Origin of the sequence: Nonomuraea sp. NPDC049158 (assembly GCF_040648335.1) — a bacterium.
Lineage (GTDB): Bacteria > Actinomycetota > Actinomycetes > Streptosporangiales > Streptosporangiaceae > Nonomuraea.
Window position 1 is genome coordinate 112,204 of the sequence record NZ_JBEZDM010000023.1, and the last position, 55,316, is coordinate 167,519.

Here is a 55,316-nt window from a genome sequence, read left to right on the forward strand (position 1 = left end):
CGTCGTCCACCGTCACGATGACCGGCTTGTCCATGGCCCTACCTTCCCCACTTATGTCCCTTAAGGAAGGATGTCATGTTCTGCCAAGTCAGTGAGCGCTCACTACTAAGATGCGCCCATGAACACGCGCGATCGCATCATCGATGCCGCTGAGCAGGCCATTCACGAGTTCGGCATGGCCGGGGCGACGACGAAACGCATCGCGTCGCAGGCGGGCTGCTCCGAGGCGCTGCTCTACAAGCACTTTCCGGGGAAGGAGGCGCTGATCCTGGCGGTGCTGCTCGAACGGCTGCCCGCGCTCGCCCCGGCGCTGGCCGCGCTGCGCGGGCGCGTCGGGCAGGGCGACCTGGCGGCCAACCTCACCGAGTTCGCGCTGGCGGCCCTCGACTTCTACGGCCGGGCGGCCGCCATCGGCTCAGGGATGATGTCCGATCCGTCGCTGCTGGGCGGGTTCAGGAGCATGCTGGCCACGACCGGCACCGGCCCGCACAAGCCGATCGAGGTGCTCGCCGAGATCCTGCGGGCCGAGCAGGAGGGCGGCAGGCTGGACGGCGCGATGGACGCCGGCGCCGCCGCCTCGCTGCTGATGGGCGCCTGCTTCCACCGCGCCCACCTGGCCTTCTTCGCCGACCCGCGGCAGCCGGCCGACGCGTGGGCCGCCGCGATCGTCGCGACCCTGATCAGGCGATGACGCGGCTCTTTCGGCCGTCGACCAGCGTCGCGGTCAGGCGATGACGCGGCTCTCGCCCCCGTCGACCAGCATCGAGATCCCGTTCACGAACGAGGCCCGCTCGCTGGCCAGGAACGCCACCACGTCCCCCACCTCCTCGGGACGCCCGACGCGCCCCACCGGCACCCCGCCGCCCCGCGCGGCCAGGCCCTCGTCGCCGCCGGCCAGCTCACGCAGCCGCTCGGTGTCGATCGGGCCGGGCAGCACGTTGTTGACCAGCACCCCGTCGCCGCCGACCTCGCGGGCCAGCGTGCGTACGATCCCGGCCACGGCGGAGCGGGTCGCGTTCGACAGGGCCAGGCCGTCGATCGCCTGGCGCACCGACCCGCTGGTGATCGTGACGATGCGGCCCCAGCCGCGGGCGCGCATCTCCGGCAGCACGGCATAGAGCAGGCGTACCGTGCCGAGCAGGTTGCGCTGCACCGCGACGTCCCAGTCGCCCAGGCCGGCGTCCACGAACCGGCCCGGAGGCGGTCCGCCCGCGTTGGCCACCAGGATGTCCACAGGGCCGAGCACGTCCCGCGTCTCGGCGACCACCCGCACCGCGGCGTCGTGATCCTCCACGTCCGCGAGCACGGCGTGCACCACGCCGCCGAACTCCTGCAGCTCGACCACCGCGTCGGCCAGTCGTTCCGGATTGCGCGCGCTGACGCAGACGGCACAGCCCTCTCGCGCCAGGCTCTTGGCCGCGGCGAGACCGATGCCCGCGCTGCCTCCGGTGACCAACGCGACCTTGCCCTTGATGCCCAGATCCATGAGGGTGACTATAGGTCGTCAGGCGGTCCATATCCGTGAGAGCTTGTCCGCCGGGTCCGCGGGTAGAAATGCCGCGACAAGCATGATGAGGTTGGGACGTGGCGAGAAATCTGATTCTTTCGGGAGGCCTGTTCCATGACTTCGAGGCCACGTCGGCGGCACTCGCCGAAGTACTCGCCGGGGTGGGGATCGAATCCGAGATCACCGAGGACATCGCGGGCGCGCTGAGCGAGCCGTCGGAGGTCCAGCTCATCACCGTCAACGCGCTGCGCTGGCAGATGGGCCTCGACCGCTTCGCCGACCTGCGTGACGAGTGGCGCTTCGAACTGCCCGCCGAGGCCCGCACCACCCTGCTCGACCACCTCGACCGGGGCGGCGGGCTGCTGTGCATGCACTCGGCGTCCATCTGCTTCGACGACTGGCAGGGGTGGCCGCGCGTGCTGGGCGGCTGCTGGACCTGGCCCAAGTCCCACCACCCGCCGCTGGGCTGGACCGGGGTACGCGTGCACGGCGACCACCCCATCGTCGAGGGGCTGCGCGACTTCGACCTGGTGGACGAGGTCTACAGCGACCTCGACGTGCTGCCGGACGTGGAGCCGCTCGCGTCGTCGGCCGGCGGGCAGCCGCTGGTGTGGGCGCGGCCGGTGCGGCGGGGGCGGGTCGTGTACGACGCGCTGGGGCACGACGTCAGGTCCTACGAGAACGAGATCCACCGCACGCTGCTGCAACGGGCCGCCCTGTGGCTGCTGAAACGCCCGGTGGCCGTGACCGACTGAGCGCTTACGCGCCGGCCACGAAACAGCGGATGGCCTTGGCCAGCTCGTCCGGGACGTCCTCGGCCAGATGGTGGCCGCTGTCCAGCGCGTGACCGCGCACGTCGGTCGCCCACGCGCGCCAGACCGCCAGCGGGTCGCCGTACAGATCCTCCATGTCATCCCTTGTCGCCCAGAGGAAGAGCACCGGGCAGGCGACGCGCCGCCCGGCGGCCCGGTCCGCGTCGTCGGCCGCCCGGTCGACGCCCAGGCCCGCCCGGTAGTCCTCGCACATCGCGTGTACGACCTCGGGGTCGTGGATCGCCCGGCGGAAGTCCTCGTACGCCTCGGCGCCCATCTGCTCGGGCCCGGCGCCGTACCAGGCGTCGGGGTCGGCGTTGATCACGCGTTCCGCCGGTTTGGCGGTCTGGCCGAGGAAGAACCAGTGCCACCACCTGGCGGCGAAGCCGGCGTCACAACGGGCGAGTGCCTCACCGATGGGCACACTGTCGAGCACGACGAGATGCGTGACCGCGTCGGCATGGTCGAACGCCAGCCGCTGGGCCACATACGCCCCGCGATCGTGACCGACGACGGCGAACCGCTCGTGGCCGAGCGAGCGCATCAGCGCGACCATGTCCCCGGCCATCGCGCGCTTGGAGTACGGCTCGTGATCGGCCAGCTCGGCCTGGCCCACGTCGATCCGGTCGGTCACGAAGTCGTCGAACATCCGCCCGCGCCTACCCCGGCTGATCGCTTCCATCCACGCGCCCGCTCAGATCGTCCGCGACGCGCAGATCTTCCGGGCCGCTCAGGCTTTCCGGAACGCCGCCGACCCGGCGCGCCGACTCCGACTCGTGGGCCAGGCGGCGCAGGGCGTCGAAGGCCCTGCCGTACAGGACCGTGCCCAGCACCAGCGCCTCGACGGCGGCCTCGCGCGGCCCGTCGAACGGCACCGTGTCCATCTCCACCTCGGCCACGAGCCGCTGAGCCGTCTGGGCGTAGACCCTCAGGTCGCTCGACAAGCCCAGCTGGCCCAACCGGACGACGGTCTGGGTCAGCTCGTCCCGGGCGGGAGCGGTGGCGGCGACGTCCCAGCCCAGCTCCTCGATGAGCAGGTCGACCTGGCCGCGCGCCGCGTCCCACTCCTCGCCGGGCTCCGGCTCGATGGTGGGGCCCAGGGCGTACTGGGCGGTGCCCAGCATGCGGTGCACCGAGAGCGACTCGTCGTCCACCGCCTCGATGACCTGCTTGATGGCGGCGACGGGCAGCCGGCCCACTTCGAGCAGCGCCCTGATCAGGCGGAGTCTGCGCAGGTGGGAGTCGTCGTAGTCGGCTCTGGTGGCCGCGAGCTGCCGGCCCTGGTGCAGCAGGCCCTCGCGGAGGTAGTACTTGATCGTCGCGATCGCCACACCGGACTCGACACTCAGCTCCGAAACGCGCATCGCTAGATAATAGCGCTATCCAGAGCGCGCGAGATGCCGGGCCGCGTGCACGAGATCATCCACGTCGGCCTGCCGGTTCCAGAGGAACACCACCTCAAGGGGCGGAATCTCCTCGGCGACGGGGATGAAGGTGAGGCGTTCCGGCACCGGAAGGCCGCCGCGCACGCAGAGCGTGTAGCCGGCGCCCGACTCGACCATGGCGACGGCCGCGTCATGGGTGGGCGCCCCAGGGCCGAGCCGGGGATGCAGGCCGAGCCGGACGAACCCTTCGAGGAACCGGCGCGCACCCGCCACCGCGTCGGACTCCGGCATGACGAGCGGCTCCGTCGCCAGATCGGCGAGCCGCAGCCGCTCGACCGAGGCCAGCCGGTGATCGCGGGGGAGCAGGGCGAGCACCTGGGCCCGCTGGACGAGCATCCGGGCCACGCCCCTGGGCAGCGAGCCGGGGGCGTACCCGAGCCCGGCCTGGAGGGTTCCGTCCATGATGGAGATGATCTGTTCGGCCGTGCACATCGGCGCGACCCGCAGCCGCGACCCCTGCACTTGCGACAGAAGCCGGGCCACCACGTCCCCCAGCCCGTCGGCGACCCCCAGGCGGACCGTCTGCCCCTTGCCCCGGGCGGCGGCCACGGCCCGCTCGAAGGCGTCGACCGCCACCGTGGCCTGGGCCAGGAACACCTCACCCGCCTCGGTGAGCCGCACCCCGCTGGACGAGCGGGTGAACAGCTCGACGCCGATCTCCTTCTCCAGCGCCCTGAGCTGCTCGGAAAGGGTGGGCTGGGCGATGTGGAGCACGGTGGACGCACGGCGCAGGCTGCCCGCACGGGCGATGGTGATCGCGTAGCGTACGTGGCGTAGATCCATCGCTCACCTCGAGGTGATGGGGATGGGCTATCGTCGCACCTCCGTATTACAGAACGGACTAGCTGCTGTGAAGGGGTTCAGTCACCGCGGGGTGACTGTTTCCGCGGCCGGCCGGTGAGTGCCTCTCGTGGTGGAGATGCCGAGCAAGCGCTTGTGTGGAAACGGCCGCCGCGTTAGCGTGACGGTCGAACACCACATGCGTCACCCGCCGGGGTGGATCGCGCCCCGCCCCGGCGAGTGACCCGACGCCCGTCAGCCGGGCAGGAGGTGGCATGCAGCCCTTCGCCGGCCGGGCGGCCGTGGCCGGTGTCGGCATGACCGCGCTGACGCGCGAGTCCGGCCGCACCGAGCTGGACCTGGCGGTCGAGGCCTGCCGTACGGCGTGCGCCGACGCGGGCATCGCGCCCACCGAGGTGGACGCGGTCCTGAGCTACCACATGAACGACTCGGCCCCCGTCGTCCAGGTCGCCCGCGCGCTGCGCATCGACCGGCTGGGCTGGCACAACGACATCGCCGGAGGCGGCACCCAGGCCGCCTCGATCCTGGGCGACGCGGCCATGCTGATACACGCCGGTTTAGCGCGAAATATCCTGATCTATCGGGCGCTTAACGGGCGCTCCGGCAAGCGTATGAACACCGTCTCCACCGGTCCCCAGGAGCGGTTCACGTACGGCATGGCCGGCCCGATCCCGCTCTTCGCCCTGGCCGCGACCCGCTACCTGCACGACACCGGCCTCGGCCCCGAACACCTGCACGCCGTCGTCGCCCAGTCCAGGGACAACGCCAAGACCAACCCCCGCGCCCTGCGCCGGGAGCCGCTGTCGTTCGCGGAGTACCTGGCCAAACCGTACGTCTGCACCCCGCTCCGTACCGCCGACTGCTGCCAGGAGACCGACGGCGCGTGCGCGCTGCTGGTCAGCGGTGTGCTCGGCGGCCCGCGCATCCAGGCCGTGGTGCGCGGCGGCGGCCCCGGCTGCTCCTCGATGGACCGCGCGCCGGACGTGAGCGCCGTCTTCTCCGAGTACGTGGCCCCCATGCTGTGGGAGGCATCGGGCATGCGGCCGTCGGACGTCGAGGCGGCACTGCCGTACGACGCCTACTCCTGGCTGGTCCCACGGCAACTGGCGGACTTCGGCCTGGTCCGCCGCGAGGACCTGGGCCCGTACCTGCTGGAGCGACGGCACGCCTGGATCAACCCGCACGGCGGCCTGCTGTCGGAGGGCTACGTGCACGGCCTGAACAACGTGGCACAGGCGGTCCGGGAAGTGCGCGGCGGCCGTGAGGTGGCGCTGGCAACAGGCTTCGGCGGCAGCTACGGAAGCGCGGCGCTCCTGGTGGGGTAGAGGGGTGCCCAGGCCATCAAGGACCGGCTGTGAACGCGGCGTGCGAGGCCCGCCGGTCGGCCTCCGGCAGCAGGTCGCGCGCCGCCAGCCAGGCCGCCGCCCCCGCCGCGTCCCGCGCCGTGGTCACGGTCTCACCGGCCAGCAGCTCGCGTACGGCCTGCCGTACCGGACCCTCGCTCGTCAGCACGCTCCCGGCGAGCACCACCGGCCCCGACCGGTGCACCCGCCGCACCGTGGCGGCCAGATGCTCGGCGGCCTGGCGGGCGATGCCGAGCGCGAGCGGGTCGCCCGCTTGGGCGGCCTGGCTGACCAGCGCAGACAGGGCGGCCAGGCGCATGTGGTCGGCCTGTGCCAGCCGGACGATCCGATCGGCGTCCTTGCGCGGCGTGGGGCCGCGCTCGGCCCCGAGGAAGTGCTCGACGACCAGCTCGACCAGCACACCCGCCGAGGCGCCGCGATCCAGCTCGGCGACGACGGCCTTGGCGCCCGCGCGCCCGATCCAGAAGCCCGACCCCGCGTCGCCCAGCAGCCAGCCCAGCCCGTCGGCGATCACGTCCAGCTGGTAGCCGGTGACCCGGGCCGCCACCGCCCCCGTCCCCGAGAGCAGCAGCGAGCCGTCCGGCTCGGGCGACCCCGCGACGTACGCGATCACCGTGTCCCCCATGAGCCGCGGCCCCGAGGCGATGCCGTGCCCCGCCCACACCTTGGCCAGCGCCGGCACCATCTCGTCGACGAATCCCGAGATCCCGGCCAGCGAGGTGACGACCGACGACGCGTCCAGTCCGGCCAGAGCTTCGCCGAGCGCGGTCTCGATCGCCGCCACCGCGTTCGCCAGGCCGTGGGCGCTCGGATTGCCCGCGCCCGCCCTGGCGTACCCGACGCGGGTGCCGTCGAGAGCGTGCACCGAGACGCGGGTGGAGGTGGCGCCGGCGTCGATCCCGAGGGCGAGTCCGATGGTGAGCGAATTGGTCACGGTCCGATTGTGGGACTTGACTCAGCGGAGAAGCAAGAATAATTTTCGGCGGAAGACCGGGTATCCGGAAGGAATATTCGTGACTTCAGGGGCCCTCGGGCGTGTGGAAACAGAACTACCCGGTTTGCCGGAGGCGTTGCGCAGAGTCGGCGAGGTGATCCTCGGTGATCCGGCCGAGGCCGCCCGGTCGACCATCATCGCGCTGGCCGAGCGCGCGGGCAGCTCGCCCGCGACCGTGACCAGGTTCTGCCGGGCCTTCGGGTTCTCCGGTTACTCCGAGCTGCGCGTGGCGCTGGCCACCGAGACCGGCCGGGCCGCGCAGGCGGGCTGGGGCGCGGGCGTGGGGCACGAGATCGGGCCCGACGACCCGCTCGACTCGGCGATCGAGGTTATGGCCGCGGCCGACGCCCGGCTCATCCAGGACACCGCCGCCCAGCTCGACTCGGAGATCGTCGCCCAGGTGGCCGACGCCATCGTCGCCGCGCGGCGGGTCCTGCTCGTCGGCGTCTCCACCAGCGGCAACGTCGCCACCATGTTCGAAGGCCGGCTGCGCCGCATCGGCATCCCCGGCTGGAGCGCGGGTGACGCGCACGTCGCGCTGTCGGACGCCGCGCTGCTCGGCGCGGGCGACGTCGCGATCGGCATCAGCCACCGGGGCCGGACCCGTGAGGTCATGGAGGCCCTGGCCGAGGCCGGTAGTCACGACGCCACCACGGTCGCCGTCACCTCCTTCGCCCGCTCGCCGCTCGCCGAGCTGGCCGACCTGGTGCTCACCACCGCGAGCAGGGAGACCACCTTCCGGCTCGGCGGGCTGGCGGCCGTCCACTCGCAGCTGTTCGTGCTCGACGCCGTCTACGTGGCGGTGGCCCAGCGCACTTACGAGCGCACCAACGAGGCGTTCGGGCTCACGATCAGCGCCGTGGAGAGCCACCGGGTGGAGAGAGGCTGAATGACGTTCGCAACGAAGGCCCTGGAGCTGGCACACCAGGTCGTGGAAACACAGGCGGAGCCGGTACGCCGCGCCGCCGCGCTGCTCGTCACGTCACTGCGGGCGGGCGGCGTGGTCAACGCGTTCGGATCCGGACATTCGGAGTCGATCGCGATGGAGATCGCCGGACGGGCCGGGGGACTGGTGCCCAGCAACCGGCTCACCCCGCGCGACCTCGTCCTGTACGGCGGCCAGCCGCCGAGCGTGCTCACCCCCGAGCTCGAACGCGACCCGGCGATCGCCCACCGGATCTACGAGCTGGCGCCCGTCGCGCCGCAGGACGTGTTCGTGCTGATCTCCAGCTCGGGCATCAACGGAGCCGTGGTCGAGCTGGCCACGATCGTCAAGGAGCGCGGCCATCCCCTGATCGCGCTGACCTCGGTCCAGCACAGCAGCCAGATGACCTCGCGCCACCCGTCGGGCCGCAAGCTGCTCGACCTGGCCGACGTCGTGCTGGACAACGGCGCGCCGTACGGGGACGCGATCCTCGAACTGCCGGGCGGCGGCGGTTACGGCGCGATCTCGACCGTCACCTCGGCGTTGCTCGCGCAGATGGTGGTCACCGAGGCGGTGGCCGAGCTCGTGGCGCTCGGCGAGACGCCGCCCATCTACCTGTCGGTCAACGTGGCCGATGGCGACGAGCACAACAAGGCCCTGGAGAGCCGCTACGCAGGCCGGATCCGACGTGGAGCATGACTAGTCAGGAGTAGAAATATGCCGGACACCCCCCGTTTCACCAGGCGCGAGCTTCTCCGGAGCGCCGCGCTGATTCCCGTGGCGGGCGCGCTCGCCGCGTGCGCGACCCCGGCCTCGAAGCCGGCCGCCTCGTCCTCGGCCGCCCCGGTCGCGACCAGCGCGGCCAACCCCTTCGGGGTCTCGGACAGCAAGCCGCTCGAGGTGTGGATCTTCGACGGCGGTTTCGGCCAGGACTACGCCAAGAACATCCACCAGCCGCTGTTCAAGTCGAAGTATCCGAAGGTGGAGATCAAGCACAACGCCACCAAGGAGATCACCAAGGTCCTCCAGCCGAGGTTCGCCGGCGGCAACCCGCCCGACGTGATCGACAACTCGGGCGCCAACGCCATGGACTTCGGCGCGCTCGCCCAGGACAAACAGCTGCAGGACCTCACCCCGCTGCTCGACGCGCCGAGCTGGGACGACCCGGGCACCAAGGTCAGGGACACCCTCGACCCGGCCGTCATCGACATCGGCACCTACGACGGCACGTTCAGCGTGCTCGGCTACGTCAACTACATCTTCGGCATCTGGTATTCGCAGAAGGCGTTCAAGGACAACGGCTGGGCGCCCCCCAAGACGTGGGACGAGTTCCTCAAGCTCAACGAGGCCATCAAGAAGTCCGGCAAGATGGCCCCCTTCACCTACGCCGGAAAATTCCCGCAATACCTGTACGAAGTGCTGCTCACCATGGCAGCCAAGATCGGCGGTCCCGAGGTCCTGGTCAACATCGACAACCTCGAGGACGGCGCCTGGACCACGGAGGCCATGAAGACCTCCGCCACGGCCTGGGCCGAGATCGGCGCCAAGTACCTCATGGAGGGCACCGCCGGCCTCGACCACGTGCAGACCCAGACCGCCCAGAACAAGTACAAGGTGGCCATGCTGCCCTCCGGCTCCTGGCTGGAGAACGAGCAGAAGACCACCACCCCGGCCGACTTCGAGTACGGCATGTTCCCCGTCCCCGACTTCACCGGCTCCGACAAGATGCCCTACGGCACGCTGCACAGCCAGCCGAGCGAGAACTTCATCGTCCCCGCCAAGGGCGCCAACCCGCAGGGCGGCATGGAGTATCTGCGGGCCATGCTGTCGAAGAAGGCGGCCGGCGAGTTCAGCGAGATGGTCAAGACCGTCTCGACGGTCAAGGGCGCGGGCGACGGCCGCCAGCTCTCCCCGGGCGCCGCGAGCGCGACCAAGGCCTACACCGAGGCCGGCGCGAACATCGTCTACTACCGCTGGCAGACCTGGTACCTCCAGCTCAAGGACGAGGCCGTCGCCGCCACCGGCGAGCTCATGACCGGCGGTCTCACCCCGGACAAGTACCTGGAGCGCCTGCAGAAGAAGGCCGACGAGATCAAGAACGACTCCTCGATCAAGAAGTACAAGCGCTGATGTTGTTCAACAGGTATCGCCGAGGGCTGTTCATCACCGCGTTCCTGGCAGCCCCGGTGACCCTTTACCTGATTTATGTGATCTCTCCGTACATCCAGGCGTTCTACATCTCGATGACGGACTGGCGCGGCGTCTCGGCCACGCCGGCCTTCATCGGGCTGGAGAACTTCCGCCGGCTCCTCGAGGACGGCACGTTCTGGAAAGCAGTCACGCACAACGCCGGGTTGCTCGTCCTGCTGCCCCTGGTCACGATCATCATCGCCCTGTTCTTCTCCTTCCTCCTCAACGTGGGCGGCGGCGGGCGGGCCGTGGGCGGGATCAGGGGCTCCAAGTTCTACCGCGTGGTGTTCTTCTTTCCCCAGGTGCTGGCCGTCGCGGTGGTGGCGGTGCTGTTCCAGCAGGTGTTCCGGCCGGACGGCAGCGGGATGCTGAACGCGCCGCTGATGGCGCTGGGCGCCAAGCCGATCGGCTTCCTGTCGGACCCGGGCGTCGCGTTCTGGTCGGTGCTCGGCGTCATGGTGTGGCAGGCGGTCGGGTTCTATGTGGTGCTCTTCTCCGCCGGGCTCGCCTCGATCCCGGCCGACATGTTCGAGGCGGCGCAGATCGACGGCGCCGGGCGGCTGAGCCTGTTCTTCCGCATCACCCTGCCGCTGCTCTGGGACACCGTCCAGGTGGCCTGGGTCTATCTCGGCATCATCGCCCTCGACGTGTTCGCGATCGTGTGGGTGATGACCGACCAGCACGGCGGGCCCGACTGGTCGACCACGGTCATGGCGGCCGAGGTCTACCGCAACGCCTTCCAATACTTCCGTTTCGGATACGCCTCGGCCCTGGGCGTCGTGATGTTCTTCTTCACCGTCGGGTTCGCGATCCTTTCGCTGCGTCTGACGCGGCGCGAACGAATCGAGTACTGATGACGACGACGACCTCGTGGACGGTGGCGAACTCCCGCAAGCTGGCCCGCCAGGAGAGCCGGAGACGGCTCGGGCCGATGGCGATCCTGTCGCACGTCGCGCTGCTGCTGTGGACCGTGCTCACGGTGGTGCCGATCCTGTGGACGTTCCTGGCCTCGGTCAAGAGCGAGGACGAGATCTTCGGCGACGCCTGGTCCCTGCCGGCCAGCCTGCGCTGGGACAACTTCGCCAGGGCCTGGGAGCAGGCGCACATCGGCCAGTACATGCTCAACAGCGTCATCGTGGTCGCCTTCAGCGTGTTCGGCACGATGCTGGTCGGCTCGATGGCCGCGTACGTGCTGTCGCGCTACCCCTTTCGCGGCAACCGGGCCATCTACCTGCTGTTCGTGTCGGGCCTGGCCTTCCCGGTCTACCTGGCGCTGTCGCCGCTGTTCTTCGTCGTGCAGAACATGGGCAACGTGCCGCTGATCGGCCCGTTCATCGGCCTGAACACGCACGCCGGTCTCGTGCTGGTCTACATCGCCTACTCGATGCCGTTCACCGTGTTCTTCCTGTCGGCCTTCTTCCGTACGCTGCCCACGGCGGTGGCGGAGGCGGCCATGGTCGACGGCGCCTCGCACACCCGCGTGTTCTTCCAGATCATGCTGCCCATGGCCAGACCGGGCCTGGTCAGCATCACGATCTTCAACATCCTCGGCCAGTGGAACCAGTACCAGCTGCCGCTGGTGCTGCTGCAGGAGCGCGACAAGTGGGTGCTCACGCAGGGCATCGCCGACATCTCGACGGCCGCGGGCTACGACCAGGACTGGTCCGCCCTGTTCGCCGCCCTGACGCTGGCCATCCTGCCCATGCTGGTCGTCTACACGGTCTTCCAGCGCCAGATCCAGGCGGGACTGACCGCGGGGGCGCTGAAGTAAATATCCTCTCGCGCGCTCGTCCTGGCGGACCTAAGCTGCGGGTGTGATCGGCGACATCCGCGCGTTGCTGGCCCGCCACCTCCCCGACGTCGAGGTGCGCTCTGTCATCGAGTCCGGGCAGGGCCTGGACCACGAGGTCTACGAGGTCAACGGCGAGTTGATCGTCCGGGGCGGCAAGGCCGCCGATCCGGTGGCCACGCGCCGCGAGGTCGATCTGCTGGCCGCGGTCCGCGAGCTGGCCACCGTGGCGGTGCCCGAGGTGGTCTTCGCCGACTACGAGCAGGGCGTGATCGCCTACCGCAAGCTGCCGGGCGAGCCGCTCAACCAGCACCCGGTGCCGGACCCCGCGGCGCTGGCCGCCCCGCTCGGCCGCCTGCTGAGCGCCCTGCACAGTGCCCCGGCCGAGGACCTGCGCGAGCTGGCGCCGCTCGACCTCTACCCGGCGCCCACCCTGCTGGTGGACGCCGGGCTCGACTATCGCGACGTCGAGGGGCACGTGCCGGCGGAGCGGCGACCGCTGGTGGAGCGGTTCTTACGCGGCACACCGCCCGACGAGCCGCGCGAGCTGCGCTTCTGCCACAACGACCTGGGCAGCGAGCATCTCCTGGCCGACGCCGCGACCAGCACGCTGACGGGCGTCATCGACTGGACCGACGCCGCCGTCACCGACCCGGCGCACGACTTCGCGCTCATCTACCGCGATCTGGGCCCCGAGGTCTTCGAGCGGACCCTGGCGCACTACGACCGCGACTTCGACGAGCTCGACCGGGCCAGGGCCGTCTTCTACGCCAGGTGCGCGCTCATCGAGGACCTCGCCTACGGCCTGAGCACCGGCCCGCGCCACTACGCCGACGCCGCCCTGGCCCACCTCGAGTGGACCTTCAGCTGACCATCGGTAGAGCCGGCCCGCCGGTAGAGCTGATCACGTAGCGCCGAGTTCGTCGCGCAGGCGCGCGGTCGCGCCGACCACGTTCGCCAGCGCCGCCTCTACCTGCTCGTACGTACGGGTCTTCAGCCCGCAGTCCGGATTCACCCAGACCCGCTCGGCGGGCAGCACCTTCAGCGTCTCCCGCAGCAACTCCGCCACCTCGGCCTCGCTCGGCACCCTCGGCGAGTGGATGTCATAGACCCCCGGCCCGAGCCCCCGCCCGAAGGAGCCCACGGCGTCCAGGATCCGGGCCCCGGAGCGGGCCGACTCGATCGTGGTGACGTCGGCGTCCAGCCCGTCGATCGCCGCGAGGATCTGGTCGGCGTCCGAATAGCACAGGTGCGTGTGGATTTGGGTGGGGTCGCCGGCCCCCGAGGTGGCCCGCCGGTACGCGGCCACGGCCCACTCCAGGTAGTCGGCCTGTGCGGCCCGCCTCAGGGGCAGCAGCTCGCGCAGCGCGGGCTCGTCCACCTGGATGATCGACACCCCCGCCGCCTCCAGGTCGCGTACCTCGTCCCGGACCGCGTCGGCCACCTGGAACACCACGTCCCGCAGCGGCAGGTCGTCGCGGACGAACGACCAGGCGACGATCGTGACGGGACCGGTGAGCATGCCCTTGACCGGCTTGTCCGTCAGCGACTGCGCGTGGCGCGCCCACCGTACCGTGATCGGCGCGGCCCGCCCGACGTCGCCGTGCAGGATCGGCGGCCTGGTGCACCGGGAGCCGTAGGACTGGACCCAGCCGTTGGCGGTCACCGCGAAGCCGTCGAGGTGCTCGGCGAAGTACTGGACCATGTCGTTGCGCTCCGGCTCGCCGTGCACGAGGACGTCGAGGCCGAGCCGCTCCTGCAGCCGGACGACCCGCTCGATCTCCGCCTCGACCCGCCGCTCGTAGTCGGCCTCCGCCAGCGTGCCCGCCACCACGGCCGCGCGGGCCGCACGCAGCTCGCCGGTCTGCGGGAACGACCCGATCGTGGTGATCGGCAGCACGGGCAGCCGCAGATGCGCGGCCTGGGCCGCGGCGCGCTCCGCGTACGGCCCGCGCCCCTCGAACACGACCGGGTCCGCCAGTGCCACCGACGCGGCCGGCGCCTCGGCGCCCCGGAAGTCGGCCCGCGCCAGCTCGACCACCTCCGCCACCTTCTGCTCGGCGAAGGCCAGCCGCGCCCGCAGCGCCGGGTCGAGCCCCGCTTCCCCCGCCACGTCGTACGGCACGTGCAGGAGCGAGCACGAGGTGCTGACCACCACGTCCGCCGCGTGCTCCCGCACCGTCCGCAGCAGGCTCAGCGCCCGCCCGGGAGCGGTACGCCACACGTCCCGCCCGGACACCACGCCCGCCACCACGGTCTTGCCCGCCAGCGCCGGCAGCCGGTCCAGGCCGCCGCGCACCAGGTCCACCCCGATCGCCTCCACCGGCGTCGCGGCCAGGACGGGCAGCGCCTCGCCCAGATCGCCGAAGTAGGAGGCGACGAACAGCCCGGGACGCGAGGGCGCGGACCCCAGCCGCTCGTAGGCGGCCGTGACGGCGGCCAATTCCTCGGGCGTCCGGTCGGCCACCAGCGCAGGCTCGTCGAGCTGCACCCACTCCACGCCCTCGACCGCCAGGATCGCCAGCAGCTCCTCGTAGCAGCCGAGCACCTCATCCAGCCGCTCCAGCGCCCCGGCCAGCAGCAGGAACGTCACCGGCCCCACCACCACGGGCCGCGTCTCGAAGCCCAGCTCCCGAGCCTGCCGCAGCTCGGCGAGCGGCTTGGCGGCGTCGAGCTCGAACACGGTCTCGGCGTCGATCTCCGGCACGATGTAGTGGTAGTTCGTGTCGAACCACTTCGTCATCCGCAGCGGCGCCAGCCCGGCGGTGCCCCTGGCCATCGCGAAGTAGGGGTCCTCGGCCGCCAGGTAGCGCCGGGGCACCGCGCCGAGCAGCACGGCCGTGTCGAGCACCTGGTCATAGAGCGAGAAGGTGTTGGACGGCAGCCCGGCCAGACCCAGCTCGTCGAGCCGCCGCCAGGTCCGCTCCCGGATCTCGGCGCCCGCCTCCTCCAGCTCCGCCCGGGTCGAGCGGCCGTCCCAGTAGGACTCCAGGGCCCGCTTCAGCTCCCTTCGCGGGCCGATCCTCGGATATCCGAGCACGGTGGACCGGGGAAATGACGACATCGACTTGCTCCCTACGTTGACTGATCGAACGCCGAGAATTCACCACACCGGTCCCACCTGATGCATCCTGTATTCGTGCTGCTTATGCTCAAGGAGGTCCAGTGCTTCGCCCGCGTGGCGGCCCGGCTCAGCTTCTCGATCGCCGCCGCCGACCTGGGCATGTCCCAGCCCGCCATGAGCCAGGCCATCACCAGGTTGGAGCGCGCGGCCGGGACCAGGCTGTTCGACCGGAGCGCCCGCGCGGTGCGGCTGACCGCCGAGGGCCGGGCCCTGCTTCCGCACGCCGACGAGCTGCTGACCGCCGCCGCCGCGTTCGCCGCCGAAGCCGCCCGGCTGGCCCGGCCGACCATTCATCTTGCTTATCCACCGCTCGTCGGCGCGCTGGCGGCCCGGGTCGCCCGCCGGCTGGCGGCCCGCACGCCGGCCGTCGGCGTGGAGCTCACGGTCGCCGGGCGCGGGGCGGCCTGCGACGCGCTGGAGCGGGGCGAGGTGTCGGCGGCGATCCTGGCCACCCCCGCGCCCGCGCGGTTCGTCACCGCCGCCAGGTTCCACGTCTCGGTGGACCAGCTCGCGGTGCCGCTGGGGCACGTGCTGGAGCCGAGGGCCAAGGTCGTCGCCGGTGACCTGGCCGGGCAGGTGCTGCTGACCCCCGGCAGCCGGGCGTGGGCCGGGCTGCCGGGGCGCTCGCGCATGGTGGCCGACGACGACTTCGCCGCCGCGCTCGACCTGGTCGCGGCGGGTGCCGGGGTGCTGCCGATCCCGCAGCTGCTGGCCAGGACCATCCGCCGCGACGACCTGAGGTTCGTCCCGCTCGACGTGGGTGACCTGCGCATCACGTACGCGCTGGCCTGGGCCAGGGAGCGGGTCACGCCTGAGCTGATGGCCCTGGTGCAGGCCGTACAGGATGCCTTGTGGACTAGGTAGCCGGCAGGTTGCGCAGGGCCTCGCGGCGGCTCAGGCCCGAGATGCCCTTGGTCCGTACGTAGCGGATGACCTCGGCCGGGTTGGTCTTGGCGTATTCGCGCAGCGCCCAGCCGATCGCCTTGCGGGCGAAGAAGTCGTTGTCCGACAGGCTCGGCTCGATGCAGGCGTAGAGCAGGGCCGTGTCGGTGCGGGCCTTGAACCGGTTCTGGCTCAGGATCGCGGTGCGGCGCTTCCACAGGTCGCCGTCGCGCGCCCAGTCCAGCATGAGCGGGCGCATCGAGTCGGGGAAGGCGGTCAGCAGGCCGCCGATCCGGTGCGTGGCCAGCTCGTCGACCAGGTCCCACCAGGCCCCGCTGACGATCATCTCCTCGTACATCGGCACCGTGTAGAGCGTCTGGAACTCCCGATAGTGGTGATAGCCGGTCAGCTCGATCGCCGCATAGCGCTCCTCGCGGTATTCGGCCCCGCGCCACAGGCCGAGCACCGTCCGGCGCCACTCCGGCGCCGTGCCGATGCGGTGGGCGGAGAAGACCCGCCGCAGCACGGCCCGCCTCGGCACCGCCTGGACGCCGAGGAAGGGCATGTCGGACTTCATGTACGCGCGCATGGTGGCGGCCTTCTCGGGCCGCGCCGCCTCCCGCAGTGCCTTACGCACCGCCGTGCCAAGGGTCATGCCTGCTGGGTGGTCCGCTCACCCGTGGCCAGGCCGTCGAAGAGCACGGTGATGTAGTGCTCGGCCAGGCCCGTCGTGTTGAGCCGTCCACCGGGACGGAACCAGCGCACCGCCACCCAGATCGTGTCGCGGATCATCCGGTAGGTGAGCTTCGGGTCCACGTCGGCCCGGAGCTGCCCGGCCGTCTGGCCCGCCTTGATCTGCGCGACCCAGATCTGCTCGACCTCGTCCTCGGCCTTGACCAGGTAGTTGAACCGCTCGAACTGCCGCAGATAGTTCCAGTCGTTCTGCATCACGGTGATCGCGGCCCGGTGCGGCTCCAGCGTGCCGAAGCCGATGCGCACCATCTCCGACAGGATCGTGCGCGGGTCGGCGCCCGAGCCGATCGCCGCGCGGTAGCGGGCGACCAGGTCGTCGAGGAAGGTGGAGAGCACCTCGTCGACGATCGTCTCCTTGGAATCGAAATGGTGATAGAGACTTCCCGAGAGGATGCCCGCCTCGTCGGCGATCTCGCGTACGGTCGTGGCCTGGAAGCCCTTGCGGGCGAAGAGCTCCGCGGCGAGCTTGACGAGGTGGTCACGGCGCTCCGACGCCGGCCCGGACGAGGTGGCGCGCTGGCGCTTCGCCGGGGCGGCCGCGCTCTGCCCGGAGTTCTTTCGCGTTGTCACGCTCCCATTATGAGCCCTCAGACAATCGCTTGTTCACCGAACCCGCCCAGCTCACCCGGCATTCCGAGTGCGACCAAGCGCTTGCTACGATACGGGAGTGAACGAGGCATACATCGTCGGCGCGGTCAGGACCCCGGTCGGGCGCAGGAACGGCGGCCTCGCCGGCGCCCACCCCGCCGACCTCGGCGCGCACGTACTCCAAGAGCTGATGACCCGCACGGGCGCCGATCCGGCGGCCGTGGAGGACGTGGTGTTCGGCTGCGTGGACACCATCGGACCGCAGGCCGGCGACATCGCCCGCACCTGTTGGCTGGCCGCGGGGCTGCCGGAGGAGGTGCCCGGCGTCACGGTCGACCGCCAGTGCGGCTCCTCGCAGCAGGCGTTGCACTTCGCCGCCCAGGCCGTGCTCTCGGGCACGAGCGACCTCGTGGTGGCCGGCGGCGTGCAGAACATGAGCATGATCCCCATCTCCTCGGCGATGCTCGCCGGCCGCCCCCTCGGGCACGACACTCCCTTCGGGGGCTCCAAGGGCTGGCTCTCCCGGTACGGCACGCAGGAGGTCTCCCAGTTCACCGGAGCCGAACAGATCGCCGCCAAATGGGACATCTCCCGAGAGGACATGGAGGCGTTCGCCTACGAGTCGCACCGCCGGGCCATCGCCGCCATCGACACCGGCCGCTTCACGGACCAGATCACCCCGTATGAGGGCGTCACCGCCGACGAGGGCCCACGCCGCGACACCACTCCCGCCAAGATGGCCGGGCTCCAGCCGCTGGTCCAGGACGGACGCCTCACCGCCGCCCTGGCCTCGCAGATCTCCGACGGCGCCGCCGCCCTGCTCATCGCGTCGCCGCGGGCCGTACAGGAGCACGGGCTGCGCCCGCGCGCCCGCGTGCACCACCTGTCGGTGCGCGGCGGCGACCCCATCATGATGCTCGCGGCGCCGATCCAGGCCACGGAGCACGCGCTGCGCAAGACCGGGATGACGATCGGCGACATCGACGCCGTGGAGATCAACGAGGCGTTCGCCTCGGTCGTGCTCGCCTGGCTGCAGGAGAGCGGCGCCGACCCCGCCAGGGTCAACCCGAACGGCGGCGCGATCGCGCTCGGCCACCCGCTCGGCGCGACCGGCGCGGTCCTGGCTGTGAAGCTGCTGCACGAGCTGGAGCGGACCGGCGGCCGGTACGGCCTGCAGACGATGTGCGAAGGAGGCGGCCAGGCGAACGTGACCATCATCGAACGCCTATGACGTCCGGCGATGCCACTAGCAAATAGGAAACTTTCCTATTAGATTGCGGGTCATGCTCAAGAGCGGTGACCTGCTGTGCCTTGCCGATGCCGTCATCCTGCCCGGATTCGCGGGGACGACCCCGCCCGACTGGCTCCGCCGCCGCCTGGGGGAGGGGCTGGCCGGGGTGGCGCTGTTCTCCCGCAACATCACGGGCGCGGCCCAGGTGGCCGAGCTGACCGCCGCCCTGCGCGCGGAGAACCCCGCCATAGTGGTCGGCATCGACGAGGAGTCGGGCGAGGTGACCCGGCTGGAGGTGGCCACCGGCAGCAGCCGTCCCGGCGGCTACGCCCTCGGCGTCGTGGACGACGTGACGCTGACCGAGGCCGTGGCCAGGGACCTCGGCGCGGAGCTGGCGGCCGCGGGCATCACGCTCGACTTCGCCCCTTCGGCCGACGTGAACTCCAACCCTGACAACCCGGTCATCGGCCTGCGCTCCTTCGGCGCCGACGCCGCGCTGGTCTCCCGGCACACCAGGGCGTTCGTCCGCGGCCTGCAGTCCGCCGGGGTGGCCGCCTGCGCCAAGCACTTCCCCGGCCACGGCGACACCTCGATCGACTCCCACCACGGCGTGCCCGTGGTCGCCACCGACGGGATCGAGGACGCGCTGGGCCCCTTCCGCGCCGCGATCCAGGAAGGCGTCAAGGCCGTCATGACCGGCCACCTGCTGGTGCCCGCGTACGACGCCGTCCTGCCCGCCACGCTCAGCCCCAAGGTGCTCACCGGGCTGCTCCGCGAGGAGCTGGGCTTCGACGGCCTGATCGTCACCGACGGCATCGAGATGGCCGCCGTCTCCGGGCCGTACGGGATCGGGGGCGCCGCCGCCCGCGCCATCGCCGCCGGGGCCGACGCCATCTGCGTCGGCGGCGAGCACTCAGACGAGGCGACCGCCGTCGAGGTGCGCGACGCGATAGCCGGGGCCGTACGCGACGGCCTGTTGCCGGAGGAGCGCCTGGCCGACGCCGCGCGCCGGGTCGGCGAGCTGGCCGCCTGGACCGCCGCCACGGGCACCCCGGCCTCCGAGGACGGCCACCTCGGCCTGGCCGCGGCCCGCCGCGCGCTCAGGATCACCCGCCGCACCAACGACCCCGTCCTGCCGTTCACCGCCGCGCCGCACGTGGTGGAGCTGGCCCCCGAGATGAACCTGGCCATCGACAAGAACACGCCGTGGGGCGTCGGCGAGCCCCTGGGCAGGCTGCTGCCCGGCACCGCCGTGACCCGCCTCGCGGCCGGCGAGGCGACCGGGGCCGCGCTGGAGCGGCTCATCGCCGCCGCGGCCGGGCGCCCCCTCGTCATCGTGGTCCGCGACGCGCACCGCCACCTCTGGCAGAGCGAGGCACTGCGGCACCTGCTCAGCGCCCGCCCCGACGCCGTGGTGGTCGAGATGGGCCTGCCCGCCCGCTCCGATCTGGGCGCCGTGCACATCGCCACGTACGGCTCGGCCAGGGTCTGCGGCCAGGCCGCCGCCGAAGTGATCACCGGTACCCTTTGACACCGTGAACTTCGACGGCGAGGACCTCTCCCAGACCACGCTCACCGACCGGCTCGCACCGGACGAGACCCATGTCTTCCGCAACTGCGACCTGACCGAGGCCGACCTCCGGCGGGCCCCGCTGGCCGGCGCCCGCTTCGAGTCGTGCGTGCTCGAACAGGCCGACTTCCGGCGGGCCGACCTCGACGGCGCGGTGTTCACGGGCGGCGGCGGGATGCGGATCAGGTTCAACGACGCCGAGCTCATCGACGTGACGTTCACCGACGTCGACCTGTCCTCCGCCCAGTTCGGCGGGGCACTGGTGACGGACGTGACCTTCACCGGATGCCGCATGATCGGCGCGTCGCTCACCGCGGCGCGGGGCACCGGCTTCAAGGTCTCCCGGTCCAACCTGACCATGGCCAACCTCGGCGGCTGCTCGCTGCGCGGGGAGTTCATCGAAGGCGTCCGCTTCGACGACGCCGACCTGTCGGGCTGCGACTTCACCGAGGCGACGTTCAGCGACTGCCGGTTGCGCGGGACCAAGCTGCTCAAGACCGTGTTCGCCAAGGCCGACCTGCGCGGCGCCGACCTGGGCGAGCCCGACGACGCCAAGCTGCGGGCCTTCCAGGGGGCGACGATCAACCCCGCCCAGGCGGCGGCCATCCTGGGCGCCCGCGGCATCACGGTGCTCTGAGCCGCTCCATCACGGTCTCCGCCTCGGACATGACCCGCTCGATCAGCTCCCGGCAGGACGGCAGGTCGTCGAGCACCCCGACCACCTGCCCGGAGGCCATCACCCCCAGGTCGGCCCGACCCTCGACCATCGCCGCCCGCAGCAGCACCGGCGTGTTGGCCGCCTGCAGCACCTGCGCCCAGGTCAGCTCGCGGCCATGCCGCATCCGGCGCCCCTCGCGGATCATCTGGGCCCACGTCAGCCCCGACAGCCGCTTGAACCTGGCGCCGTTGACCACGGCCCTGAGCAGCCGGGAGCGCTCCAGCGACTCCACGAACGGCGTCCTGAGCACCCGATGCGGCACGCCGTCGACCCGGGTGGTGACCAGCGTGTCGGCCGCCGCCAGGTAGACCTTCTTCACCTCGTCCGGCACCGACGAGTCGCTCGTCAGCAGGAACCGGGTGCCCATCGCGATGCCGCACGCCCCGTACGCCAGCGCCGCCACCAGCCCGCGCCCGTCGAAGAAGCCGCCCGCCGCGATCACCGGGATGTCGACCGCGTCCACCACCTGGGGCAGCAGCAGGGTCGTCGCGACCGGCCCAGTGTGGCCGCCGCCCTCGCCGCCCTGCACGATCACCGCGTCCACGCCCCAGGCGGCCACCTTCTCGGCGTGCCGCCGCGCGCCGACGGACGGGATCGTCACCACGCCCGCGCCCTTCAGCCGGTCGATCAGCTCCCGCCGCGGCGCCAGCGCGAACGACGCCACGCGCACGCCCTCGCGGATCATCACCTCCACCCGTTCGGCCGCGTCGTCGGCGTCGGAACGGATGTTCACCCCGAACGGGGCGTCCGTCCGCTCCCGCACGCCGCTGATCGCCTCGGTCATCTCGCGGACGGACATCGTGGCGGCCGCGATGATCCCGAGCCCGCCCGCCTCCGAGGTGGCCGCCGCGAGCCGCGCGCCCGCGACGTACCCCATCCCGGTCTGCACGATCGGATACCGGCACCCCACGAGCTCCGTCAGCGCTGTCCGCACGCCACCACCTCCGGCCGGGCTCTCCTCACGCCGCCACCTCGCGCTCGCGGGACCCGCGCGGGTCGAGCACCTCCTTCAGCAGCCTGCTCTCCTCGGCGGTCGGCTCCCGGGTCTCGGGTACGTCCTCAGGGATCGTCAACTCGAACCCCGTCGCCGCGACCACCTCCGCGACACTCACCCCCGGATGGACCGAGGCCAGCCGCATCGACCCGTCCGGCGTGCGGAAGTCCAGCACGGCCAGGTTCGTCACCACCCGCCGCAGGTCGTAGGCCCCTCTGTCGGTCCCGAGGCCGCTGACAACGTCCACTCGCGGCACGAACACCTTGGGGGAGTGCCGGGGAATCCAGTAGCTCGTCGGGTCGCAGCGCGTGTTGCCCGGCGCGCCGCGTACGCCGAGAAGCTGCGCCTTGGGCCGCGCCCAGTCGCCGATGCAGGAGATGTTCGAGTTGCCGAATCGGTCGATCTGGCTCGCGCCGAGCATCACGTGCCGCCGGCCGTTCAGCACCAGCCACAGGTGATCGCGGAACGGCAGCCAGCCCTCCACCACCTCGGGCCGTTCGCCCAGCGCGGGCACGTCGCCCGTCAGCAGGCAGACGCCGTCATGCGTGAGCAGATCAGGCTCGAACGTCAGCCTGGCCAGCCGGGCCGCCAGCACGGTGACCGCCCCGCCGATCCCGGCCGCGAGGATCTCCCCGTCGCCTCTGAACGCCTCCGCGCAGGCGACCACGCACACATCAGCCCTGCTCACGGAAGCCCTCCTACGGACACGTCAGCTCTGCTCACGGAACTCCTCCCAAGGCGTGTCCACGTAGCGCCGCTGCTCCTGCTCGTCGCGGCCGTAGTCGGGCTCGCACGCGGTGAAGCCCGCGCCGCCCGGCGTCTCGACCACACCGCTCACCATCGACCGGCTGATCAGCAGCGACTGCACCGGCCCCTCCTTCAGCAGGTCGGCGGTGTCCACCAGCCGCTCGCACGACACGAAGCACCGGTCGGCCGCCTTGGCGTAGAGGTCGTCGAAGTACGGATCGGGACCCAGGTACTGCGCGTTGCCGCGCCGGTCCGCCCGGTTGAGGTGCACCAGCGCGACGTCCATGGTCAGCGCGGGCACGGCGACCAGTTCCTCCCCGTCCTCGTACGGCGAGCGGACCGTGCGCAGATCGGGGTTGACCCGCATGACGTCGGAGCCGAGACCGGCCCGGGTGGGCAGGAACGGCAACCGGTGCGCCGCCGCCAGCAACCCGAACATGAACATGCCCTCGTCATACTCGGCGAACTCGATCGTGCCGCCCTGCCTGGCCCGCCTGAAGTGCGGTTCGAGCGGGATGGAGTCCAGCGTCACGAACGGGGCCACCACCCTGCGTACCTTCCCGGCGGCGCAGAGCATGCCGACGTCCGGGCCGCCGTAGGAGATGAGGGTGAGGTCCCGCACGTTCGACCGCAGCAGGCCGGCGACCAGCGCCATCGGCTTGCGGCGCGATCCCCAGCCGCCGATGCCGACCGTCATGCCGCTCTCGACCTCGGCCGCGACCTCCTCGACGGACATGACCTTGCTCACGAGCCCTCCACGAAGCGGTCCCGGTGCCTGTCGCCCGCGCCCATCAGGTTCAGCTCGAACGTGAAGCCCTGCTCGAAGCGGTAGGAGCTCTTCACGTCCACCGGGTCGATGCCATTGAGCGATTCCTTGGCGCGGCGGATCACGTACGGGTCCTTGTCCGCGATCTGGCCCGCCACCTCCATCGCCGCGTCCCGCAGCTTGTCACGCGGCACCACCTCCAGCACCGAGCCGAACGCGTGCAGCTCGGCCGCCGTCACGTTCCGGCACGTGTAGACCATGGCGCGCATGAGGTGCTGCGGCACCAGCCGGGACAGGTGGGTGGCGGCGCCGAGCGCGCCCCTGTCCACCTCGGGCAGGCCGAAGTAGGCGTCCTCGCTGGCCAGCACGACGTCGGCGTTGCCCACCAGGCCCACGCCGCCGCCGACGCAGTGGCCGTGCACGGCGACGATCACGGGTACCGGGCAGTCGTACACGGCCGCGAACGCCGCGAAGCACCCCCTGTTCGCATTGATCAGGGCGGTGTGGCCCTCCGTGGCCTGCATCTCCTTGATGTCCACGCCGGCGTTGAAGCCCCGGCCCTCGGCTCGTAGCACGACGACCCTGGTCGCTTCGTCCTGCCCGGCGGCCGTCACGGCGCCGGCCAGCTCGTGCCAGGCTCGCGCCGGCAGCGCGTTCACCGGTGGGACGTCCATGACGACCTCGGCGATCGGGCCGTCCCGCAGCGTGATTCCCATCCCGCTCCCTGGTTGCACCTAACGCTTGCTTGGTACGGTAGCACCCGTGACGGTGACTTACGACTACACGGGCAAGGTCGTCCTGGTGACCGGCGGGACTCGGGGGATCGGCGCGGGCATCGCCACCGCCTTCACGGTGGCCGGCGCCGAAGTGATCGTCTGCGCCCGGCACGACCCACCACCTCCGCCGGTCGCCGGAGTGCGGTTCGTGCGGGCCGATGTGCGGGACGCCGACGACCTCGAGCGGCTGTTCTCCGGGCTCGACCGGCTGGACGTGGTCGTCAACAACGCGGGCGGCTCGCCGTACGCGCCGCTGGCGGGCACCTCACCACGCCTGCACGCGCGCGTCATCGAGCTCAATCTGATCGCCCCCCTGCTCGTCGCGCAGCGCGCCTACCCGCTGCTCGCCGCCTCGGGCGGCTCCGTCGTGATGATCGGCAGCTCCAGCGGCGCGCGGCCCTCGCCGGGCACCTCGGCGTACGGCGCGGCCAAGGCGGGACTGCACCACCTGGCGAACTGCCTGGCCGCCGAGTGGGCTCCGGATGTACGCGTCAACACCGTCGTCGTCGGACTGGCCGCCACCGAGGACGCCGCCGACCACTACGGCGGCAAGGACGTGGGGACCGCCATCCCGGCCGGGCGGATGGCCACGCCCGCCGACGTGGCGGCGGTCTGCCTGTGGCTGGCCGCGCCCGGTTATGTGACGGGGGCGCAAGTACACGTGCACGGAGGCGGCGAGATTCCCGCCTGGCAACACCTGGCTTCAAGCGACATTTCCTGATATCTCTGCCTGATCTTCCTGGGAGGTCCGTGTGGGAATCTGTGACGGCCGCGTCGTGATCGTGACCGGAGCCGGGCGGGGCATCGGGAGGGAGCACGCGCTGGAGTTCGCCAGGCAGGGCGCCCGCGTCGTGGTCAACGACCTGGGCACCGGCCTCGGCGGCGACGGCAGGTCCGGCGGGCCCGCGCTGGCCGTGGCCGAGGAGATCCGCGCGCTCGGCGGCCAGGCGGTGGCCAGCAGCGACGACGTGGCCGACTGGGACGGCGCGGCCCGGCTGGTGAAGACGGCCGTCAGCGCTTACGACGGGCTCGACGTGCTGGTGAACAACGCCGGGTTCGTCCGCGACCGCATGCTGGTCTCCATGGGCGAAGACGACTGGGACGAGGTCATCCGAGTCCACCTCAAGGGCCACTTCCTGACGATGCGGCACGCCGCCGCGTACTGGCGTGAACGAGCCAAGTCCGGCGCACCCGCGGCCGCCCGCGTGATCAACACCTCGTCGGGCGCGGGCCTGCTCGGCAGCGTCGGCCAGTCCAACTACTCCGCCGCCAAGGCCGGGATCGTCGCGCTGACCCAGGTGGCCGCCGCCGAACTGGGCCGGTACGGCGTGACGGTGAACGCCATCGCCCCCGCCGCCCGCACCCGCATGACCGAGGAGGTCTTCGCCGAGACCATGGCCGCGCCCGATTCCGGCTTCGACACGATGCACCCGGCGAACGTGTCACCACTGGTCGTCTGGCTCGGCTCGACGGCGTCGGAGGCGGTGACGGGCCGGGTGTTCGAGGTGGAGGGCGGAGTGATCTCCCTGGCCACCGGCTGGACCCACGGGCCACGCGCGGATCGCGGCGCCCGCTGGTCCCCCGCCGAGGTGGGCGAAGCGGTCGCGAAACTCCTCAAAGACGCCCCCGCCCCACTACCCGCCTACGGCGCGGGCCCGCCTCCGGCGTGAGGCGGGCTCTGGAATCGGCTACGGCTTGAGCAGGTAGGCGCCCTCGGACAGCCGGGTGCGGATCTCGGCGGCCGTCTGTTCGGCGGTCAGGCCGCTGGAGTCGAAGGCGTGCGACTCCAGCTCACCCAGGTCGACGAACTGCTGGTACATCTGCAGGACCGGCTCGGGATCCGTAAGCGCGTCAAGCCCCCGCCCGGTCGCCCTGACCAGGGTCGTCTCCCGGTCGGGCCGGAGCACCACATAGTGCAGCGGAGCACTCCGTACCTTGGCGAAGGCATCGACGAACCACGGCCCGACGACGCCATCCACCATCACGTGATAGCCGCCGTCGGCGTACCCGAACGCCGCGCCCGCCAGCACGCTCATGACGGTCTCGTTCTGACGACGAGACTCCGCCAGGTACGGTGCGATGCCGCCTCGCCGGATGAACGCCCAGAAGTCATCCGTACGCAGATGCACACTGGGCGTGACGGCGTCGGCCAGCAGCTGGGCCACGGTCGACTTGCCCGCCCCCGGCGGCCCGGACACGATCACTACCTCCATGCCCACCATTGTCCGCGCCTCCGGACCAACCCGTTGGCCGGAGCCTCAGCGAAGTGCTGATCGAGCCGTGGGAGCCAGGCGGAGGCGCTGCGGGGGAGAGGTCAACCGGGACTCCAGTCCGGGCAGCGCCACATCACGTTCGTCCGAGGGCCGATCGAACCGGGCGAACCACACGAACACCTGCTCCCCTGTACGTACGGGCAGGGCGGGAAAGGTGTTCTCGGCGGTCTCGGTCTCGAAGCACGCCACGGGCGGCACTCCGGCTTCACTGAGCACGGGTACGGCCTCCCGCGCGAAGAACTCGGCGAACCCGTCCTCGACGTGGTAGATCATCGCGACGTACAGCGACTCGGGCACAACGGTGGCGCCGACGGGCGGCCGGACCGTACCGGAAAAGGGATCGAGAGAGGAGCCGCGCGGCACGTCGGCGGAGGACGCGGGCACTGGCCGCAGCAGCAGCACGTTTCCGGAGTCGATCATCGTCGCGTTGGCCGCGTCCCGGTTGGCCTTCCAGATCGGGCCGCCGTAGAAGGCTGTGAGGGCCGCCCGTCGAGCCTCCATATCCGGAAATTTCCGTATCCACGGATACATGTTTGGATCATCCAGGTCCCGGAAGTGACCGACCACCCCGATCCCGGCCGCCTCCTGCCCTTCGATGAACTCGCGCTCGAACAACTCGATCAGCGTGTCACGCCCGCCGGGACGCATCGTGTAGTTGCGCAACTCGTAAATCATGCGCGGAGGCTACGAGCCGACCACTGACACCGGCTGTCAGTAAAACGATCACAGAAGAATGTTCTAGTCGCTAAGAGTCACGCTACCACTACGCTTAGTTATATGATCGCTCTGGCTTTGATCCTCAAAGGTCAAAGAAGGTCAACGGGGATGGCGGTGTGCTCTTGAGCCAGGTGCTGTCTCATGCGAGACGCCCACCGGCGAAGGAGCTGAAGTGATCGAGAAGCTGTGCGTCACCGGTGCCGTCGTGGCAGCGGCCGTCGGCGCCATCCTGCCGGCCACCCCCGCTCACGCTGACACCTGGACCGACGCCTGGAGCGGCAACACCTACTCGTCCCAGTCCGGAAACAGTCTCGCCGACATCGCAGCGGTCAACGAGGGTGCCGGTCGGTCGACCAACGTCAACAACATCAACGGCATAGCCGCCACCGCCACGCACCGTAGCGGGGTGGGTGTGAGCACCACTTCCGACTAGTGCGGTGACCACCATGGCTCCCCGGGAGAGAGGGCGCGGATCAGGTTCGGTCCGAACCGCGCACACCGGCCCCGGACCAGGTCGAACTCGCTGAGAAGGTGCTTGCCGCCATCCCCCAGGCCCTTCTGTACGCCAGGATCGACCTGGTCCGGCTTCCCGACGGCTCCCCAGGGTCGGGGATCAGCAGGAGATGCCGCCGTCGACCGGAATGACCGTGCCCGTCAGGTACGCCCCGGCACGTGAGGAGAGGTAGATCGCCGCCCCGGCCATGTCGTCGGGGTGGCCGATCCGGCCCATCGGCACACTCGCCGCGATGCTCTCCCGGATGGCCGGATCATCCAGGGCGAACGCCATCATCTTCGAGTCGAACGGCCCCGGCGCGATGGCGTTCACGGTGATGTGCTCGGGCGCCAACTGCCTGGCCAGGTGCCGGGTCAGCATGTGTACGCCGGACTTCGACGCGGAGTAGGCGAAGTTCTCCACGGACGGCACCCTGATCCCGTCGATGGACCCGATGTTGATCACCCGCGCCGGATCCGCCGCGCTGGCCGCCGCCCGCAGCTGCGGCAGGAAGCGCTGGGTCAGGAAGAAGACCCCTTTGACGTTGATGTTCCAGAGCTTGTCGAAGGCGTGCTCCGGATAGTCCTCCAGCGGCGCGCCCCAGGCCGCGCCCGCGTTGTTCACCAGCACGTCCAGCGGGCCGTCCACCGCCGCCACCAGCGCGCCCACCCCCTCGGGTGTGGACAGATCGGCCGGCACGGCCACGCAGCCCAGCTCCTTGGCGGTCTGCTCCACCTCGGCGGCCTTGCGCGCGGAGATGTACACGGTCGCCCCGGCCTCGACGAACCCGGTCGCGATCATGCGTCCGATGCCACGGGAGCCGCCGGTGACGACGACGGCCTTGCCTTCCACCGAGAACAGCGTCATGTTCCGGAAGCATGCCATACCGACTGGTCGGTAGCCAGCAGGCCTCGCAAGCCCGCCTCGAAGGCGCGGGCCAGCCGGCCCATCACCAGCCCGCCCCCGAAGGCGCGGCGCTCAGCCGGAGTCCTTCACCCACAGTCCCAGCAGGCCGCGGAAGTGCTCCACGAAGCGGTCCCTCTCGTGCGCGGGGTACGTGGCCGTCACCGTGTCGACCAGCAGGCGGTCGAAGTCCGGCCCCGCCACCCAGTCCAGCACGATCTCGTCCAGGTGGCGCAGCCGACTGTCGCAGAAGTCCTGGTAACGGTCGGTCTCGAAGTAGGCGTCGGCCAGCTGCCGGTAGGCCGCCAGCCGCTCCTCGTACGTCCCGGTGACCGCGAAATACTCCCGCGTGTCCAGATCGAGCCGCGGCCGCCGCCCGGTGCCCACGCAGAACACGCTCCACCGGACCAGCGCCTTGATCGCCCAGGGGAAGTAGTAGTGCAGGCTCGTCAGCGCCACGTCCGGGCAGGCGTTGGCGTAGTCGATCGGGTGCACATCCGCACCCTTGACCAGGGTTTCGCAGGAGTTGAACTCCCACCGGAAAAACGCGTTCACCAGCCGCCCGATCGTGACCACCTCCTCGCCAACGCTCGGGGCGAGGAAGTCGTGGTCCACGACGTACCGGGCGTGCATCGGCTCCTCGGGCCGGAACCGCATCACCATCGTCTCCGCCCCGATCGACAGCGAACGGGCGAACGCGTCGTAACCCTCGACCGCCTTCTGCAGATGCATGAGCATCTCGCCGCTCTGGTCGTAGGCCCGATGGAGCTCATCGGGGTCCCGTACCAGCGACACCCCGCGCCACGCGCCGCCGTCGTACGGCTTCATGAACAGCGGATAGCCGACCCCCTCCGCGACCGCGTCAAGATCGAACGGCTGGTTGTAGCGGGCCGCCGTGTAGGCGTACTTGGTGTTGCCGGGCGGGTTCTTGTACGGCACGAGCACCGTCTTCGGGACCTTCAGCCCGAGGCGCATCATGGCGCAGTAGGCGGCGTGCTTCTCCATGGACTGGAAGGTGAAGGGGCTGTTCAGCAGGTAGACGTCGTCCATCATGGCGACCTTCTTGAGCCACTCGCGCGGGTGGTAGTACCAGTACGCCAGCCGGTCGATCACCAGATCGTGGCGGGGCTGGTCGCGCAGGTCGAACGGCTCGATCGTGATGCGCTCCACGTCGAACTCGCCGACCCCCTTGACCGGCCCCAACCGCTTCAGCACCGTCTCGAACGCCGACGGCCAGTCCTCTTCCGTCCCCAGCAGTAACCCCACCAGACGCCTCACGATGCTCCTTCCACGTTCCTGCCCATGTCTCCGCTCGGACCACGTCCGAACAGCCGGGCCACGGGATCGTGTCGGGAGAGTCGGCGCCCACACCCGCACGGGGCGGGGCGGTCACACCCCCGGAAGGCGGCCGTTGCGGAAGAGGTCGACGAACCGTTGGTGGTCTTCCCGGGCCTGTGCCCCATAACGGTGCGCAAAATCCACCAACATCCCGATAAATCCGGGCCTGTCGCCGTTGACCACGGCCATGATGGACTCCTCCGTCGAGAAGTTCACCAGGTCGTGGCTCGACTCGTCGTCCGCCACCGAGTGCATGCGCGCCACCGCCCGGCCCAGATCCCGCATGATCGACCGCAGCTCCGCCGGCTCGTTGACGTCGTCCCAGTCCAGGTCGGCGGAGTAGGGCGAGACCTCCGCCACCAACTGCCCCACGCCGTTCAACGTCGTGTAGCCCAGCCACGGATCGGCGTAGGCCTGCAGCGCCCGCTGCGACTCCGCCGTCCGATGTCCCTGGTGGTGGAAGTAACGGGCGACCTTCTCATCCGGGACGTGCCGGGCCACCGCCGGCACCTGCGCCTGCTTCATGTAGAGGATGACGTCGTTCTCCAGCGCCTGCGACCGCCCCTCCAGCAGCAGGTTGTACGACGGCAGCCCCGCCGACCCGATCCCCACGCCCTTGCGCAGCGCCACATCCTTGATCACGTGCTCGACGGGGTTCGACTGCGTGGGCAGCGTCGTCAGGTAGTCCTCGAACGCGGCTGTCACGAAGTCACGGGTCGCCGCGTCGACGGGCTCGCGCCCGTCCATGATCGCGAAGCGCCGGTCGTAGTCGTCGATCAGGGTCTCGACGTCCAGCATCGCCACGCGCGTGCTCAGCCGGGCCGTCTGGAGCACCCGGTGCAGCACGCCGGTGGTGGTGTCGAGCGTGAGCGACCCGATCGCGTCGTCCCCGCCGCGCGCGATGCCGCCCAGCTCGGCCAGGTACGCGTCGGCGAAGTCGCTCACCAGCCCGCTGATCGCGTCGTCCGACAGGGCCTTGGCGTACCCGATCAGCGCCACGCTGGCGGCGAACCGCTTGAGGTCCCAGACGTACGGTCCCACGTACGCCTCGTCGAAGTCGTTGACGTTGAAGACCAGCACGCCTGAGGCGTTCATGTAGGTGCCGAAGTTCTCGGCGTGCAGGTCGCCGTGGATCCATACGCGGCTGGTCGGTTCGTCAAGGTATGAGGAGTCTGCGAACCCTTCGGTGAGGTCCGCGTAGAACAGGCAGGCGCTGCCCCGGTAGAAGGCAAAAGGGGAGGCCGCCATTTTCCGAAATTTCCGCCTGAACGCCGCGGGGTCTCGCTTGATCGACTCGCCGAACTCCGTCATGAGGACATCTAGCAGGTGGGAAGCGCGTGTGCCCATGTCTCGGACCTTAAGTCGTCCCAGCTCGCGCGCCTACCCTGGTCTTTCCCTGTCAGGGTGGCCGTGCCGGTGATCGATAGGGTGCGCCGGTGGGAGACATCTACGAACTCGTGCTGACCATGGACCTTCGCGCCGAACTCGGCGACGACGAGCTCGCCGAGCTGCGGTGGCATGTGGGGCAAGGGCCACGACCTGAACGGCTGCCGATCGGCACCGGCGACTACCAGGAGACCTATCCCCTCGGTGACCCCGACGACCCCGGCTGCGAGTGGGAGACCGTCGGTCCGGAGCCCGTGTTCGCGCGGCGCGGCCCCGCCCTGCGCGTGGGCGGGGCACTCGTCGCGGAACTGGTCGAGAGGAAGCAGGCGGAGGGCTGGGCGCTGACGGTACGCCAAGAACTCCACCCCGACGCGTTCTACCAGGTCCGGGCGCTGCTGGAGTGGCTCGGCCCGTGCTCGGTCGACGCGCGGGCCGCCGGGATCGAGTTCTTCGTCGGCTACATCCGCTTCACCACCAGCGTTCAGATCACCCCGCTCATTCTGCTGAACGGCCGCATCGGCCTGCCGGAGGACATCGAAGCGCACACCCCCCACTGGGAGGAGACCTGACGCTAGACCACGGCCCGTCCCTGCCGTTCGGACGGCAAACCGCGGAAGCCCGCGACCGCGAGGACCGTCACCATGACGACCAGCGCCACGAACTGGGCCACGCTGGACACCCACAGCGCTCCCAGCCCCGAGCTCAGGTAGCTGTTGTCCACCATCGACAGCCGCGACGGCAGCAGCAATGCCCCGAGGATCGCCAGCGCGAGCGGCACGTACGCGGGCAGGTCGCGCGCGAGGCAGACGATCCCGGCCACCACGAGCACCGCCGTGGCCAGACCCGTCACGTCCACCCACGGCCACAACAGCGGCACCTTCACCAACGGCGTCAGCAGGGCGAGGACGACGACCCGCAACAGCAGCCCGGCGGCCAGCGGCAGGACCGTCATCCGCCACGCCCGCCGCACCGGCGCGACGTCGTCGTGGAAGCCGACGAGCAGGGCCGCCAGCGGTACCACGACATTCGCGGCCACCATCTCCTCCTCCCGCTCGGCCCGGTAGGAGCGGGGGAGCAGTCGCAGGACGGTGCGGTAGCGCCGTTCGAGCAACTCGTTCACGCGGCACCTCCGGCGAGCGCCATGGCCGTTCCAGGGTGCAGGCGGGCGGTCCGGTCCCGGAGGCGGGCGGTCGCCGCGCGGGCGTTGGCCGCCAGGCGGGCGGCCTCCTCCTCCAGGGCCCCCGCCCCGGAGTCGGTCAGCCGGTAGTAGCGGCGTAGCCGCCCCTGTGCCACTTCCTCCCGGTCGAGCGCCACCAGCCCCTCCCCGGTCAGCCGGTCCAGCACGCCGTAGAGGGAGCCGATCTTGAGCTGCACCCGCCCCTCGGACAGTCGATCGACCTCTTGGACGATGCCGTAGCCGTGCCGCGGCTCGTCCACCAGCGCGGTGAGCGCCAGGAACATGGGCTCCGTTATATTCACCAGCCCACTATATCCTGTCACTCAGGATATGGTCACGGGTGCTGGGAGGAGACGGAGACGACCTCGCCCGTCATGTACGAGGAGTAGTCGCTGGCCAGGAAGACGATCACGTTCGCCACCTCCCACGGCTCCGCCGAACGCCCGAACGCCTCCGCGGCCGCCAGCTCCGCCAACAGCTCCTCACTGGTCACCTTCGCCAGGAACGGGTGGACGGCCAGCGAAGGCGCCACCGCGTTGACCCGGACGCCGTGCTCGGCGGCCTCCAGCGCGACGCACCTGGTCAGCGCCATCACCCCGGCCTTGGCCGCCGCGTAGTGCGCCTGCCCTCGCTGCGCCCGCCAGCCGATCACGGAGGCGTTGTTCACGATCACCCCGGAGCCCTGGGCGATCATCTGCTTCAGCGCGGCTCTGGTGCAGCGCATGGTGCCGTTCAGGGTGACGTCGATGACGGTGTGCCACTGCTCGTCGGTCATCTCGGCCAGTGAGGCCGTACCGCCGAGCCCGGCGTTGTTGACCACCACGTCCAGCCGTCCGTGCGCCTCCACCACCGCGTCGAACAGCGCCAGCACCTGGGCCTCCGACGTCACGTCGCACGGCACCGCGAGCGGCTTGACGCCGGTGAGCTCGGTCAGGGAGTCGGCGGCGGCGGACAGACGGCGCTCGTGCCGGTCGGAGACGACGATCGTGGCCCCCTCCTCGGCGCAGCGCTTGGCCGTCGCGTAGCCGATCCCGGCCCCCGCCGCGGCCGTGACCAGCGTGACCTTGCCGTCGAGCAGCCCGTGCGCTCTCGGATAGGGCGGTGCCATGGTGCTCCGATCAGAGAGAGGTCCGTCAGCGGGGGAGTCCCAGGGTGCGCTCGGCGATGATGTTCCGCTGGATTTCGCTGGAACCGGCATAGATCGTGTCCGCCCGGCTGAAGAGATACAGCCGCTGGAGGTCGTTGAGCTCGCCGTCGCGGGCGACAAGTCCGGACTTGAGTTGTACGGCCTGAGCCAGCTCGCCCAGCCGGCGATGCCACTCCGACCAGTACAGTTTGGCGATCGACGCCACCGGCCCCGGATCGGCCCGCAGCGCGTTGAGCCGCATGATCTCCAGCTCCAGCCACGACCGCACCAGCCGGTCACGCAGCACCGGGTCGCCGGCCGCGCCGGTACGCTCGGCGACCTCGATCACCCGGGCCAGCTCCCGCCGGAACCCGATCTGCTGCCCCAGCGTGGAGACGCCCCGCTCATAGCCGAGCGTGGCCATCGCGACGCGCCAGCCGTCGCCGGGCGCGCCGAGCACGTTCCCGGCCGCGGTCCTGGCCCCGTCGAAGAACACCTCGTTGAACTCGGACGTCCCGGTCATCTGCACGATCGGCCGTACCTCGACGCCGGGCTGGTCCATGGGCACGAGCAGGTACGACAGCCCGCGGTGGCGCTGGGAGCCCGCTTCTGTACGGCAGAGCACGAAGCACCAGTCGGACACGTGGGCCAGGGACGTCCACACCTTCTGCCCGGTGATGACCCATTCGTCGCCCGTCAGGTGCGCCTTCGTCTGGACGTTGGCCAGATCGGAGCCCGCCTCCGGCTCGGAGTAGCCCTGGCACCACAGCTCGTCGCCCCGCTGGATCGGGGGCAGGAAACGGGCCTTCTGCGCCTCGGTGCCGAACTCCAGGATCGTCGGCCCGATGAGTCCCTCGCCGATGTGGCCCACGCGGGCGGGGGCGTCGGCCAGGGCGTACTCCTCGTGAAAGGCGATCTGGTCGGCCAGGGAGGCGTCGCGTCCGCCGTACTCGACGGGCCAGCCCAGGCAGGTCCAGCCCGCCTTGCCGAGATGCCGCTCCCAGGCCAGCCGTACCTCGTGACCTTCGTGCTCGCGCCCGGGGCCGCCCAGGCCGCGGGCGTGCGCGAAGTCTCCGGTGAGGTTTGCGGCCAGCCAGGCGCGCGCCTGTTCACGCAGGCTCAACGGAAACGCCACCACTCGGGCTCACCGTCACGCGGGCTCAACGAAGCCGCCGTAGCCGCCGCGGAAGAACAGCAGCGGGCCGCCGTCCGCGTGCGTGTCGAGCTGGAGCACCCGGGCCACCACGATCACGTGGTCACCCGCCATGTGCTCGGCCTCGACCGCGCAGTCGAGCCAGGCCAGGGTCCCTTCGAGCACCGGGTTGCCGCCGGGCGAGCCGGTCCACCGCAGCCCGGCGAACTTGTCGCCGCCCCGGCTCGCGAGCTGGGCGCAGACGTGCTGCTGGTGCTCGGCGAGCACGTTCACGGTGATGACCTTGGCGCCGCGCACCTTGGGCCAGCTCGTGCTCGTGTGCGCCACGCAGAACGCCACCAGTGGCGGGTCCAGCGACACCGAGGTGAAGGAGTTGGCCGCCAGGCCGCATGGCTCGCCGCTGGCCGGGTCGAGGGCGGTGATCGCCACCACGCCGGTGGCGAACCTGCCCAGCACCGACCTGAACCTCCGGCTGTCGAGCTGGCCGTTGCCGCTCGCGTGGGACTGGCCGTTCGGCATCGAGGCTCCGTTGAGAGTCCTGCGCTGGTACGGCACCGGGGGGCCGCCACAGCCGTCCGGCGTGATCAGCCGGGCAGCGTGTGTGCTCATGGTCTCCTCCTCCTCGCCGTCTGCATCGTATCTTACCAAGCGCTTGCTTGGACGGTAGGCGTGCGACGGAAAAGGTGTCAAGCGAAATGCCGCGAGATACCCCCCGTTGACATATGTGGACGGTCCGATCTAGCGTTTCAGGATGGCCAAGCGCTTGCTTGAGTTCCGGGACCGTACGGCTGTGGTGGGCGTCGGGTACACGCCCTTCACCAAGGACTCGGGGGTCAGCACACTCACCTTGGCCTGTCGCGCCATCCTGGCCGCCCTCGACGACGCCGGCCTCGGCCCCGGCGACGTCGAGGGCCTCGCGACCCATCGGGTGGGCGACTCGGCGGCCCCGTCCCTGGTGGGGCCCGCGCTCGGCCTGGCCGATCCGGCCTGGTACCTCGACCAGTTCGGCGGCGGCAGCGTCTCGCACGCGGTCGTGGCGCAGGCGGCGCTGGCCGTGGCGGCCGGCGTGGCGGAGACCGTCGTCTGCTACCGCGCGATCAACGCCCGGTCGGAGTTCCGCATGGGCGGCACCGGACGGGGCCTTCCGGTGAGCCCCGAGGTGCAATATCAAGCGCCTTACGGCTATTTCGCGCCGCCGCAGCAGTACGCGATGTACGCCCGCGCCCACATGCAGAAATATGGCACTAAGGCGGAGCATTTCGGGCAGCTGGCCGTCACCCAGCGGGCGAACGCCGTCAAGAACCCCCGCGCTCTCATGCGTACGCCCATCACCCTCGACGACTACCTGGACAGCAGGTGGATCGCCGAGCCGTTCCGCCTGCTCGACTGCTGCCTGGAGACCGACGGCGCGTGCGCCCTGGTCATCACGACCGCCGAGCGCGCCCGCTCCCTGCGCCGCCCGCCGGTGCTGATCTCCGGCGCGGCCTGGGGCGGTGGCGACTCGCACCTGTCCGGCGGCCGGGCCGACCCCACCACCACGGCCGCCGCCGCGCTGGCCCCGCGCCTGTACGCCCAGGCCGGGCTCGGCCCGGCCGACATCGACGTGGCGCAGCTGTACGACTGCTTCACCTACTCGGTGATCGTCCAGCTGGAGGACTACGGCTTCTGCGCCAAGGGCGAGGGCGGGCCGTACGTCGCCTCGGGGGCCACGGCCCTCGACGGAGCGCTCCCGGTCAACACGCACGGCGGCTTCCTGTCGGAGGGCTACGTCCACGGCGTCAACCACATAGCGGAGGCCGTCTCCCAGCTACGCGGGGACGCGGGCGACCGGCAGGTCGCGGGCGCCGAGGTGGCTCTGTCCACCGCCCAGCCCGGCTACATCCTCCCCGCCACCTCGGCCCTCCTGCTCAGAAGGGGCTGACCCGATGCCCGGCCTCAGCGGAGGTTGATCCATGCCCGACCTCAGAAAGGGCTGATCCATGCCCGACCGGTACGGCAGGCCGCCCCAAGGGGTGCGGCCGACGCCTGATCGCGACTCCAAGGACTGGTGGGCCCGGCTGGCCGGCCACGAGTTCGCGGTCCAGCGCTGCGACACCTGCCACACGGCCCGCTTCCCGCCCAGGGCCTTCTGCCCGGCCTGCCGTACCGAGGACTGGCGCTGGGAGGCCGTCGAGCCGCTGGGCACCGTGGAGAGCTGGATCGTCAACCGCCGGCCGTTCATGCCCGGAGCGAGCGAGCCGTACGTCGTGGTCCTGGTCCGGCTCGCCGCCGTGCCCGGCTGCCTGATCCACGGCGGGTGGGACGGCGATCGCGAGCCCGAGTACGGTCAGGCGGTCGAAGGGGTGTACGCGGACATGGGCGATGACCTGGCACTGCTCAATTGGCGGCCGACTGTGTGGCACGCATCCCCGTGAAATCCTTCGCGGCGCCACCAAGTCGGGAACGATAGGTACCAATGGGCCGGAAAGCCAATCCCGGTTCGGCCGCCTGATCCCTGCGGCCGGCCACGCCCACCCGGACACCGGCCTCTTGGGCGGAGCTCGACCGGGGTCGGTTCTATGGCGCGGGTATGACTTGGCACGAAAAATGGTGGTAAAAGGCGCGAAGTGCCGTAAATCATGAGAAAAAGGAGGAACGCGCGCCCTGGCGGGCGTGGGGGACCCGCCAGGACGCGCTTCCTGCCCCGTGTGCGGCGACGCCAGGACTCCGGCGAGGGATGGAGTCCTAGGTCGATTGTTCGCACACGGAGTTCATGGGGGAGCGACCCTCTTGCGAGGACTCCGGATGTCGGTAGTGGTCTGCGATGCGTTGGGCCGCACCGAGGGGGTCATCGATGGGATGTGAGACGGTGGCACCCTCCTCATTCCAGATGAAGGAACCGTCTTTGCTCCACACAGTTACCTCGGTCAACACGGATAAAACGGACATGCCACTGCCGTCGCTCTGATAGGTGTGGCTGAGTCCCTGGCGAGGCAACGCGTAACGCAGTAAACGTGTTGCTTCACAAGGGTCATGCCAGGGCAGGTATGGCGTACCCGCGTGGACCGGTAACACCGGCCCTCACCCCCTCACCGGCCTTTCGATGGATTTGTACCAACGATTGGATGATGCGGCTGTCAATGGCCATCGGTCAAGGGGTTGTGGCCTGTTAGAACCAGATCGTCTAAATTGTTGGAACAAAAGGGGTGAAAGTGGCAAGGTCGGTCCTGTACCAGCTGGTGGCCTCGGAGCTGAGGAGAGCCATCTACTCCGGTGTACTCGGCCCCGGGGCGCAGCTGCCGACCGAGGCGCAGCTCATGGAAGACCATGGGGTGAGCCGCAACACCGTCCGACTCGCCCTAGGGGAGCTGGTCAACGAAGGGTTGGTCACGCGAACCCCGCGGCGTGGCACGGTCGTCCGGGACCGCCGGCCGCTGCTGATCTACCCGCAGCGAGAGCTGGAGCCGCAACCGTCCGGCGAGCTGCGAGAGGCGTTCGCCTTCGCCGTGACGGAGGAAGGTCGTGCTCCCAGCCAGTACATAGAGGTCTTGACCGTCTCTCCGGTCGAGGAGATCGCCAGCCGACTCGAGCTGGCCGAAGGCGAACTGGCCGTCGTCCGACGGCGTCTGCGGTTCGTCGACGGGCAGCCGTACAACACCAACGATTCATATTTTCCACGTGACCTGGTGGCCAGCACGGAGATCGCCCGGCCGGGCGACATTCCGCGGGGGGCGAACCGGGTCCTGGAAGAGCTCGGTCACGAGCAGGTGCGGGTGGTGGATGACATCTGGGCGCGGATGCCCAACCAGGAAGAAGTCGAGCGTCTCCAGTTGGAGCTCGGCACACCGGTCGTGGTCTACGTCCGCGTTGGTTACGACAACGGCGACATGCCAGTGCGTGTCGCGGTGTCGGTGCTCCCCGCCGACAAGCACTTGATCAGATACGAGCTCGATCGCCGCTGAGCGAGCTCGGTTGGGGGTGATCCCACCGGCCGCCTAAGACGAGCCTCCCGCCTCGCTGGGCAGAGGGAGTCCTGCGCACTCCCTTCATGCGCGATTTCTCGATAGATGTCGCCTCAAACCCCCCATGCGACCCAGCGCGCGCTCCAACCATTACGTTCTGTGGCTGCATGGACACCCGATGTAATGAAGGGCTGAACCGTGCTTTCGAACACACTGCTCCATCCGCTCGCTCTCCGCCGGGCCGACGCCTCCGATCTCCCGGGCGTCCTGACCCTGCTCGCCGACACGGCCGAATGGCTGTACTCCCAGGGCGTGCGCCAGTGGCCGCGCGGCGGCTTCGGGCCCGAGCGGATCGAGCCCCTCATCGCCGAGCGGGTGCTCTACCTCGTGGACGACGAGCTCCGATACCTCGAACTGGATGACGAGGCCCCGCCCGTCGCCACGATCGCTCTCGACGACCACGCCGACCCGGAGTTCTGGCGCCGGTCCGACGACCCGGGCTCGGCCATGTACGTGCACAAGCTCGCTGTCGCCCGCCCCTGGGCGGGCTTCGGCCTCGGAGACGCCCTGCTGGACTGGGCGGGCTCCGCGGCGTACGCCTCCGGGCTGCGCAGGCTCCGGCTCGACTGCGCCAAGAACAACCCGCGGCTGCAGGAGTACTACCGGCGCCGCGGCTTCCGGCACGTGCGGACGGTCGATCTGCCGCACCGCTCCTCGGGCGCCCTCTTCGAGCGGCCCGCGGAGGAGGCCGCCACGACGGCCTTCCGCGACCTCACGGTCGCCGAGCTGATCGGCGTCTGACGCCCTGATCGGACGTGGCCGGTACGGCCGTGCCCTGCTCCCCAGTGGGGCACGGTCCGAAGCCGCGTTCCCGCCCAGGTCACCTGGTGCTTTCCGGCACAAAGGGACACAGCACCATATAACCTCTCCAGCATGACCGGATCCCTCCTTGAGGTGATCGCGCTGAACGTGCGCGACGCCGTCGCCGCCGAGCAGGGTGGAGCCGACCGTCTGGAGGTCGTCGCCGACATGGGCGCCGACGGGCTCACTCCCGCTCCGGAGACGGTCGCCGCGATCGCCGCGGAGTGCCCGCTGCCCCAGATGGTGATGCTGCGCTGCGCGGCGAACTTCACCGCCGACGCCGAGGTGCTCGACCGGCTCCGTCTCGACGTCAAGGCGCTGGCTCAGGCGGGCGCCGCGGGATTCGTGTTCGGCTTCCTCGATGACGCGGGCGTGGTGGACCTGGCGGCCACCGAGGCGCTGATCCACGCGGTGTCGCCGCTGCCGTGGACCTTCCACCGGGCCGTCGACCACGCGGCGGACGTACAGGCGTCGTGGCGGGCGGTGCGGTTGCTGCCCAACCTGGCCACGGTGCTCACGGCGGGTTCGCCCGCCGGCGTGCGGTTCGGGCTGCCGATGCTCAAGAGCCGGGCCGACGCGGGCGACGGCTCGATCATCCTGGCGGGTGGCGGGCTCAAACCGGCCTACGTGCCGTCGCTGCTGGACTACGGCATCCGCGCGTTCCACGTGGGCTCGGCCGTACGGGAGAACTGGTCACAGCCGGTCGACCAGCGCCGCGTCCGTCAGTGGCGCAGCCTGGTCGACCGCGACTGATACCTGGGGTGGCCGAGCGGCCCGTGATCGTCCCCAAGGCCGCCGCCCCGGGAGGCCTCAGTCCGGGAGGGCGAGGGCCGCGTCGGCGCGGTGGAGCGCGGCGGTGAGGGTCTTGATCGTGGCGGGCTCGTCCATGACGCCGCCCCCGGCCGCGCGCCGCTCCTCCCAGGCCCGCACCCGGTCGCGGTAGGAGTCGTAGCGCGCCAGGTGGAAGGCATAAACCGTGGCGAACCGGCTCACCAGGTGTGATGGGTGCATGTCCCAGCCCTGGTAGAAGCCGTGTCCCAGCGAGTGCCGGACGAGCTCGGCGTGCCGCCGCCATAGCGCGTAGACGTCCTCGGCCGACCCGGAGGCGGGAGAGGCGGCCAGCGAGCCGTCGGACAGCTCGACCCCCGTGCCCGCGAACGCCGTCCGCATCACGTGCCGGGCGTGGTCGCAGGCCGGATGGTCGAGCCGCTGCTCGTGCGGTGGCAGCCCGAGAGCGGCCGTGTAGTCGAACACCCCGAAGTGCGCGGCCGCCAGCCGGCCCCCGAACGACTCGGCCAGCTCACCGCGCAGGAACAGCACGGTCTGCGGCGCCTCGACCTGGATCTCGAACCGCAGCCGGACGTCCAGCTCCCGTTCGAGCCGCTCCAGGAAGCCGCAGAACTGTCCCAGGTACGACTCCATCACCACCTTCGGGAAGGTGACCACGAACCCCGGGGGCAACTCGCCCACCCGTTCGACGATGCCGGTGACGAACCCGTCGAGCGTCCGCACCGACCGCCCGGGATCCCCGTCGGCGAACGACTTGACCCGCAGTCCCCACCGGCGCGGCAGCGCTCCGGCCGCCCGCATCGCGGCCACGGCCACGACGGCCTGCTCGACGTGGCCGTCCTCGTCGGCGGGCCGTACGCCGTACCCGTCCTCGAAGTCGATCCGCAGGTCCTCGATCGGCTCGCGGGCGAGCTTGCGCAGCACTCTTTGGTGTACGTCCCGCGCCGGCGCGTCAGGCAGCCCGAACACGCCGGCCAGTTCGGCCGGGCCACTCAGATGCTCCTTGACCAGGCCGAGCGCCTGCGCGCCCCACCCCGCGACCGTGCTCGGCGACACCCGGTCGGCCGGGACGTAGACGGTGTGCACGGGCTGCCAATCCGGCTGCCAGCCCGGCTCGGCGGCCGGGTAGCGGGCCCGCTGGAGCCGGTGGGCCTCGGCGAACCCCGGCAGGAATTGATCCGTCACGCTGACACGCATGCCGTCAGGGCCGGCAGGCCCGCAGCATGGCCTCCAGGCCGGCGAGCTTGACCCGTTCGCCGCGGCCCAGCGACTTGGCCAGAGCGCCTTCCGCCGCCTCGATGGCCAGCCACTCGTCGTACGTCACCGGCCGTACGCCTCTTGCGTCCAGCAGGGCGTCGATGGGCGCCGACCGTAGCCGTTCGTGGCCGGCCAGGTCGGACAGGAGCGTACGGACCGTCTCCGCCGCGTCCGACTTGTTGGTGCCGATCACGCCGGTGGGGCCGCGTTTGAGCCAGCCCGCCACGTACTCGCGCTCGCGGATCCGGCCGGCCTGGTTGGGCACGGTCATCGACCGCTCGTCGAACGGCACCCCCGGCAGCGGGACGCTCTGGTAGCCGACCGAGCGCAGCACCATGCCGACCGGGATCGTCTCGAACTCGCCCGTGCCCACCACCCGGCCCTCCTCGGACAGCCGGGTGCGTTCGAGCCTGAGCCCCTCCACTCGGTCGGTGCCGAGGATCTCCACCGGGCGCAGCCAGAAGCGCACATCGAGGCGGCGCGGGCGGCCGACGGGGTCGCGGCCCGCCCACGACCGCAGGACGTCGATGTTGCCGCGGATCTGCCGGGGGAAGTCGCCGCCCAGCACCACGGCCTCGTCCTCGCGCACGCAGACGTCGGCGTTCGCCAGCTCGCCGAGCTCCCGCAGCTCCTTCAGCGTGAACTTGGCGTGCTCAGGACCCCGGCGGCCGATCATGTGGATCGCCTTGACCTGGCTCTCCGCGAGCCGTTCGAGCACGTCGTGCGGTACGTCCGTGGAGCTGAGCTCGTCGGCGGTCTTGGCCAGGACGCGGACCACGTCGACGGCCACGTTCCCGACGCCGATGACCGCGATCTCGGGGCTGTCGAGGGTGAACATGGAGGCGGAGACGTCGGGGTGGCCGCAGTACCAGTTGACGAAGTCGGTGGCGGCCACGCTGCCCGGCAGGTCCTCGCCCGGGATGCCGAGCCTCCTGTCGACCATCGCGCCCGTGGCGTAGACGACCGCGTCATAGCTGCCCAGCAGGTCCTCGACCGACAGGTGCTCGCCGAGCGTGAGGCCGCCGAGGAAGCGGACCTCGGGCAGTTCGAGCACCCGGCGCAGGTAGTTGGCGATCGACTTGATCGACGTGTGGTCGGGCGCGACGCCGTAGCGGACGAGCCCGTAGGGCGTGGGCAACCGCTCGACGACGTCCACCTGGACGTCCTCCTGCGCCTGTTTGACCAGGGCCTCGGCCGTGTAGATACCGGCTGGGCCCGACCCGATGACCGCCACGCGCAACGTCACGCTGCCTCCTCTATGTGGGCGATTCTGTTACACGGGGCATGCGTCCCACCAGTACAACTCGGCACTGTGATCGATGTATCCCCGATCGCCGGGACGAATGAACCCATCTTGCGCGAATGGGGACAGCTAGCGCCTTCAGGAGGCGGACGCGCGGGCGCGGAGGGCCCTCTTGTCGATCTTGCCGTTGGCGTTGGCCGGCAGATCTTCGACCACGATGATCCGCTTCGGCACCTTGTAGTTGGACATGTTGTCCTTCGCCCAGGCGAGCAGCGTGGCCGGATCGACCGTCATCCCGGGTCTGGGCACCACGTACGCCCAGCCGGCCTCGCCGGAGACCGGGTCGGGCACGCCGATCACGGCCGCCTGCGCCAGCGAGCCCGCGCGTAACAGCAACGACTCCACCTCGGCGGGCGAGACGTTGAAGCCGTTGACGATGTAGAGCTCCTTCTTGCGGTCCACGATGGCCAGATTGCCCGCCGGGTCGAGCACGCCGATGTCGCCCGTGTGCAGCCAGCCGTCCCGATCGACCACCTCGGCGGTCCTGCCGGGTTCGTCCCAGTAGCCGCGCATGACCCCGTACCCGCGCTGCAGGATCTCCCCGCGCTCCCCGGCGGCCACCTCCTTGCCGTCGTCGTCGACGATCCGCACCTCGATGCCCGGCACCGCCCGGCCGGTCGTCGCGGCGATGACCTCGATCGGGTCGCCGGCCCTGGTCATGGAGACGACCGTGCCCTCCATCAGGCCGTACGCGTTGATCATCCGCTCCAGCCCCACCCGTTCGACCAGGCGGGTGATCAGCGCGGCGGGCACGGCGGCGGCGCCGCAGATGGCCACGCGCAGCGACGAGACGTCCCAGTCGGCGCGGTCCAGCTCGTCGAGCAGCCGGTGGAACAGCGTGGGCGGGCCCGCCAGGATGCTCACCCGGCCGGCCGAGATCAGGGACATCAGGGCGTCGGGGGTGAAGATCCTGATCGGCATCATGGTCGCCCGGCGGAGCACGCAGGCGATCAGCCCGGCGTTGAGCCCGAAGCCGTGGCTGAACGGGGCGATCACCGGGTAACGGTCGTGCTCGTCCAGGGTGACGATCTCGGACCAGTCCCAGTAGCCGCGCAGGACCTGGGCGTGGTCCAGCATCACGCCCTTGGGGGTGCCGGTGGTGCCGGAGGTGGACATGATCTCGCACAGATCGCCGGGTCGTACGGCCAGCGCCCGCTCCTCGACGCCCGGCGACTCCATGCGGAGACTTCGCCCGGGGCCCAGAAGGTGGCGGGGGGCGGCGCCCGGCGGCAGGAGATCGGCGAGGACCACACCGGGCGGGCCCTCGCCCGTGATCAGCGCCTCGGCGCCGGTCTTCTCGATCATCGCCGCCGCCTCCAGGCCCTTGGCACGCGAGGAGAGCGGCACGATCACCGCTCCGGCGTCCCAGATGCCGAAGGCGTGCCTCACCCAGTACGGGTCGTTCACGCCCCACAGGGCCACCCGGTCGCCCGGCCGGACGCCGAGCCCGATCAGCTCGTGGGCCACGCGGGCCGCTCCGGCGCGGAGCTCGGCCATGGTGACGCGCGTGTCGCCGTCGACGATCACCACCGCGTCGGGGTGGCGGTCCGCCTGGTCACGGAGCATGCGGGGGAGCGTTCCCCAGTCCGGCATCGGTCCCATCGGTTCGCGCCTCCTGCTCCACAGGCCGAGCGCCCGGCTGCCGTACAGACCTCGGCTCTCGTACGGACCCTGGACGGGCGGCTACACGATCAGCGCCCGGTCGCGGCCCAGATGGTGGCCGCGCAGGTCGGTCAGCACGCCGGGGCTCGGCGCCTCGGCGATCTCCGGCGCGATCTCCACACCGAGCGCGATCGGGGTGAGCCCCTGGATCGCCTGCTGGATCCGGTTGCGCCACATCGGGTTGCGCACGAGGCTCTCCCGCCCGAACGTGACGGTGAGCACCGCCGCGTCGAGCGTGCCCTGCCTGCTGATCGCCAGCTCCCACCTGGTCACGCCGTCGATCTTGGCCAGGGCCTTCTCGACGCGCGGCAGCGACAGCCACACGCCCCGCACCAGCACGTGCTCGCCGACCGTGTGGACGGGAGCGGGCAGTTCGGGGTCGGCCGCGGGGGAGTCGGTGCGTACCACCTGGCCCGTACGCAGGACGGCGTCGCCGAGCGCCGAGTGGCCGTGGGGCGTGATCACCAACTCGGCCACCCCTGACGGCTCCGACGGCCGCAGCACGTCTTTGGTCAGCGAGGCCAGGTGCAGCAGGCCGTCGGCCAGCGGGGTGAGCGGGTCGCCCTCCGCCGCCCGCCAGGCCAGGGCGCCGCCGCTGTACGGGTCGGCGTACACCTCGGTCACGTGGGCGTCGAACTCGCCCGCCAGGTGGCTGAGCGTCCGCTTCGAGGCGATTTCCCCGGTCAGGATGATGTGCCGAAGTCCCAGGTCAAGCGGGTCCAGCAGGAACTCCAGGTGCAGCCTGGCCAGCAGGTCCATCGCGCCCGTGGGGGTGGCGACCAGCGTGGTGGCTCCCAGGGTGGACAGCGTGTGGATCAACCGCATGCGGCCTCGCGGGCCCACCGAGGCGGCCGCCGACGCCACATGCGCCGCGGCGGCGGCCCAGAGCGGGCCCGCCGGTTCGGCCAGCGCCACCACGACCCGGTCGCGGTCGCCTACGCCGGCCGCCCGCAGCGCCGCTCCGGTCAGCTCCTCCGCCGCCGCGCGGTCGCCGGGCCCCAGCGGGAAGGCGCTGGAGGCGTCCGGGGCGACCTGCAGCAGCCCCGTCGCGGACCGCGCGCCCGCACAGAGATCGTCCCGCGTCAGCCACCGCGCACCGGCGGCCTCCGCCGACGCGTCCCGGCCGGTCACGGGGTCGGGGCCGGTGTCCGGGCTGGTCACTTGGTCACCTCGGTCATGAACAGCTTCATCGCCTCGCAGACCCGTTCGTGCGCCAGCCCGCCCACCTGCGCCTGGATGATCAGATCCGTCGCCCCGGCCTCGGCGATCCTGGCCAGGGCCTTGCGCGAGCCCGCCACGTCGTCCACCACGACCATCAGGTGCTCCCGCAGCGTCGCCATCGCCTCCTCGGGCGGCATCCCGGCCGCGAGCTGGCCGAGGACGCGATGGGTGGCGTGCCGGGCGTCGTAGTAGTCCGGCGGGGTGACGAGGTTGACCTGCCGGCGGATGTACCAGAGGACGGCGTCGGCGGCCGCCTCGTTGGCCTGGTCGCGGGTGGGCGCGACGAACCAGGGGATCATCAGCGCGACCCGGCGGGAGGCGGGGTCGAACCCGGCGGCGGCCAGGCGCTCGCGATATTGGGCGATGTCGTCGGCCACGTCGTCGATGCCCTTGACCATGGTCATGCCGAGCAGGTTGTAGCCGTGGTCGGCCGCCGCCAGATAGCCCTCCAGCGACGTCGAGGCCACCCAGACCGGCGGATGCGGCTGTTGCACGGGACGCGGGTAGACCGCCACGTCCGGGATCTCGAAGAACTCGTTCGAGCGGCTGACCGGCTCCCCGTCGGCCCGCCAGATGGCCAGCGTCGCCTCCAGCGAGTCCTCCCAGATCTGCCGGGACTTCTCGAAGGGCCGCTGGAAGGCCTGGTACTCCAGGGGCGAGGCCCCCCGCCCGGTGCCGAACTCCACCCGGCCGCCGCTCAGCACGTCGAGCGTGGCGACACGCTCCGCCGTGCGGATCGGTGACTGGAACGGCAGCAGCACCACGCCCAGCCCGAGATGGATGCGCTCGGTCCGCTGGGAGATGGCGGCCAGCACGAGATCGGGCGCGGAGGAATGGGAGAACCCCCGCGTGAAGTGGTGCTCGACGAACCAGGCGGTGTCGAAGCCGAGCTTGTCACCGAGCACGACCTGGTCGATCACGTTCTGGAACGCCTGTTGCTCGACCTCGCGGGAGCGCCCGCGCACCTCCAGCTCGTAGCCCAGGCTGATCCGTAGGGACGTCATCGCGCCTCCGGCGAAAGTAGTGAACCAAGCGCTCGCTTGGTAGAGACTATCAGCACCAAAGACTTGCGGGAAGGGCGCGTTCGCGATCAGAGTGATGCACGTGAGGCGAAAGCACGCGCTAAGGCGGCCGAAAGATGGCACGCTTCCCGATATGGGGGCCGATGACTTCTCACTCACGAGCGGGCGCGGTTACGAAGCGTTCGGCCGGGTGATGGCCGCCCTCGCGACCGAGGCCGAGTTCATCGAGTCCTGCCGGGATCTGACCTGGTGGCGGGGCGCCGACCACAGCTGGCACATCGAGTGGCGCGACGGCCCGTACGCATCCGAGGTGGCGGCGCTGCTGGCCGAGCAGGTGCGCGCTCCCGCCTACGAGGACGAGCTCGGCACGCCCGCCGGGCCGGGCGACAGCCGGTCGGCGGTGCTCGACGTGATGGGCGTCCGCTTCGAGCTGCGGGCCATCGATCCGCTGGGCCGCGAGCGCGTACGCGACAAGCCGGGCTTCTGGCGGCTGGCCGAGGCGCTCGACACCACCCGCGCCACGAACGCCCCGCGCCCCTGGGAAACGCTATTGGGCGGCTAGCTTGGCCTGGAAGACGTGCGGGACCAGCCGCTCGCGGTGCGCCTGCGGCGGCCCGAAGAGCTGGGCGTCGGAGGTGGCCCGCTTGAGGTAGCGGTGGGCCGGATGCTCCCAGGTCACGCCGATCCCGCCGTGGACCTGGATGTTCTCGCCCGCCGCCGTGAGATACGCCTCGGTGCAGTAGGATCCGGCGATCGCCGCGAGGGCCTCTGACCCGGCCGCCGCCAGCGCCGCCGACCTGGCCGACTCCACGAGCAGCAGCAGGTCGGCCAGCTTGTGCTTGATGGCCTGGAAGGAGCCGATCGGCCTGCCGAACTGGTGACGCAGCTTGGCGTGCTCCGTGGCCATCTCCAGGCAGCGCTCGGCCCCGCCCACCTGCTCGGCCGCCAGCGCCGCGATGCCGAGGTCGCGCACCCGGCTCCACGCCGCGCCGTCGCCCGCCGGGTGCGCCGGAGCCTGGTCGAAGGTCAGTTCGGCCAGCGGCCGGCTCTCGTCCATGGTCGTGTACGCCACGCGCCGCGTCGGCACCGCCTCGACCAGGAATCCGTCCGCGTAGGCCAGCACCACGTCGCCCTCCAGCGCGTACGGGACGACGCCCGTGAGCAGGCCGTTCCGGAGGGTCAGGTCGCCGTCGCCCGGCAGGACGACGGTCGCCGTCACCGAGCCGTCGGCCAGCGCGGGCAGCAGCCGGGCCATCGCCGCCTCGTCGCCGCCCGCCTTGAGCGCCTCGACGGCCAGGACGGCGCTCTGCAGGAAGGGGTAGGGGGACAGGGTCCTGCCCAGCTCTCCCGCGACGACCGCGGTCTCGGCCGGGCCGCAGCCCGCTCCGCCGTACTCCTCGGGGACGGCGAGCCCCGCGGTGCCCAGGTCGCGGGCGAACGCCGCCCAGGGCGCGGCGGGGCGGTCGGCGAGATAGGCGCGGACGACGGAGCGCAGCTCGTCTGTGACGGTCACCCGGACAGTGTAACCAAGCGATTGCTTCGTTACATTTGGTTGGCCGAAATTTGCCTTTTCTGGACGGCCACATAATCTGGTTGTGGTATTGCGACAAGCTTCGAAGGGAGGGTTGACCAGGCAATGGCCGTAAAAGAGAGCACGATCGACTACGCGGAGTTCGCCGCGTACGACCGTGGACAGCGCTGCATCGAGCGCCATGTGCTGGGGGCCTTCCTCGGCGGGCTGGTCGTCGGGCTCGTGGGCATACTCGCCGACGGCCGCGGCCCTCAATGGCTCGGCCAGCTTTACGACCCCTACATGTATCTGGGCCTGGCCCTGCTCGTCGGGGCGAGCGCGGCGGGCTTCGGATGGGCGTTGCTCACGACGTTCCTGGCCTCACTGTCCATGATCGTGGTGACCCTGGGCGGCACCATGCTGCGCGGTGAGCCCGACATCGGCGGCGTGGGTGTCGGCGGCTCCGCGGCCGGGCTGAACTGGACACTCTGCCTGCTGGTCGGGCTGGGCCTGCTCGCCTACGTGACGAGGAGGCCGGATGGCTGGGGCGACCTGGCCGCGGGTCTCATCGGCGCCCTGCTGCTCGCCGACGTGGTCGACCGCGCGACGCCCGGCTTCATCCACAGCGACCCCGCCTTCTGGCCCGGTCCCGCGCCCGTGGTCGGCGCCCTGTCCGTCGTGCTGGTGCTCGCGCTGCGCCGCGGTGTGGCGGGCCGGGTGCGCGCGCTGGCGCTGGCGGCGGTCCTGGTCGGCCTGTTCATGGTCGGAGTGGCCGGTTCGCTGGGCGCCTGGGTCCCTGTCACGGGATAAGGCCGCGCGGCGGGTCGCTCCGAGTCGATAGCCTGTAGTCCTCACATCCAGGCCGAACAAGGAGTAGTCGTGTCGCTGCGCATGTCGTCGTTGTTTCTTCGCACCCTGCGGGACGACCCGGCAGACGCGGAAGTGCCGAGCCACAAGCTCCTGGTCCGCGCCGGTTATGTCCGGCGGGTGGCGCCCGGCATCTACTCGTGGCTGCCCCTCGGCAAGATGGTGCTGGAAAACGTCGCCAAGGTCGTCCGCGAGGAGATGAACCGGATGGGCGGCCAGGAGGTGCTGTTCCCCGCTCTGCTGCCGCGCGAATACTACGAGGCCACCGGCCGCTGGACCGAATACGGTGACACGCTCTTCCGGCTCAAGGACCGCAAGGGCGTCGACTACCTGCTCGGTCCCACGCACGAGGAGCTCTTCGCCGACATGGTCAAGGGCGAATATTCCTCGTACAAGGACTATCCGGTCACGCTCTACCAGATTCAGACGAAGTACCGCGACGAGGCCAGGCCCCGCGCGGGCATCCTGCGCGGTCGCGAGTTCCTGATGAAGGACGCCTACTCCTTCGACCTCGACGACGAAGGGCTCAAGCACTCCTACGAGCAGCACCGCGAGACCTACATCCGGACGTTCGACCGGCTCGGCATCGATTACAAGATCGTGTTCGCCACGTCGGGCGCGATGGGCGGCTCGGCCTCCGAGGAGTTCCTGGCGCCCACGCCCACCGGCGAGGACACCTTCGTGGCCTGCCGCTCCTGCGGCTACGCGGCCAACGCCGAGGCCGTCACCACGACCGCGCCCCCGGCCCGCGCCCTCGACGGGCTGGAGCCGCAGCGCGTCCTCGACACCCCCGACACCCCGACCATCGAGTCGCTGGTGTCCTACGTCAACGAGCACCACGGCCTGTCGATCACCGCCGCCGAGACCCTGAAGAACGTCGTCGTCAAGGTCACCACGCCCGGCTCCGACAAGGTCGAGACGCTGATCGTCGGCGTGCCCGGCGACCGCGAGGTCGACTTCAAGCGCCTGGAGGCCGCGCTGGCCCCCGGCGAGCCCGCCATCTTCGAGGCCGAGGACTTCGCCAAGCACCCCGGCCTGATCCGTGGCTACATCGGCCCGCAGGTCCTGCGCGATCTCGGCATCCGCTACCTCGTCGACCCCCGCGTGGTCACCGGCACCTCCTGGGTGACCGGCGCCAACGAGCGCGGCAAGCACGCCGCCCACGTGGTCGCGGGCCGTGACTTCGTCCCCGACGGCACGATCGAGGCCGCCGAGGTGCGCGCCGGAGACCCGTGCCCCCGCTGCGGCTCGCCGCTGTCCATCGACCGCGGCATCGAGATCGGGCACATCTTCCAGCTCGGCCGCAAATACGCCGACGCGGCCGGGCTCGACGCCCTGGGCCCCGACGGCAAGCCGATCCGCATCACGATGGGCTCCTACGGCATCGGCGTCTCGCGCGCCGTGGCGGTCATCGCCGAGCAGGCCCACGACGAGCTCGGGCTGGTGTGGCCGCGCGAGATCGCGCCCGCCGACGTGCACATCGTGGGCACGGGCAAGGACAACCAGATCGAGGCGGCCCTCCAGCTGGCCGCCGAGCTGGAGTCCCGCGGGCTGCGCGTCCTCGTCGACGACCGGGCCGGGGTCTCGCCCGGCGTCAAGTTCAAGGACGCCGAGCTGCTCGGCCTGCCCACGATCGTGGTCGTGGGCCGCGGGCTGGCCCAGGGTGTGGTCGAGCTCCGCGACCGGGTCACCGGCGTCAAGGAGGAGATCCCGCTCGAGACGGCCGCAGACCGCGTGCTGGCCGCCTGCTCGTAACGCGAAACACGGCTCCCCCTTCGCTCAAGGGGGAGCCGTGCGGCTTTGCCAGGGGTTGTCAGTCCATCGCCGCGGGTATGGAGATCTTGCCGCGGCGGCGGAGCACCACGGGCCCGATCAGGCAGACGGCGGCGATCACCAGGATGGCCAGCGACACGGGCCGGGTGAAGAACACCGCCGGGTCCCCCTCGCTGAAGGCCAGGGCCCGCCTGAACTGCACCTCCATCAGCGGCCCGAGCACCGCCCCGAGGATCAGCGGCGCCACCGGATAACCGGCCCGCCGCAGGACGAACCCCACCAGCCCGAACCCGTACGCCACCAGGATCTCGAACACGCTCTGCGAGGTGGCGTAGACGCCCAGCGTCGCGAACGTCAGGATCGCCGCCGTCAGCAGCGCGGCCGGCACGCTCAGCAGCTTCACCCACAGCCGGATCAGCGGCAGGTTCAGCACCAGCAGCATCACGTTGCCGATGTAGAGGCTGGCGATCAGCGTCCACACGAGCACCGGTTGCTGGTCGAAGAGCTGCGGTCCCGGCTGCACGTTGTAGATCTGGAAGGCGATCAGCAGCATGCTGGCCGTGGCCGAGGTGGGGATGCCGAGCGTGAGCAGCGGCACCAGCACACCGGAGAAGGCCGCGTTGTTGGCCGCCTCGGGCCCCGCCACGCCCTCGATGGCGCCGTGGCCGAACTCCTCGGGGTCCTTGGCCAGCCGCTTCTCGACGTTGTAGCTGAGGAAGGTGGGCAGCTCGGCGCCGCCCGCGGGCAGCGAGCCGATCGGCAGGCCGAACGCGGTGCCCCGCAGCCACGGCCGCCAGGACCGGCGCCAGTCGTCGCGGGTCATGCCGATGCGCCCGGTCACCTTCACCGGCGGCTGCTCCTGCCGGTTGCGCTGGGCCGCGGTGGCGACCGCCTCGGCCACGGCGAACAGGCCGACGGCCAGCGCCACCACCGGCAGCCCCTCGTACAGGTCGGGTACGCCGAAGGCCAGGCGCGGCTGGCCGGTCATCTGGTCGATGCCCACCATGCCGATCGCCAGCCCGAGGAAGAGGCTGGACAGGCCGCGCACGATCGAGTCGCCCATGAGCGAGGTGACGGTGACGAAGGCGAGCACCATGATCGAGAAGTACTCGGCGGGCTGGATCGACTTGGCGATGGCCGACATCCCGGGCGCCAGGAACGTGATCACGACGGTGGAGATCGTGCCCGCCACGAACGAGCCGATGGCCGCCGTGGCCAGCGCGGCCCCGGCCCGGCCCTTGCGCGCCATCGGGTAGCCCTCGAGCGTGGTGGGGATCGACGCCGTCTCGCCGGGGATGTTGAGCAGGATCGCGGTGGTGCTGCCGCCGTACATGCCGCCGTAGTAGATCCCGGCGAACATCACGAACGCGCCCACCGGATCGAACACCATCGTCAGGGGCAGCAGCAGCGCGATCGTCGTGGCCGGGCCGAGGCCCGGCAGCACGCCGACGAGCGTGCCGACGGTGACGCCGAGCAGACCGAGCAGCAGGTTCTGCAGGGTGAGCGCGTGCGCGAAGCCGTCGAGCAGGTGGCCCAGTACGCTCATCTCAGATCGCCAATCTGATCAGGCCCGGAGGCAGCGTGATGCCCAGCACCCGGTCGAACAGCAGATACGTGGCCAGCGCCAGCAGCAGGCCCACGACCAGGTCGCGCACCAGCTTGCGGCTGCCGAGCACGCGGGCGACCGCGACGAAGAACAGCGTGGTGGCCTGCCAGTAGCCCACGGGCGCGAGCAGGACCGCGTACAGAGCGAGAGCGCCGATGAGGAGCAGCACGGGACGCCAGTGCACGCCCTTGTCCTCGCCGCCCTCGCGGGTCACCGGAGCGCGGAACGCCTGCACCACCCCGATCACGGCCACCACCGCCATGCCGATGCCGACCAGGAGCGGGAAGGCCCGGGGCCCGACGGCCTGGTAACCGCCCCCGTCGGGGATCATGAACGCCTGCGCCAGCACGACCAGCGCCACGGCCAGGAACCCCGCGGAGACGAGCCGGGTGCTCACTTGCCGAGTCCCAGCTCGCCGAGGATCGTGGTGATCTGCCCGCGCTGCTCGGTGAGCACCTGCTTGAACGAGTCGCCCGGGGTCCAGGCGTCGACCCAGTTGTTCTGCTTGAGCACCTGCTGCCAGCACGACGTCTGCCGCATCTTGTCGATCATCTTGACGACGGCCTGCTGCTGCTCGGCCGACAGCCCCGCCGGGGCGAGCACGCCGGCCATCGTGGAGATGGCCTGGTCCGACAGCCCCAGCTCCTTCAGCGTCGGGGCGTCGATGCCCTCGATCCGCTTGTCGCCGTCCACCGCGAGCGCCTTGAGCTCTCCGGCCTGGAGCTGCGCGCGAAGCTCGGCGACGGTGTCGATGCCCGCGGTGGCGGCCCCGCTGAGCAGCAGGTTCATCGACTCGCCGCCGCCCGCCGTGGGCACGTAGTTGACCTGCTTGGCGTCGATGCCCTGGCCCTTGGCCAGTCCCGCCACCGTCATCTGCCCGGGGCCGCCGAGCGAGCCGCCGGTCCACTTGACGCCGTGCGGGTCCTTCTTCATCGCGGCCAGCAGGGACTTCAGGTCCGCGTACGGCGCGTTCTTCGGCACCACGATCGCGCTCGGGCCCCTGCTCAGCCCGGCGATCGGGGTGAGCGTGGTCAGGTCCACGGGCGAGTGGTTGTTGACGATGCCGCCGAGCATGGTCGCGCTGTCCATGACCATGAGCTGGTAGGGGTCGCCCTTGCTCTTGGCGAACTGGGCCAGCCCGATCGTGCCGCCCGCGCCGGGGACGTTGACGACCGTGGCCTTCGCGGTGGTGATCTTGCACTGGCTGAGCGCGCCGGCGATGCCGCGGGCACGGGTGTCCCAGCCGCCGCCGGGGCTGCCCGGCGCCATGATCGTCAGAGGCTTGCTCGGGTACTCGGCGCCCGCCTCGGCGCTCTCGCCGACCGCGCAACCGGTGGCCAGAACCGTCAGGGCGGCGGCGGCAACAATGATCTTCATGAGGTCTCCCGGGGGGTGAGAATCGAGGTGAAGAAGTCCTTGACCGGCTCCAGCACGCTCATCGGCTGGTGCGCCACGCCGGGCACGACGTCGAACCTGACGTTGATGCCGTGCGCGGCGAAGTTGTCACGCAGCGCCGCCAGCCGCTCGACACGGGTGGTCCCGTGGGCGTCGGCGCCGTCCATCCAGTTGGCGTCGCCCTGGTTGTTGATCTCCCAGGTCTCGACGTCATCGGCACCCACGACCATCTGTACCGGCACCGCCCCGAGCTCCTCGATCCTGGGCGGCTGGCCGAACTCCTCCTCGAACCCCTTGAGTCCGATCCACCACGGACTGTCCCAGTCGATGTACGATATCCGCCCTGGTGCACCAATTGACACTCCGGCCAGCCGGTCCGGATGCAGGTAGGCGAACCGATGGGCGAACTGGCCGCCGCCGGAGAAGCCGTGCAGGAGGAACCGCTCGGTGTCGACGTTGAAGCGCTCGCCGACCTCCTCGACCATCGCCAGCAGCACGTGGTCGAAGCGGATGCCGCGGTAGTTGATGAACTTGAAGCCGTGCAGGTCGTCCGCGTCCTCGATGCCCGCGGGGAACAGCGGCGCCAGGACCAGGCAGCCCTGCCGCTCACCCCATTCGGCGAGGTTGTCGCGGTACTGCGGCCCGCGCCGTCCCGTCCCGTGCTGCATGACGGCCATCGGAACCGGCGGGCCGTCGGGCGTGTGGGCCGTCGGCACGTAGAGGCAGTAGGAGAAGCGCTGGTCGTATCGCGAGGCGAAGATGGTGGTGGACCCGGTGAAGTAGTACTCCCGGGGGTGCTTCACTCCGCTGTCATCGTGTGTTGGTGCCTTGGCCATGGCGCCACAGCCTGGACATATATCCAGTTTCGGACAAGGAGATTGCCGCCAACGCGGTAATGTGCAACGTGCCCGTCACGCTCCTCCTGTCCTCCTCCGACCCGGCCTCGATCACCATGGGCGTCTCCCCGCTGGCCGAGCTCTGCGCCTGCCTGCACGCGCTCGACGAGCCCGGACACCACCCCGCGGCGGCCCGCTGGGTGGCCAGGGTCCACACGGAGGCCGACGAGGACCTGCTGGCCAGGGCGACGGCGTGGGCGCCTCTGTGGAGCGCCTTCCGGGCCCGCTACCTGCTGCCGCTGTCCGCCGGCCGGTCCAGGACGCTCGAGGACGAGCTGGCCGAGATCGAGGCGCTGCCGATCGGCGACTTCACCGCCATGACCCTCCAGGCGCTCATCGGCAAGAACAGCGCCGGCATCGGCGGCGACGTGCTCCAGCGCCTCAGGCTGATCTCCTCCAGCCGGGTGGAGCTGGGCACCCGCGTGCAGAACGATCCCTGGGGCTTCAGGCGCGAGCTGACCGGCTTCCTGGCGGACTTCGCCGCCGCGGCCTTCGAGGCGGACTGGCCGGGCCTGCGGACGGCCCTGGCCGCCGAGGCCGCGGTACGCGAACGGGCGATCGCGGTGCACGGCCCCATGGCGCTGGCCGACTTCCCCACCGCCACGGCCGTGGAGGGCGGGCGCAAAATCGTCCTGGACAAGCTCTACAACGCCACGGCCCGCATCGGCGCC

General features: G+C 70.8%; 59 protein-coding genes (2 of these 59 only partly in view). 26 read left to right on the plus strand and 33 right to left on the minus strand.

Features of this window, described 5'->3' with window-relative positions; genetic code table 11:
• Positions 1-34: the 5' end (the start) of an FAD-dependent oxidoreductase gene (locus AB0B61_RS37915; protein ID WP_358442660.1), read on the minus strand. Its footprint begins 1,616 nt before the window's first position; the window shows 34 of its 1,650 coding nt (coding positions 1-34); the start codon lies at positions 32-34; its stop codon lies off the left edge, out of view.
• Positions 35-118: 84 nt separating this feature from the next.
• Between AB0B61_RS37915 and AB0B61_RS37920 the strand changes: the two genes are divergently transcribed.
• Positions 119-691: a helix-turn-helix domain-containing protein gene (locus AB0B61_RS37920; protein ID WP_358442663.1), complete on the plus strand. Its 573-nt coding sequence runs from the start codon at positions 119-121 to the stop codon at positions 689-691.
• Between the two features lie 33 nt (positions 692-724).
• On the opposite strand, the gene AB0B61_RS37925 is transcribed toward AB0B61_RS37920, so the two are convergent.
• A complete protein-coding gene (locus AB0B61_RS37925; RefSeq protein WP_358442665.1) occupies positions 725-1,486 on the minus strand; it encodes an SDR family oxidoreductase in 762 nt (253 codons plus the stop codon).
• Between the two features lie 98 nt (positions 1,487-1,584).
• Here AB0B61_RS37925 and AB0B61_RS37930 point away from each other — a divergent pair, with 98 nt between their 5' ends.
• A complete protein-coding gene (locus tag AB0B61_RS37930; RefSeq protein WP_358442667.1) occupies positions 1,585-2,262 on the plus strand; it encodes a ThuA domain-containing protein in 678 nt (225 codons plus the stop codon).
• Positions 2,263-2,266: 4 nt separating this feature from the next.
• Here AB0B61_RS37930 and AB0B61_RS37935 read toward each other — a convergent pair whose 3' ends face one another.
• From AB0B61_RS37935 to AB0B61_RS37945, 3 genes are read right to left on the minus strand one after another with little or no spacing between them, the layout of a single operon-like run.
• Positions 2,267-2,968 (minus strand): alpha/beta hydrolase, encoded by a 702-nt coding sequence (locus AB0B61_RS37935; protein ID WP_358442670.1) that lies wholly within the window; start codon positions 2,966-2,968, stop codon positions 2,267-2,269.
• A 10-nt stretch (positions 2,969-2,978) separates the two neighbouring features.
• Entirely contained in the window at positions 2,979-3,683 is a 705-nt protein-coding gene (locus AB0B61_RS37940) for a MerR family transcriptional regulator (RefSeq protein WP_358442673.1), read from the minus strand.
• A 15-nt stretch (positions 3,684-3,698) separates the two neighbouring features.
• The gene (locus AB0B61_RS37945) at positions 3,699-4,547 is read right to left on the minus strand and encodes a LysR family transcriptional regulator (RefSeq protein WP_358442676.1); all 849 of its coding nucleotides are present in this window, start codon (positions 4,545-4,547) and stop codon (positions 3,699-3,701) included.
• A 272-nt stretch (positions 4,548-4,819) separates the two neighbouring features.
• Between AB0B61_RS37945 and AB0B61_RS37950 the strand changes: the two genes are divergently transcribed.
• Positions 4,820-5,890 carry an acetyl-CoA acetyltransferase gene (locus AB0B61_RS37950; RefSeq protein ID WP_358442678.1) on the plus strand — a complete coding sequence of 357 codons (1,071 nt, stop codon included), beginning with the start codon at positions 4,820-4,822 and terminating at the stop codon, positions 5,888-5,890.
• A gap of 16 nt (positions 5,891-5,906) precedes the next feature.
• Here the strand turns inward: AB0B61_RS37950 and AB0B61_RS37955 are convergent, their stop codons facing one another.
• Positions 5,907-6,863 carry a BadF/BadG/BcrA/BcrD ATPase family protein gene (locus AB0B61_RS37955; RefSeq protein ID WP_358442681.1) on the minus strand — a complete coding sequence of 319 codons (957 nt, stop codon included), beginning with the start codon at positions 6,861-6,863 and terminating at the stop codon, positions 5,907-5,909.
• 79 nt (positions 6,864-6,942) lie between these two features.
• On the opposite strand from AB0B61_RS37955, the gene AB0B61_RS37960 reads away from it, so the two are divergent.
• The 6 genes from AB0B61_RS37960 to AB0B61_RS37985 are packed head-to-tail and all read left to right on the plus strand — an operon-like array spanning position 6,943 to position 12,698.
• Positions 6,943-7,812 (plus strand): MurR/RpiR family transcriptional regulator, encoded by an 870-nt coding sequence (locus AB0B61_RS37960; protein ID WP_358442684.1) that lies wholly within the window; start codon positions 6,943-6,945, stop codon positions 7,810-7,812.
• Positions 7,813-8,547 carry an SIS domain-containing protein gene (locus AB0B61_RS37965; protein ID WP_358442687.1) on the plus strand — a complete coding sequence of 245 codons (735 nt, stop codon included), beginning with the start codon at positions 7,813-7,815 and terminating at the stop codon, positions 8,545-8,547.
• A gap of 18 nt (positions 8,548-8,565) precedes the next feature.
• Positions 8,566-9,978, plus strand: coding sequence for an N-acetylglucosamine/diacetylchitobiose ABC transporter substrate-binding protein (gene ngcE / locus AB0B61_RS37970; RefSeq protein ID WP_358442689.1), 1,413 nt, complete (start codon positions 8,566-8,568; stop codon positions 9,976-9,978).
• Positions 9,978-10,892 carry a sugar ABC transporter permease gene (locus AB0B61_RS37975; RefSeq protein ID WP_358442692.1) on the plus strand — a complete coding sequence of 305 codons (915 nt, stop codon included), beginning with the start codon at positions 9,978-9,980 and terminating at the stop codon, positions 10,890-10,892. Before ngcE ends, AB0B61_RS37975 begins: the two co-directional genes overlap by 1 nt.
• Positions 10,892-11,809 carry a carbohydrate ABC transporter permease gene (locus tag AB0B61_RS37980; RefSeq protein WP_358442694.1) on the plus strand — a complete coding sequence of 306 codons (918 nt, stop codon included), beginning with the start codon at positions 10,892-10,894 and terminating at the stop codon, positions 11,807-11,809. The genes AB0B61_RS37975 and AB0B61_RS37980 overlap by 1 nt, the downstream gene beginning before the upstream one ends.
• 43 nt (positions 11,810-11,852) lie before the next feature.
• A complete protein-coding gene (locus tag AB0B61_RS37985) occupies positions 11,853-12,698 on the plus strand; it encodes a phosphotransferase (RefSeq protein ID WP_358442697.1) in 846 nt (281 codons plus the stop codon).
• A gap of 33 nt (positions 12,699-12,731) precedes the next feature.
• On the opposite strand, the gene metE is transcribed toward AB0B61_RS37985, so the two are convergent.
• On the minus strand, positions 12,732-14,891 hold the full coding sequence (gene metE, locus AB0B61_RS37990; RefSeq protein ID WP_358442699.1) for a 5-methyltetrahydropteroyltriglutamate--homocysteine S-methyltransferase: 2,160 nt from the start codon (positions 14,889-14,891) through the stop codon (positions 12,732-12,734).
• 84 nt (positions 14,892-14,975) lie between these two features.
• Here metE and AB0B61_RS37995 point away from each other — a divergent pair, with 84 nt between their 5' ends.
• The gene (locus AB0B61_RS37995) at positions 14,976-15,815 is read left to right on the plus strand and encodes a LysR family transcriptional regulator (protein ID WP_358442820.1); all 840 of its coding nucleotides are present in this window, start codon (positions 14,976-14,978) and stop codon (positions 15,813-15,815) included.
• On the opposite strand, the gene AB0B61_RS38000 is transcribed toward AB0B61_RS37995, so the two are convergent.
• Positions 15,808-16,488 (minus strand): DNA alkylation repair protein, encoded by a 681-nt coding sequence (locus tag AB0B61_RS38000; protein WP_358442702.1) that lies wholly within the window; start codon positions 16,486-16,488, stop codon positions 15,808-15,810. The two genes, AB0B61_RS37995 and AB0B61_RS38000, sit on opposite strands and share 8 nt — an antisense overlap.
• The gene (locus AB0B61_RS38005; protein ID WP_358442705.1) at positions 16,485-17,156 is read right to left on the minus strand and encodes a TetR/AcrR family transcriptional regulator; all 672 of its coding nucleotides are present in this window, start codon (positions 17,154-17,156) and stop codon (positions 16,485-16,487) included. The genes AB0B61_RS38000 and AB0B61_RS38005 overlap by 4 nt, the downstream gene beginning before the upstream one ends.
• Positions 17,157-17,253: 97 nt before the next feature.
• Here AB0B61_RS38005 and AB0B61_RS38010 point away from each other — a divergent pair, with 97 nt between their 5' ends.
• Genes AB0B61_RS38010 through AB0B61_RS38020 form a run of 3 tightly spaced genes read left to right on the plus strand, consistent with a single transcriptional unit; the run spans position 17,254 to position 20,612 of the window.
• The gene (locus AB0B61_RS38010) at positions 17,254-18,405 is read left to right on the plus strand and encodes an acetyl-CoA C-acetyltransferase (protein ID WP_358442708.1); all 1,152 of its coding nucleotides are present in this window, start codon (positions 17,254-17,256) and stop codon (positions 18,403-18,405) included.
• A gap of 52 nt (positions 18,406-18,457) precedes the next feature.
• Complete coding sequence (locus AB0B61_RS38015) at positions 18,458-19,936, plus strand: glycoside hydrolase family 3 N-terminal domain-containing protein (RefSeq protein ID WP_358442710.1); 1,479 nt, start codon at positions 18,458-18,460, stop codon at positions 19,934-19,936.
• Positions 19,937-19,940: 4 nt separating this feature from the next.
• A complete protein-coding gene (locus AB0B61_RS38020; protein ID WP_358442712.1) occupies positions 19,941-20,612 on the plus strand; it encodes a pentapeptide repeat-containing protein in 672 nt (223 codons plus the stop codon).
• On the opposite strand, the gene AB0B61_RS38025 is transcribed toward AB0B61_RS38020, so the two are convergent.
• Genes AB0B61_RS38025 through AB0B61_RS38040 form a run of 4 tightly spaced genes read right to left on the minus strand, consistent with a single transcriptional unit; the run spans position 20,599 to position 23,916 of the window.
• On the minus strand, positions 20,599-21,627 hold the full coding sequence (locus AB0B61_RS38025; RefSeq protein WP_358442715.1) for a nitronate monooxygenase: 1,029 nt from the start codon (positions 21,625-21,627) through the stop codon (positions 20,599-20,601). The genes AB0B61_RS38020 and AB0B61_RS38025 overlap by 14 nt on opposite strands.
• Before the next feature lie 25 nt (positions 21,628-21,652).
• A complete protein-coding gene (locus tag AB0B61_RS38030) occupies positions 21,653-22,375 on the minus strand; it encodes a CoA-transferase (RefSeq protein ID WP_358442718.1) in 723 nt (240 codons plus the stop codon).
• 21 nt (positions 22,376-22,396) lie between these two features.
• Positions 22,397-23,170, minus strand: coding sequence for a CoA-transferase (locus tag AB0B61_RS38035; RefSeq protein WP_358442823.1), 774 nt, complete (start codon positions 23,168-23,170; stop codon positions 22,397-22,399).
• Between the two features lie 8 nt (positions 23,171-23,178).
• The gene (locus AB0B61_RS38040; RefSeq protein ID WP_358442720.1) at positions 23,179-23,916 is read right to left on the minus strand and encodes an enoyl-CoA hydratase family protein; all 738 of its coding nucleotides are present in this window, start codon (positions 23,914-23,916) and stop codon (positions 23,179-23,181) included.
• A gap of 46 nt (positions 23,917-23,962) precedes the next feature.
• Here AB0B61_RS38040 and AB0B61_RS38045 point away from each other — a divergent pair, with 46 nt between their 5' ends.
• Positions 23,963-24,697 (plus strand): SDR family oxidoreductase, encoded by a 735-nt coding sequence (locus tag AB0B61_RS38045; protein ID WP_358442723.1) that lies wholly within the window; start codon positions 23,963-23,965, stop codon positions 24,695-24,697.
• A 31-nt stretch (positions 24,698-24,728) separates the two neighbouring features.
• Entirely contained in the window at positions 24,729-25,646 is a 918-nt protein-coding gene (locus AB0B61_RS38050) for an SDR family oxidoreductase (RefSeq protein ID WP_358442726.1), read from the plus strand.
• A gap of 18 nt (positions 25,647-25,664) precedes the next feature.
• Here AB0B61_RS38050 and AB0B61_RS38055 read toward each other — a convergent pair whose 3' ends face one another.
• Positions 25,665-26,189 (minus strand): AAA family ATPase, encoded by a 525-nt coding sequence (locus tag AB0B61_RS38055; protein ID WP_358442729.1) that lies wholly within the window; start codon positions 26,187-26,189, stop codon positions 25,665-25,667.
• A gap of 45 nt (positions 26,190-26,234) precedes the next feature.
• Positions 26,235-26,924 (minus strand): NIPSNAP family protein, encoded by a 690-nt coding sequence (locus AB0B61_RS38060; protein WP_358442732.1) that lies wholly within the window; start codon positions 26,922-26,924, stop codon positions 26,235-26,237.
• Between the two features lie 214 nt (positions 26,925-27,138).
• Between AB0B61_RS38060 and AB0B61_RS38065 the strand changes: the two genes are divergently transcribed.
• Entirely contained in the window at positions 27,139-27,399 is a 261-nt protein-coding gene (locus tag AB0B61_RS38065) for a hypothetical protein (RefSeq protein WP_358442734.1), read from the plus strand.
• Positions 27,400-27,579: 180 nt separating this feature from the next.
• On the opposite strand, the gene AB0B61_RS38070 is transcribed toward AB0B61_RS38065, so the two are convergent.
• The 3 genes from AB0B61_RS38070 to AB0B61_RS38080 all read right to left on the minus strand — a co-directional run bounded on the left by AB0B61_RS38070 (position 27,580) and on the right by AB0B61_RS38080 (position 31,047).
• The gene (locus AB0B61_RS38070; protein WP_358442737.1) at positions 27,580-28,326 is read right to left on the minus strand and encodes an SDR family oxidoreductase; all 747 of its coding nucleotides are present in this window, start codon (positions 28,324-28,326) and stop codon (positions 27,580-27,582) included.
• A 111-nt stretch (positions 28,327-28,437) separates the two neighbouring features.
• A complete protein-coding gene (locus AB0B61_RS38075) occupies positions 28,438-29,640 on the minus strand; it encodes a hypothetical protein (RefSeq protein ID WP_358442740.1) in 1,203 nt (400 codons plus the stop codon).
• 111 nt (positions 29,641-29,751) lie between these two features.
• A complete protein-coding gene (locus AB0B61_RS38080) occupies positions 29,752-31,047 on the minus strand; it encodes a DUF2252 domain-containing protein (protein WP_358442742.1) in 1,296 nt (431 codons plus the stop codon).
• 89 nt (positions 31,048-31,136) lie between these two features.
• On the opposite strand from AB0B61_RS38080, the gene AB0B61_RS38085 reads away from it, so the two are divergent.
• Positions 31,137-31,655 (plus strand): hypothetical protein, encoded by a 519-nt coding sequence (locus AB0B61_RS38085; RefSeq protein ID WP_358442745.1) that lies wholly within the window; start codon positions 31,137-31,139, stop codon positions 31,653-31,655.
• 2 nt (positions 31,656-31,657) lie between these two features.
• On the opposite strand, the gene AB0B61_RS38090 is transcribed toward AB0B61_RS38085, so the two are convergent.
• The 5 genes from AB0B61_RS38090 to AB0B61_RS38110 are packed head-to-tail and all read right to left on the minus strand — an operon-like array spanning position 31,658 to position 35,061.
• Positions 31,658-32,206, minus strand: a complete 549-nt coding sequence (locus tag AB0B61_RS38090) for a hypothetical protein (RefSeq protein WP_358442748.1) — start codon at positions 32,204-32,206, stop codon at positions 31,658-31,660.
• Positions 32,203-32,565 carry a PadR family transcriptional regulator gene (locus AB0B61_RS38095; protein ID WP_358442750.1) on the minus strand — a complete coding sequence of 121 codons (363 nt, stop codon included), beginning with the start codon at positions 32,563-32,565 and terminating at the stop codon, positions 32,203-32,205. Before AB0B61_RS38095 ends, AB0B61_RS38090 begins: the two co-directional genes overlap by 4 nt.
• Before the next feature lie 32 nt (positions 32,566-32,597).
• The gene (locus AB0B61_RS38100) at positions 32,598-33,371 is read right to left on the minus strand and encodes an SDR family oxidoreductase (protein ID WP_358442753.1); all 774 of its coding nucleotides are present in this window, start codon (positions 33,369-33,371) and stop codon (positions 32,598-32,600) included.
• Between the two features lie 25 nt (positions 33,372-33,396).
• Positions 33,397-34,512 carry an acyl-CoA dehydrogenase family protein gene (locus AB0B61_RS38105; RefSeq protein ID WP_358442755.1) on the minus strand — a complete coding sequence of 372 codons (1,116 nt, stop codon included), beginning with the start codon at positions 34,510-34,512 and terminating at the stop codon, positions 33,397-33,399.
• 27 nt (positions 34,513-34,539) lie between these two features.
• A complete protein-coding gene (locus AB0B61_RS38110; protein ID WP_358442826.1) occupies positions 34,540-35,061 on the minus strand; it encodes a flavin reductase family protein in 522 nt (173 codons plus the stop codon).
• 232 nt (positions 35,062-35,293) lie between these two features.
• Here AB0B61_RS38110 and AB0B61_RS38115 point away from each other — a divergent pair, with 232 nt between their 5' ends.
• From AB0B61_RS38115 to AB0B61_RS38135, 5 genes are all read left to right on the plus strand, one after another.
• The gene (locus tag AB0B61_RS38115) at positions 35,294-36,463 is read left to right on the plus strand and encodes an acetyl-CoA acetyltransferase (protein WP_358442758.1); all 1,170 of its coding nucleotides are present in this window, start codon (positions 35,294-35,296) and stop codon (positions 36,461-36,463) included.
• 58 nt (positions 36,464-36,521) lie between these two features.
• A complete protein-coding gene (locus AB0B61_RS38120; protein WP_358442761.1) occupies positions 36,522-36,956 on the plus strand; it encodes a zinc ribbon domain-containing protein in 435 nt (144 codons plus the stop codon).
• 777 nt (positions 36,957-37,733) lie between these two features.
• Positions 37,734-38,483, plus strand: coding sequence for a GntR family transcriptional regulator (locus AB0B61_RS38125; RefSeq protein WP_358442764.1), 750 nt, complete (start codon positions 37,734-37,736; stop codon positions 38,481-38,483).
• A 198-nt stretch (positions 38,484-38,681) separates the two neighbouring features.
• On the plus strand, positions 38,682-39,284 hold the full coding sequence (locus AB0B61_RS38130) for a GNAT family N-acetyltransferase (RefSeq protein ID WP_358442766.1): 603 nt from the start codon (positions 38,682-38,684) through the stop codon (positions 39,282-39,284).
• Positions 39,285-39,416: 132 nt separating this feature from the next.
• Positions 39,417-40,097: a copper homeostasis protein CutC gene (locus tag AB0B61_RS38135; RefSeq protein WP_358442769.1), complete on the plus strand. Its 681-nt coding sequence runs from the start codon at positions 39,417-39,419 to the stop codon at positions 40,095-40,097.
• A 57-nt stretch (positions 40,098-40,154) separates the two neighbouring features.
• On the opposite strand, the gene AB0B61_RS38140 is transcribed toward AB0B61_RS38135, so the two are convergent.
• From AB0B61_RS38140 to AB0B61_RS38160, 5 genes are all read right to left on the minus strand, one after another.
• Complete coding sequence (locus AB0B61_RS38140; protein WP_358442772.1) at positions 40,155-41,318, minus strand: aldolase; 1,164 nt, start codon at positions 41,316-41,318, stop codon at positions 40,155-40,157.
• A gap of 16 nt (positions 41,319-41,334) precedes the next feature.
• A complete protein-coding gene (locus tag AB0B61_RS38145; RefSeq protein WP_358442775.1) occupies positions 41,335-42,636 on the minus strand; it encodes an FAD-dependent oxidoreductase in 1,302 nt (433 codons plus the stop codon).
• A gap of 135 nt (positions 42,637-42,771) precedes the next feature.
• Entirely contained in the window at positions 42,772-44,259 is a 1,488-nt protein-coding gene (locus AB0B61_RS38150) for an AMP-binding protein (RefSeq protein ID WP_358442778.1), read from the minus strand.
• Positions 44,260-44,376: 117 nt separating this feature from the next.
• Entirely contained in the window at positions 44,377-45,516 is a 1,140-nt protein-coding gene (locus AB0B61_RS38155; RefSeq protein ID WP_358442780.1) for a hypothetical protein, read from the minus strand.
• A complete protein-coding gene (locus AB0B61_RS38160) occupies positions 45,513-46,580 on the minus strand; it encodes an LLM class flavin-dependent oxidoreductase (protein WP_358442783.1) in 1,068 nt (355 codons plus the stop codon). Before AB0B61_RS38160 ends, AB0B61_RS38155 begins: the two co-directional genes overlap by 4 nt.
• Positions 46,581-46,731: 151 nt before the next feature.
• On the opposite strand from AB0B61_RS38160, the gene AB0B61_RS38165 reads away from it, so the two are divergent.
• Positions 46,732-47,160 carry a hypothetical protein gene (locus AB0B61_RS38165; RefSeq protein ID WP_358442786.1) on the plus strand — a complete coding sequence of 143 codons (429 nt, stop codon included), beginning with the start codon at positions 46,732-46,734 and terminating at the stop codon, positions 47,158-47,160.
• On the opposite strand, the gene AB0B61_RS38170 is transcribed toward AB0B61_RS38165, so the two are convergent.
• Entirely contained in the window at positions 47,146-48,312 is a 1,167-nt protein-coding gene (locus tag AB0B61_RS38170) for an acyl-CoA dehydrogenase family protein (protein ID WP_358442789.1), read from the minus strand. The two genes, AB0B61_RS38165 and AB0B61_RS38170, sit on opposite strands and share 15 nt — an antisense overlap.
• Between AB0B61_RS38170 and AB0B61_RS38175 the strand changes: the two genes are divergently transcribed.
• Both AB0B61_RS38175 and AB0B61_RS38180 read left to right on the plus strand, forming a co-directional pair.
• Complete coding sequence (locus AB0B61_RS38175) at positions 48,235-48,918, plus strand: hypothetical protein (RefSeq protein WP_358442829.1); 684 nt, start codon at positions 48,235-48,237, stop codon at positions 48,916-48,918. The two genes, AB0B61_RS38170 and AB0B61_RS38175, sit on opposite strands and share 78 nt — an antisense overlap.
• A 69-nt stretch (positions 48,919-48,987) precedes the next feature.
• The gene (locus tag AB0B61_RS38180; protein ID WP_358442792.1) at positions 48,988-50,730 is read left to right on the plus strand and encodes a proline--tRNA ligase; all 1,743 of its coding nucleotides are present in this window, start codon (positions 48,988-48,990) and stop codon (positions 50,728-50,730) included.
• Between the two features lie 58 nt (positions 50,731-50,788).
• On the opposite strand, the gene AB0B61_RS38185 is transcribed toward AB0B61_RS38180, so the two are convergent.
• From AB0B61_RS38185 to AB0B61_RS38200, 4 genes are read right to left on the minus strand one after another with little or no spacing between them, the layout of a single operon-like run.
• Positions 50,789-52,294 carry a tripartite tricarboxylate transporter permease gene (locus AB0B61_RS38185; protein WP_358442795.1) on the minus strand — a complete coding sequence of 502 codons (1,506 nt, stop codon included), beginning with the start codon at positions 52,292-52,294 and terminating at the stop codon, positions 50,789-50,791.
• Position 52,295: 1 nt separating this feature from the next.
• On the minus strand, positions 52,296-52,751 hold the full coding sequence (locus AB0B61_RS38190) for a tripartite tricarboxylate transporter TctB family protein (protein ID WP_358442798.1): 456 nt from the start codon (positions 52,749-52,751) through the stop codon (positions 52,296-52,298).
• Positions 52,748-53,731, minus strand: a complete 984-nt coding sequence (locus tag AB0B61_RS38195; RefSeq protein ID WP_358442800.1) for a tripartite tricarboxylate transporter substrate binding protein — start codon at positions 53,729-53,731, stop codon at positions 52,748-52,750. The genes AB0B61_RS38190 and AB0B61_RS38195 overlap by 4 nt, the downstream gene beginning before the upstream one ends.
• Complete coding sequence (locus AB0B61_RS38200) at positions 53,728-54,552, minus strand: PHB depolymerase family esterase (protein WP_358442803.1); 825 nt, start codon at positions 54,550-54,552, stop codon at positions 53,728-53,730. Before AB0B61_RS38200 ends, AB0B61_RS38195 begins: the two co-directional genes overlap by 4 nt.
• A 101-nt stretch (positions 54,553-54,653) precedes the next feature.
• On the opposite strand from AB0B61_RS38200, the gene AB0B61_RS38205 reads away from it, so the two are divergent.
• Positions 54,654-55,316: the 5' portion of a DUF5937 family protein gene (locus AB0B61_RS38205; RefSeq protein WP_358442805.1), read on the plus strand. Its footprint extends 384 nt past the window's final position; the window shows 663 of its 1,047 coding nt (coding positions 1-663); it begins with the start codon at positions 54,654-54,656; its stop codon lies off the right edge, out of view.

Excerpts from the sequence above, each read along its gene's own strand:
- AB0B61_RS37995 (WP_358442820.1), top strand. The coding sequence starts at position 14,976 with ATGCTCAAGGAGGTCCAGTGCTTCGCCCGCGTGGCGGCCCGGCTCAGC.
- AB0B61_RS38040 (WP_358442720.1), bottom strand. The coding sequence starts at position 23,916 with ATGGGAATCACGCTGCGGGACGGCCCGATCGCCGAGGTCGTCATGGAC.
- AB0B61_RS38195 (WP_358442800.1), bottom strand. The coding sequence starts at position 53,731 with ATGAAGATCATTGTTGCCGCCGCCGCCCTGACGGTTCTGGCCACCGGT.
- metE (WP_358442699.1), bottom strand. The coding sequence starts at position 14,891 with ATGTCGTCATTTCCCCGGTCCACCGTGCTCGGATATCCGAGGATCGGC.
- AB0B61_RS38110 (WP_358442826.1), bottom strand. The coding sequence starts at position 35,061 with ATGCCGAACGGCCAGTCCCACGCGAGCGGCAACGGCCAGCTCGACAGC.
- AB0B61_RS38170 (WP_358442789.1), bottom strand. The coding sequence starts at position 48,312 with ATGGCGCTCGATGCAGCGCTGTCCACGGTCGTACGCGGCGAACTCCGC.
- AB0B61_RS37965 (WP_358442687.1), top strand. The coding sequence starts at position 7,813 with ATGACGTTCGCAACGAAGGCCCTGGAGCTGGCACACCAGGTCGTGGAA.
- AB0B61_RS37975 (WP_358442692.1), top strand. The coding sequence starts at position 9,978 with ATGTTGTTCAACAGGTATCGCCGAGGGCTGTTCATCACCGCGTTCCTG.
- AB0B61_RS38035 (WP_358442823.1), bottom strand. The coding sequence starts at position 23,170 with ATGTCCGTCGAGGAGGTCGCGGCCGAGGTCGAGAGCGGCATGACGGTC.
- AB0B61_RS38070 (WP_358442737.1), bottom strand. The coding sequence starts at position 28,326 with ATGACGCTGTTCTCGGTGGAAGGCAAGGCCGTCGTCGTCACCGGCGGC.
- AB0B61_RS38160 (WP_358442783.1), bottom strand. The coding sequence starts at position 46,580 with ATGACGTCCCTACGGATCAGCCTGGGCTACGAGCTGGAGGTGCGCGGG.
- AB0B61_RS38000 (WP_358442702.1), bottom strand. The coding sequence starts at position 16,488 with ATGACCCTTGGCACGGCGGTGCGTAAGGCACTGCGGGAGGCGGCGCGG.
- AB0B61_RS38080 (WP_358442742.1), bottom strand. The coding sequence starts at position 31,047 with ATGGGCACACGCGCTTCCCACCTGCTAGATGTCCTCATGACGGAGTTC.
- AB0B61_RS38135 (WP_358442769.1), top strand. The coding sequence starts at position 39,417 with ATGACCGGATCCCTCCTTGAGGTGATCGCGCTGAACGTGCGCGACGCC.
- AB0B61_RS37950 (WP_358442678.1), top strand. The coding sequence starts at position 4,820 with ATGCAGCCCTTCGCCGGCCGGGCGGCCGTGGCCGGTGTCGGCATGACC.
- AB0B61_RS38100 (WP_358442753.1), bottom strand. The coding sequence starts at position 33,371 with ATGGCACCGCCCTATCCGAGAGCGCACGGGCTGCTCGACGGCAAGGTC.
- AB0B61_RS38060 (WP_358442732.1), bottom strand. The coding sequence starts at position 26,924 with ATGATTTACGAGTTGCGCAACTACACGATGCGTCCCGGCGGGCGTGAC.
- AB0B61_RS37935 (WP_358442670.1), bottom strand. The coding sequence starts at position 2,968 with ATGTTCGACGACTTCGTGACCGACCGGATCGACGTGGGCCAGGCCGAG.
- AB0B61_RS37920 (WP_358442663.1), top strand. The coding sequence starts at position 119 with ATGAACACGCGCGATCGCATCATCGATGCCGCTGAGCAGGCCATTCAC.
- AB0B61_RS37945 (WP_358442676.1), bottom strand. The coding sequence starts at position 4,547 with ATGGATCTACGCCACGTACGCTACGCGATCACCATCGCCCGTGCGGGC.
- AB0B61_RS38120 (WP_358442761.1), top strand. The coding sequence starts at position 36,522 with ATGCCCGACCGGTACGGCAGGCCGCCCCAAGGGGTGCGGCCGACGCCT.
- AB0B61_RS37980 (WP_358442694.1), top strand. The coding sequence starts at position 10,892 with ATGACGACGACGACCTCGTGGACGGTGGCGAACTCCCGCAAGCTGGCC.
- AB0B61_RS38115 (WP_358442758.1), top strand. The coding sequence starts at position 35,294 with ATGGCCAAGCGCTTGCTTGAGTTCCGGGACCGTACGGCTGTGGTGGGC.
- AB0B61_RS37925 (WP_358442665.1), bottom strand. The coding sequence starts at position 1,486 with ATGGATCTGGGCATCAAGGGCAAGGTCGCGTTGGTCACCGGAGGCAGC.
- AB0B61_RS38175 (WP_358442829.1), top strand. The coding sequence starts at position 48,235 with ATGGCCGTAAAAGAGAGCACGATCGACTACGCGGAGTTCGCCGCGTAC.
- AB0B61_RS38015 (WP_358442710.1), top strand. The coding sequence starts at position 18,458 with ATGCTCAAGAGCGGTGACCTGCTGTGCCTTGCCGATGCCGTCATCCTG.
- AB0B61_RS37940 (WP_358442673.1), bottom strand. The coding sequence starts at position 3,683 with ATGCGCGTTTCGGAGCTGAGTGTCGAGTCCGGTGTGGCGATCGCGACG.
- AB0B61_RS38165 (WP_358442786.1), top strand. The coding sequence starts at position 46,732 with ATGGGGGCCGATGACTTCTCACTCACGAGCGGGCGCGGTTACGAAGCG.
- AB0B61_RS38185 (WP_358442795.1), bottom strand. The coding sequence starts at position 52,294 with ATGAGCGTACTGGGCCACCTGCTCGACGGCTTCGCGCACGCGCTCACC.
- ngcE (WP_358442689.1), top strand. The coding sequence starts at position 8,566 with ATGCCGGACACCCCCCGTTTCACCAGGCGCGAGCTTCTCCGGAGCGCC.
- AB0B61_RS38055 (WP_358442729.1), bottom strand. The coding sequence starts at position 26,189 with ATGGAGGTAGTGATCGTGTCCGGGCCGCCGGGGGCGGGCAAGTCGACC.
- AB0B61_RS38150 (WP_358442778.1), bottom strand. The coding sequence starts at position 44,259 with ATGCTCCGTGACCAGGCGGACCGCCACCCCGACGCGGTGGTGATCGTC.